A 57,671-nucleotide genomic window follows, 5' to 3' on the forward strand; every position below is an offset into this window, starting at 1 on the left:
CCGACCGCGAGGCCGACGGCAGGTGGGCCGCCGGTTTCACCCCGGCCACCGGCAACGGGTTCGTGGAGGGCAGTGCCGCCCAGTACACCTGGATGGTCCCGCACGACCAGGCCGGACTCCACACCGCGATGGGCGGCGCCGCCCGGGCCCGCGCCCGCCTCGACGCCTTCTTCCACGACGCCGACGGTGACTGGGCCCTCACCGGCAGCGGCGGCGAGAAGGCGGAGCTGGACAACGAACCGTCGATCAACGTCCCCTACCTGTACGCCTACGCGGGCGCACCCCACCGCACGCAGGAGACCGTCCGCGCCGCGATGCGGCAGCTCTGGTCGACCGCGCCGGGCGGCATCCCCGGCAACGACGATCTCGGCGCCATGTCGTCCTGGTACGTGTTCGCCGCGCTCGGCATGTACCCGCAGGTTCCCTCCCGCGCCGAACTGGTCCTGGCCTCACCCCTGTTCCCCCGGATCGAGATCGACCGCCCGGACGGCGACGGCATCACCGTCCGCGCCGAAGGAGCCGCCGCGCACCGGCCGTACGTCCGCTCCCTGAAGGTCGACGGCCGCGGCAGCGAGCGTCCCTGGCTCCCCGCCTCCTTCGTCCGCGACGGCGGCACCCTGGACTACGTCCTGTCGGACAGCCCCGACCCGGCCTGGGGCGCCGCTCCCGAGGACGCCCCGCCCTCCTTCCGCCAGAGCGCGCGGGTCATGCCGACGGTGCGGTGAACAGGGCCGCCAGCCAGTCGAGTTGGCGGCGGGTGTGGACCGCGTCGCCGCCCTCGTGGCCGTTGAACGGGTAGGCGTGGATCTCGGTGCGGGGAGCGGCGCCGGACAGTTCCCCGTACCGGTTGAAGGCCGCGTAGGCGCCGCTCGGCGGGCAGACCGTGTCGCGCAGGCCGACGCCGAAGTGGGCCGGGGCGTGGGCGCGGCGGGCGAACGAGACGCCCTCGACGTAGGAGAGCGTGCGGTAGGCGGCCGTCTCCGCGCCCCGGTGCACCGAGAGATACGCGGCGATCTCGCCGTACGGGCTCGCGTCGGTGAGGTCGAGGGCGCGCCGGACACCGCACAGCAGGGGTGCGGTGATCAGCGCCGCCGCCAGGTCCGGGACCAGGCCCGCGACCGCCAGCGCCAGGCCGCCGCCCTGGCTGTTGCCGGCGGCGACCGTGCGGGCGGGGTCGGCGCCGGGCAGGGCGCGGGCCGCCGCCACGGCGCGCACCGCGTCGGTGATCAGACGCCGGTAGTGGTAGTCGTGCGGGTCGAGCAGCCCGCGCACCATGGCGCCGGGGCCGCCGGGCACCCCGGCGTGCGGGTCCGGGGTCGCGCCGCCGCTGCCGTACTGGTCGCCCTGACCGCGGTTGTCCATCAGCAGATGCGCGAATCCGGCGTTCACCCAGGTCAGGCGCTCGTGGGGGAGGCCACGGCCGCGTCCGTAGCCCGCGTACTCCACGACGACGGGCAGCGGGTCGCGCACGTCGGCCGGGCGGTTGTACCAGGCGCGGACCGGCTCGCCCGCGAAGCCGCGGAATGTGACGTCCCAACTCCGAGTCAGACGCAGTCCGTTGGCCGTCGGGGCGACCGAGAGAAGAGGGTCGGGGCCGTCGGCCTCCTTGAGAGTGGCGTGCCAGAAGGCGTCGAAGTCGGCGGGCTCCTCGGGCAGCGGGCGGTGGTGCACCAGCTCCGTCAGCGGCAGGTCGAACGCGGGCACGGGGCACCTCGCAGGAGTCGGAGTGCGGAGGGAAACTTGCGGAGTTCGCTGTGCCGGACGTACCGGTTCTACCCCGGCAGGCCGTCGCTTCAACTCCGCTCGCCCGCATCAAAAGGCCGCTGCGGCACCCATTGACAGCGCTTTCCGACGCCTTTAAGTTGCCGCGAAGTTACCGGTAAGAGCTCGAAAGTTTCGGTTCCACGCGTTCGACGAGATCCGCGCCTCCGCCCCGAGAGGACCGAGCATGAGCACCCCCACGAAGTCGGCCTCTCCGCCGGGCGTCCAGGACCCGCCCCGCTCCGCCCCGGCCAAGTCACGTTCCCCGCGCAGGGGTTGGCGGCGCGCGCTGCGCCGTGACTGGCAGCTCTACTCGCTCGCCGTGCTGCCGCTGCTGTTCTTCCTGGTGTTCCGCTATCTGCCGATGATCGGCAACGTCATCGCGTTCCGCCGGTTCGAGCCCGGCGGGTCGGTCTTCGGCGAGCAGTGGGTGGGCCTGCGCTACGTCGAGATGTTCCTCGGCGACCCCACGTTCTGGCAGGTGTTCCGGAACACGCTGTGGCTCGGCGGCCTCACCCTCGTCCTGTGCTTCCCCGTCCCGATCGTGCTGGCGCTGCTGCTCAACGAGGTGCGCAGAAGCGCCCTGAAGCGGTTCGTGCAGTCGGTGTCCTACCTCCCGCACTTCCTGTCGATCGTGATCGTCGCGGGCATCACGATGCAGATGCTCGCCACGGACGGCCCCGTCAACCACCTGCTGGACCGGCTCGGCCACGACCCCGTCCGGTTCATCCAGGAACCCGGGTGGTTCCGCGCGATCTACGTCGGCTCGGAGATCTGGCAGACCGCCGGCTGGGGCACGATCCTCTACCTCGCCGCCCTCACCACCATCGACGAGGACCTCTACGAGGCCGCCCGGATCGACGGCGCGGGCCGCTTGCGGCAGACCTGGCACGTCACTCTGCCCGGCATCCGGCCCACCATGATCACCCTGCTGATCCTCAACGTCGGCACGTTCATGGCCGTAGGCTTCGAGAAGGTCCTGCTGCTGTACAACCCGCTGACCTACCCGACCTCCGACGTGATCTCGACGTACGTGTACCGGACCGGCGTCGAGTCCAACAGCTTCAGCTACGCCGCCGCCATCGGCCTGTTCGAGGCGGTCATCGGGCTGGTGCTGATCACGTCCGCCAACCAGCTCTCGCGCCGCACGGCCGGGACGAGCCTGTGGTGAGGCCGAGCCGCTCGTACCGTGTCTTCCAGGGCGTCAACGGCCTGGTCCTCACCCTCGTCGTGGTCGTCACCCTGTACCCGTTCCTCAACATCGTCGCCCGCTCCTTCAGTGGCGAGCGGCAGATCCGCGCCGGTGAAGTCACCCTGTGGCCCGAGGGGTTCAACCTCACCACCTACGACATCGTGTTCCACGACGCGATGTTCTGGCGCAACTACGGCAACACCGTCCTCTACACGGTCGTGTCGACGGCCGTCGCCATGGTCCTGACGACCTGCTACGCCTACGTCCTGTCGAAGAAGGACCTCAAGGGGCGCGGCGCGCTCGTCGGGGTCGCCGTGTTCACCATGTTCTTCACCGGCGGACTCATCCCGAACTACGTGCTGATCACCCAGCTCGGGCTGAAGAACAGCGTGTGGGCCATCGCCCTGCCCAACGCCATCAGCGTCTTCAACCTGCTCGTGATGAAGGCCTTCTTCGAGTCCCTGCCCGGCGAGTTGGAGGAGGCCGCCCAGATCGACGGCCTGAGCACCTACGGCATCCTGCTGCGGATCGTCCTGCCGCTGTCCAAGGCGGTCGTCGCGACGATGGTGCTCTTCTACTCGGTGGCCTTCTGGAACTCCTGGTTCAGCGCGTTCCTCTACATGGACAGTTCGGACCTGATGCCGGTCACCGTCTACCTCCGGAACATGATCCAGGGCGCCACCGGGGGCTCCACCGCGGGCGCCGCGACCGACCAGCTCAGCCAGGTCGGCGCCAACATCCAGGCCGTCACGATCGTCCTCACCGCGCTGCCCGTCCTCTGCGTGTACCCGTTCGTCCAGCGCTACTTCGTCTCCGGCGTGATGCTCGGCGCGGTCAAGGGTTGAGCCGTCCCGTCGATCCGACTGTGGAACAAGGGAGTTCCCATGCAGAACACCGGCCGGCTCTCCCGGCGCCAGCTCCTCGGCGCCGCGGGCTTCATCGGTCTTGCCGGCCTCACCGGCTGCGGCAGCGGCGGCGACGGCGGGGACGGCAAGGACCTGTCGAAGAAGCAGAACGGCGCCATGAAGGAGTACCGGGCGGGACAGCGGTTCAAGGCGACGAAGGCGCTGTCCTTCTCCCTGTTGCACAACAACAACCCCGTCTACCCGTACCGCGGCGACTGGCTGTTCTGGAAGGAGGTCACCCGCCGCACCGGCGTCACCCTCAAGGCGGTCGACGTCCCGCTCGCCGACTACGAGAAGAAGCGCAGCGTCCTGATCGGCGCGGGCGACGCACCCTTCCTGATCCCGAAGACGTACCACCCCTCCGAGGTGGCCTTCGTGTCCTCCGGCGCGGTCCTCCCGGTCAGCGACTACGTCCACCTGATGCCCAACTACCGGGACAAGGCGAAGAAGTGGAAGCTCGGACCCGAACTCGACTCCATCCGCCAGTCCGACGGCAAGTACTACCTGCTGCCCGGCCTGCACGAGAAGGCCAAGGCCGGCTACTCGCTCTCCTACCGCACCGACGTCCTCGACCGCCTCGGCCTGACCCTGCCCACCACCTGGGACGAGGTGCACACCGTCCTCGAAGCCCTCAAGGCCGAGTCCCCGGACACCTACCCCTGGACCGACCGCTGGAGCACCAACACCCCCTTCCCCTGCGGGGCGTTGTTCAACTACCTCGGCGGTTCCTACGGCGTGAAGGCCGGCTGGAGCTACGACAACATCAGCTATGACACCGACGCGGGCGCGTTCGTCTTCACCGCCGGCCAGGACGCCTACCGCGCCATGGTCGAGTTCCTGCGGGGGCTCGTCGCCGAGAAGCTCCTCGACCCGGAGAGCTTCACCCAGACCGACGACCAGGCCGTGCAGAAACTCCTCTCCGGGACGTCGCATGTCATCAGCGCCAACCCGCAGGAGCTGGTGCAGAACTACCGCTACAACCTGGAGAAGCAGGTCGAGGGCGCACGCATCGAGATGACCCCGGTGCCGCTCGGCCCGGCCGGACCCGTGGTGCTCGGCGGGGCCCGGCTGGAGAACGGCGTCATGATCTCCACCAAGGCCCTCAAGAGCGACACCTTCGTCGCGATGATGCAGTTCGTGGACTGGCTCTGGTACTCCGACGAGGGCCAGAAGCTCTGCAAGTGGGGCGTCCAGGGCACCACGTACACCGAATCCGGCGCCACCTACACGCTGGAGCCCGGCATCTCCCTCATGGGCTCCGACCCGGACGCCCCCAAGGACCTCCAGAAGGACTACGGCTTCTTCAACGGCGTCTTCACCTACGGCGGCAGCTGGGCGCTGGTCTCCTCCAGCTTCGGCCCGGACGAGAAGGCGTTCCAGGGCGCGATGGCCCAGCGCGAGCAACTGCCCATCGACCCCGCCCATCCGCTGCGGTCCGCCGAGCAGGAGCAGGCCACCCTCTGGGACACCCCGCTCAAGGACCACACCATCCAGAACACCCTGAAGTTCGTCCTCGGCAAGCGTCCGATGTCCGAATGGGACGCCTTCCTCGCCGAGTCGAAGGCCAAGAACATGGACCGGCTCGTCGACCTGCACAACACGGCGCACGACCGCTTCCGGAAGGAGAACGGGTGATCCGCGTCCCCGACGAGCCGATCGGCCGGATGTCCGAGGCCTGGCGCCACTGCGTCGGCACTGGCCGCCTCGAACTCGCCCTGCGCCGCGACTACCAGGACTCGCTGCGGCTCCTCCAGGACGAGATCGGCTTCCGCCACATCCGAGGCCACGGCCTCCTCAGCGACGGCATGGCCGTCCACCGGCCCTACGAACACGACGGCGCCCGGCGGGTCCACCACTCCTTCACCTACGTCGACCAGGTCGTCGACGCCTACCTCGACCTCGGCATCCGCCCCTTCCTCGAACTCGGCTTCATGCCGTCGGAGTTGGCGTCCGGCAGCCAGACGGTCTTCTGGTGGCACGGCAACGTCACCCCGCCCCGCTCGTACCGGGAGTGGGCCGACCTGGTCCGCGCCACCGTCACCCACCTCGTCGACCGCTACGGCCTCGACGAGGTCCGCACCTGGCCCATCGAGGTGTGGAACGAGCCCAACCTGCCCGACTTCTGGGAGCACGCCGACGAAACGGCCTACCACCGGCTCTACGAGGTCACGGCCCGCACCGTGAAGGAGGTGGACGCCTCCCTCCAGGTCGGCGGGCCCGCGATCTCACCCGGCGCCGACGACTGGCTCGACCGCTTCGCCGAGTTCACCGAACGCCACGACGTACCCGTCGACTTCGTGTCCCAGCACGCCTACACCTCGGGACCCGCCCAGCACGTGCCCTTCGGCGTCCACCAGACCCTGGAACCGGCTCAGCGCCTCCTCGACCAGTTCGCCGGTCCCCGCGACCGCCTCAAAGGCACCAGGCTCGCGGAACTCCCCGTCCACATCACCGAGTTCAACTCCTCCTACCGCCCCGACAACCCGATCCACGACACCGCCTTCCACGCCGCGTACCTGGCACCCGTCCTGGCGCACGGCGGTGACCACGCCGACTCCTTCTCCTACTGGACGTTCAGCGACATGTTCGAGGAGGCCGGCCCGCCGACCGCGCTCTTCCACGGCGGCTTCGGCCTCCTCACCCACCGCCAGGTGCGCAAACCGACCTACCACCTCTACGCGTTCATGGCCCGCACCGGGAGCGAGCTCCTCGCCCGGGGCGCCGACCACCTCGTCACCCGCCACCCCGACGGCCGCGTCACCGTCCTCGCCTGGGCGCCCGTCGACGCGAGCGGCGGGACACCCGGACCCGCCGGGCACCGGCTGCGCCTCGCCGTCCCCCTGCGCGGCGCCGAGGCCTTCGCCCGCCGCTCCACCGTCGACGAGGAGTACGGCAACGCCCGCACCGCCTGGCTGCGGATGGGCAGCCCCCGCTCACCCGACCGGCGCCGGCTCGACATACTGCGTGAGGCGGCCGAACCGTCGCGCCACCACCAGCGGCTCCCCGTCACCGACGGCCGTGTCGCACTGGACCTCACCCTCACCCGGCACGAGGTGACGCTCGTCGAGATCGGCCCGGTCCACGAGGAGGCCCCGAGCTGGACGGACGAACGACGCCTGCTCGGCAGGGACCCGGGGCGGACGGACCGGAACGCCGACCCCGCCCCGGACCCGGCCGAGGGAAACCCCTGATGAGCGCCCCGGCCCACCCCGCGTCCGCCACCGCCACGTCCACCACCCCCTTCGGCGCGGGCCCCCTCTCCCGGGCCGCCGCCCTCGTCCACACCCTCCTCACCGTCGAGGCCCTGCTCCTGCTCGCCGCCTCGCCCGGTCTCGCCGCCCTGTTCCTCGTGGGCCCCGACCCGTCCCACCTCCCCCTGGCGGCCCTGTGCCTGCTCCCGCTGGGTCCCGCCCTGTCGGCCGCCGTGTACGCCCTGCACCACCGCGACCGCGACCTGACCGACCTGCACCCGGCGCGCGCGTACCGGCGCGGCTGGCGGCTCAACGCCGGTCCCGCGCTGCGGATCTGGGCGCCCCTGCTGGCCTGGCTGACGGTCATCGCCTTCACGCTCACACACTTCGCCGCGACCGGACTGCCGGCCTGGTGGGCGCTGCTGCTCGCGGGCGTCGGCGCGGGCTCCCTCCTGTGGGGCGCGCACGCCCTCGTGCTGGTCTCGCTCTTCACGTTCCGGACCCGGGACACGGCCCGCCTCGCCGTCCACTTCCTGTTCCGGCACGGCCGCGCCACCCTCGCCGTCGCCTCCCTGCTGATCCTGACCGCCGCGCTGACCGCCCTGCTGACCGAGGCCCTGCCCGCCCTGCTGGCCGCCCCGCTGCTGCTGTCCCTGCTGCACGGCGACCGCACGGTGATCGCCGAGACCGAGAGGGACTTCACCGCATGACACCCGTCCCCCCGAACCACCCCGGCACCCCCACCGAGCCGGGCACCCCCATTACGCCGGGCACCCCCATTACGCCTGGCGCCTCCACCGGGCCTGGCGCCTCCACCGGGCCCGGTATCTCCGCCACGCCTGGCGTCTCCGCCGAGCCTGGCGCCTGCCCCGAGTCCGGCACCTCTGCCACGCCTGGCGTCTCCGCCGAGCCCGGTGTCTCCGCCGCGTCCGGCACCCCGTCCCCGTCCCCGTCCCCGCTCCCCGAGACCACCCGCATCCCCTACGGCGGCGACTACAACCCCGAGCAGTGGCCGGAGCCGGTCCGGGACGAGGATCACCGTCTCTTCACCCAGGCGTCCATCGACACCCTCACCGTCGGTGTCTTCTCCTGGTCGCTCACCCAACCCGCCGAGGACACCTACGACTTCACCGTCCTCGACGGCATCCTGGACCGCGCCGAGGCCGAGGGCCGCCGGGTCTGCCTCGCCACCGGCACCGCCGCCCTCCCGCCCTGGCTCGCCAAGAAGCACCCGGAGGTCAACCGCACCGACTTCGAGGGCCGACGCCACCGCTACGGCCAGCGCCACAACTTCTGCCCCAGCTCACCGGCGTACCGCCGCCTCTCGACCGCGCTCGCCGGACGCCTCGCCGAACGGTACGCGGACCACCCGGCGCTGCTCGCCTGGCACGTCAACAACGAGTACGGCGGCGTCTGTTACTGCGACCTGTGCGCCGACGCCTTCCGGGCCCGGCTGCGCCACGCGTACGGCACGCTCGACGCCCTCAACGACGCCTGGTGGACCACCTTCTGGTCGCACCGTTTCACCGACTGGGCCGAGATCGAACCGCCCAGCGCGCTCACCGAGCACTGGCGCGGACCCGACCACACCGCCTTCCAGGGCATCACCCTCGACTACGCCCGCTTCACCACCGACGCCCTGCTCGGCTGCTTCGTCGCCGAGAAGGAGGCGATCCGACGCCATGACGCCGCCACGCCCGTCACCACCAACCTCATGGGCACCTACCGCCCCCTCGACTACCACCGCTGGGCACCCCACCTCGACTTCGTCTCCTGGGACAGCTACCCGCCCCTCGACGCCCCGCCGACCCGGCCCGCCCTCGCCCACGACCTGATGCGCGGCCTGAAGGACGGCGCCCCCTTCTGGCTGATGGAACAGACCCCGTCGACGACGGCGTGCCGGGACGTCAACCCGCTCCGCAGGCCGGGCGAGCTGCGCTTGGCGACCTTCCAGGCGATCGCGCACGGTGCCGACGCCGCCCTCTACTTCCAGATGCGCGCCTCACGCGGCGCCTGCGAGAAGTACCACGGCGCGGTCATCGGCCACGCGGGCCGCGACGACACCCGCGTATTCCGCGAAGTCGCCGCTCTGGGTTCCGAGTTGAAGACTCTCGGCGACGCCACCCTGGGCGCCCGTACCCCGGCCCGTACCGCCCTCCTCTTCGACTGGGACAGCTGGTGGGCCCTGGAGATGTCCGACGGGCCGTCCCGGCTGGTCAAGTACCAGGACATCGTGCACGCCTACTACCGGGCCGCCCGGCAGGCCGGTGCCGACGTCGACGTCGTCCCGGTCACCGCCGACCTCACCCCCTACGACGTGGTCCTCGCGCCCGCCCTGTTCATGGTCAAGGGCGACCTGCCCGCACGCCTGGAGGCCGTGGCCGCGCGCGGCGGCACCGTCCTCACCACGTTCCTCTCGGGCCGCGTCGACGCGCACGACCTCGCCTTCCTCACCGACGTCCCCGGCCCGCTCGCCCCGCTCATGGGCGTCCGTGTCGACGAATGGGACGCCCGGCCGCCGGAGTTCACCCAGACCGTCCCCGAACTCGGCACACACGCCCGCCTCGTCTTCGAGATCGTCCAGCCGCGCGGCGCCGAACCGGTCGCCACCTACGGCGAGGACTTCTACGCGGGCACCCCGGCCGTCACCCGCAACCGGTACGGCGACGGCGGCGGCGAGGGCTGGTACGTCGCGACAGCCCTCGACCAGCCCGGAACGGACGACGTCGTCCGCCGCGTCCTGGCCCGGCACGGCCTCACCGGCCCCTACGCCGGCCATCCGACCGTGGAGACCGCGACCCGGGTCGCCCCCGACGGCACCCGCCTCCTCTTCCTCCTCAACCACGCCACCGAAGCGGTGCGGTTGACGGCCCACGCCACCGCGACCGATCTGCTCACGGGCAGGCAGAGCAAGGCCGGGGATCCCCTCGCCCTCGGCCCGCTCGGCGTCGCCGTCCTGCGGCTCCAGCGGCTTCAGTAGACGATCCGCCCCCGGGCGTCGGGCACCCCCGACTTACGGAGGAAGTAGCTGTTGATCTGGTCGCGCCACTCGCGGGCGCAGCGGACCTGCTCCTCGAACAGCTCCGCCACCCGCGCGTGGCGCCCCGGCTCCACCGACCCGGCGAGCGAGGCCCACACCCGGCGGGCCTCCTCGACCTCCTCCACGCCCTCGAAGTGCGTGTCGTAGATGTGCTGGATCACCGTCCGGCCGCTGCCGAGCACATGCCCGTACGGCACATGGTGGAAGAAGAGCAGCAGCTCGTCGGGGCAGGTGCCGGGCGATTCGTACGCCTCGGCCCACCGATCGGCGTACTGGCCGGCGAACCCGGTGCCGGTCGCCGCGGAGCGGTCCACGCCGACGCCGTCCCGGTCGGCGAAGTGGTAGGTGCCCCACGGGCTGTACTCGTACCCGTCGACGCCCGGCCCGTAGTGGTGCCCCGGCTGCACCATGAAGCCCACCCCGAGCGGCGCCGTGTACTTCTCGTACGTCCGCCACGAGCCATCGAGGACGGCCCGCACCCCGGCCGCCACCTCCGGCTCGGCTCCGAAGGTCAGCCGGATCCAGTCGTCGAGGATCACGGAGACGTCCGCGTCGGGCCGCCAGGCCAGCCGTCCGAAGGTGTACAGGTTCGCCTGCGCCAGCGGATGCCCGGTCCAGTACGGGTCGTCCCCGGTGTTCGCGACGGCCACCAGCCCCCCACTGGCCAACTCGCCCACGGAGCCGCGGTCCTCGGGGCGGAACCGCAGCACCTCGCTCCACATCGGCCCCAGCCAGCAGACGTGCCGCTGCTGCCCGGTGTACTCCTGGGTGGCCTGGAGCTCGACGGCGAGCCGGGTCCCGGGCATCGCGCCGATCAGCGGCGACACCGGCTCGCGCACCTGGAAGTCCATCGGGCCGTGCTTGACCTGGAGGACCGCGTTCGGTGCGAACTCCCCGTCCAGCGGCACGAAATGGTCGTAGGCGGCCCGTGCCCGGTCGGTGCCGCGGTCCCGCCAGTCCTGGTGGTGGTTGTAGACGAAGGCCCGCCAGTGCACGGTCCCGCCGTACGGGCGCAGCGCCTCGGCCAGCAGGTTCGCCCCGTCGGTATGGCTGCGGCCGTACGCGAACGGCCCCGGCTGTCCCTCCGAGTCGGCCTTCACCACGAACCCGCCGAAGTCCGGGATCTCCCGGTACACCCGAGCGACCGCCTCCGCCCACCACGTCCGCACCCCCGGGTCGAGCGGATCGGCGGTCGCCAGGCCCCCGAGGACGACCGGCGCGGCGAAGCTGACCGACAGATGCGTCCGGATGCCGTACGCCCGGAACTCCCGTGCCAGTGCGGCCACTTCGCCGATCCGGTCGGTCAGCAGCCGGGCCTCCGCCGCGTGCACGTTGACATTGTTGACGGCCACGGCGTTGATACCGCAGGACGCGAGGAGCCGCGCGTACGCCGACACCCTCGGCAGCAGGTCCGCGCGGGCCCGGCCGTCCCGCCAGAACAACGAGCCGCCCGCGTACCCGCGCTCCACCTGGCCCATCACCGGGTGCACGGCCACGTTGTCCCAGTGGTCCAGCATGCGCAGCGGCACGGCCGGCCGGTGCGTCCGCCGGGCCCGGGTCCCGGTGAACGCCTCCTCGCCGAGCCGCACCACGTGGAAGAACCCGTACAGCAGCCCGGCCGCGCCGGACGCGGTGACCGACGTACGGCCGCCCTGGCGCTCGAAGGTGAACGCCTCCGACGCGTCGGAGCCGGTCAGTTCGAGGACCAGGGCGTACGGGCCGGGGGACGCCTCGCGGTCGACGCGTCCCCCGAACCGCTCGCAGGCGTCGGCGGTGTCCCGGTGCAGGGTGTCGACCAGCGGACCCGAGCCGCGGATCAGTGTCCGCCGGGCACCGATCGCCCGGAACGCGCCGGGCGGCAGCCAGGCTCCGTCGACTCCCTGCACAAGAACCCCCGACACGCCTGCTCAGGCCAGCAGTTCGACCTCCGACACGGTCGCCTGGCCGTCGAGCACCAGACGGTACTTCCCGTACGTACCCGCTGACTTCACGGTGAACGCCCGGGTCTGCCGGTCCCAGGTGAAGGACTGCCCCGACCGTTCGTCGAGCGTCGTCCAGGTCGTGCCGTCCGAGGAGCCCTCAAGGACCCAGCCCGTCGGGGCCTTGGTCCGGTCGGCGGGCGAGGTCAGCGTGTACTGCACCGCCTTCGCCTCCCCGGTCACGGGCAGCTCCACGCTCGTCACGGCCGCTTCGGTCCCCGACGTGTTGTCGAACAGCGCGCCCTCACCCTTGAGCACGTCCGCGCGGGGCGTCGGCACCTCGTCGTCCTGGGTGATCGACGGGGGCGCGGCCTGCTTGCCGGTGCCCCACGACGACGGACGGGACCCCATGTCGAACTCCAGCACCGCGCCCTTGGCGAGCACCGAGTGCGGCAGCGAAGTCGACGTCCAGGTACGCCCGTTGACCTTCAGGCCCTGTACGTACACGTTCTTCGCGCTGTTCCTCGGCGCCTTCACCACCAGGTCCCGGCCGTTGTCCAGATGCACGGTCGCCTTGGTGAACAGGGGCGATCCGACGGCGTACTCGCCGCTGCCCATCACCAGCGGATAGAAGCCGAGCGCCGAGAACAGGTACCAGGCCGACTGCTCGCCGTTGTCCTCGTCGCCGTGGTAGCCCTGCCCGATCTCGCTGCCCACGTACAGCCGGGACAGCGCCTCGCGGACGGCGCGCTGGGTCTTCCACGGCTGGCCGGCCGCGTCGTACATGTAGGTGACGTGGTGGGCGACCTGGTTGGAGTGGCCGTACATGCCCATCCGGACGTCCCGCGCCTCCGTCATCTCGTGGATGACACCGCCGTAGGAGCCGACGAGGTCGGGGGAGGCGGTCTCCGGGGTGGCGAAGTACGTGTCCAGCTTCTCGGCCAGGCCCGAGCGCCCGCCGTACAGGTTGGCGAGGCCGCGGCTGTCCTGCGGGGCGGTGAAGGCGTACCCCCAGCCGTTGGTCTCGGTGTAGTCGTAGCCCCACACCCGCGGGTCGAAGTCGGAGGACTTGACCCGCCAGTCGCCCGTAAGGTCCCGGCCCTGGAAGAAGCCCGCCTCGGAGTCGAAGAGGTTCACGTAGTCCTGGGCCCGGTTGAGGAAGTACTCCGCCTCCTCCTGGTACCGCTTGTCGCCGGTCTCCTTGTACAGCGCCTGGCCCATCCGGGCGATGCCGTAGTCGTTGAGATAGCCCTCCAGCGCCCACGACAGGCCCTCATGGGTCTCGGTGCTGGTGTAGCCGAGGAACGGAGAGGTCGCCATGCCCTTGCGGCCCACACCCGAACTCGGCGGCACCACGGTGGCGTTCTTCACCGCCGCGTCGTACGCCGCCTTCGCGTCGAAGTCGACGCCCTTGACGTACGCGTCGGCGAAGGCGACGTCCGAGGAGGTGCCCGTCATCAGGTCCGCGTAGCCGGGGGAGGACCAACGCGAGGTCCAGCCGCCGTCCTTGTACTGCTGCACGAACCCGTCGACCAGATCGCCCGCCTGACCCGGCGTCAGCAGCGAGTACGCCGGCCAGGTCGTCCGGTAGGTGTCCCAGAAGCCGTTGTTGACGTACACCTCGCCGTCGACGATCTTCGCCCCGGTGTGCGTCGGGGTGTCCGGGCCCTGCATGGGGGAGAAGGGCGAGGCGTACTGGTTCTTCGAACCGACCTTCTCGAAGCCGGAGTTGGGGTACAGGTACAGCCGGTACAGGCTGGAGTAGAGCGTGGTGAGCTGGTCCGGGGTCGCGCCCTCCACCTCGACCTTGCCGAGCAGCCGGTCCCACTGGTGCCGCGCCCGCGCCTTGACGGCCTCGAAGGAGGTGCCCTCCGGGATCTCCTGGCGGAGGTTGTCCTTGGCCTGGTCGACGCTGATCAGGGAGGTCGCCAGACGCAGGGTGACGGTCGGCGCGTCGAAGCGCAGATAGCCCTTCACCCCGCTCGACGAGCCCTCCTTCACGGCCTGGTCGAACACGCCGTACACGAACAGCCGGGTCGCGCCCGTCGACAGCCCGGACTTCACGTCCGAGTAGCCGGTGACGGTCCCCGCGTCCTTGTCGAGGGTGAGCCCCGCCTGGTCGGTGACGTTGTCGAAGAGGACGCTCGCGTCGGAGCCCGGGTAGCTGAAGCGGAGCGCGGCGGCGTGGTCGGTCGGTGTCATCTCCGCCCGGACGCCGTTCTCGAACGTCACCCCGTAGTAGTACGGGCGGGCGGTCTCGTTCTCGTGCCGGAACGCCAACTCGCGTGCCTCACGGCCGAGTTCCGGGACGCCCGAGGCCGCCGACGGCATCACCTGGAAGGTCTGCCGGTCGCCCATCCACGGGCTCGGCTCATGGCTCGCGCTGAACGCCTGGATCGTCGGCAGGTTGTCGTCGTTGTTGCCCCGCGCGTAGTCGTACAGCCAGCTCAGGGAGCCCGCGTTGGTCACCGGGGTCCAGAAGTTGAAGCCGTGCGGCACGGCCGTCGCCGGGAAGTTGTTGCCGCGGGAGAACCCGCCGCTGGAGTTGGTGCCGCGGGTCGTCACCGCGTAGTCCGACAGATGGGCCTTCGCCTTCTGCCGCGGCGCGGCCTTCAGCGACAGGTCGTCCAGCCAGCCGCGGAACTTCGCGGGGCCCGCCGGGGAGTCGTAGGCCACCAGGACGCGGTCGACGGTCCGGCCCGCCGCCACCGACCCGATCCGGGAGACCACGTTGTTCCACTGGTTGACGTACAGCACCTTGGAGGCACCCTGCGCCTGCGGGGACAGCCCGAAACCGTGCTGGTCGGTCGCGCCCAGCCCGCTCAGATACGTGCCGTCCGTGAACGCCAGGTCCACGGCCACGTTCGTCGCCGCGTAGTCCCGGTCGCCGTCCGCCATCGCCGGGAAGATCCGGTACGAGAGCTCGGTGTCCCGCCCGACGGCCACGTTCACGTCGTAGACCTTGTTGTACGAGTACGCCCGGCCCTCGGCCGTGTGCCGTCCCGCGTACCGCAGCGCCCGCAGCCCCGTGAACCCGGCACGCGCCTTCGCCGTCGGCGAGCCGCTCGGGCCCCGGTCGACCAGCGAGAGCATGTCCTGCGGGACGGGCCCGTCGCCGCCGCCCGTGGAGAACTGGACGTCGGCGAGCTGGAGTATCCCGGAGGCGCCGTTGTTCGCCGTGACGTCCAGCCGGAAGTGCTGGTACTCCGCGGGCTCGGCGAGGTCGTACGACTTCGTCTTGAAGCGTTCGTCGAACACTTCGCCGGAGCGGGTGTCGAGGGTCTTCCACTCCTTGCCGTCGGCGGAGCCCTGAAGAGTCCAGTCCTTCGGGTCGCGCTCGGCGAAGTCATTGGCCGAGGTGAGGGCGTACGTGGCCACCTTGACCGGTTTGTCCAGGTCGAACTCGGCCCAGCCGGTCGGCGCGAAGGCCAGCCACTTGGTGCCCGCCTCCCCGTCGACCAGGTTCTCCTTCACCTCGCCGCCACCGGTGTTCTCGGCGCTCGCGCGGACGTCGGTGACATGGTCGGTGACGTTGCCGGGGATGCCGGTGCTGTAGCCGCCGTCGACGCCCGAGGAGCGCTCGGGGGTGTTGAGCCAGTCCGGTGCCCTCTCGCCGGACTCGAAGGAGGAGGTGAACTCCCGGTCGGCCGCGCGGGCCTGCGGCGCCACGGCCACCGCCGCGCCCTGGGAGCCTGCCGTGAGTGCGAAAGCGGTCATGAGAACGACCGCCGGACCCTGTCTGTACCGAGCTCTGTGCCGCATGCGTCAGTGCCCTCCCTGCCATCGCGGACAACGTTGTCAGTTCGATGCGCAAGGATCAGTAGTGGCCCAAGTGGCGGGCGATGTCAAGGGCGTTGGGTGGGGCATTCGGGCGCAATGCCGCGGATATTTCCGGCGGTCGGCCCACAGCCCGCACATATTTCCGCGAGGTCTCAACTCGGAAAAGACCGATGACCAACCTTGCATTCGATCTTGCTCCGCTGGCGGGAAGTGGACTATACCTGTCGGCGATTCAAGGTTCTTCACGCACGACCCTGCTTGACCTGACCGCGGTGCCGGCGAGGATCCGGTTCACCGCCTGAGTCCTGGAGAAGGCGAGGACTTGAGCATGGGATCCACTTCCGCCGAGAACGACAGCACCACAGGTGACAACGGTTCCACCGGCGTCGGCCGACGCGATCTGATCAAGAGGTCGGCCGCGCTCGGACTGGTCGCCGTCCCCTCGATGGGCATTCTCTCCGCCTGCGCCAGCGGCGGGGACGACGAATCGAGCGACGACAGCACCAAGGGCGCCACGTCGAAGGACAACCCCTTCGGCGCGGCGAAGGACAGCAAGCTCGACGTCGTGATCTTCAAGGGCGGCTACGGCGACGACTACGCCAAGGCGTGGGAGGCCGACTTCCAGAAGAAGCTCGGCATCAGCTCGACCCACACCGGCACCCAGGAGATCACCGGCAAGCTCCAGCCACGCTTCAACGCGGGCAACCCGCCGGACATCGTCGACGACTCCGGCGCCCAGCAGATCAAGGTCGACGTCCTGTACAAGAACGGGCAGCTCCTCGACCTCGCCGAGGTCCTGGACGCCCCGGCGATCGACGACCCGAGCAAGAAGGTCCGGGACCTGATCATCCCGGGCACCCTGGACGCCGGTCTCCAGGAGGGCAAGATCGTCGCCCTCAACTACATCTACACCGTCTGGGGCCTGTGGTACTCCGGCAAGCTCTTCAAGGAGAAGGGCTGGGAGGAGCCCAAGACCTGGGACGACTTCCTCGCCATATGCCAGGACGCCAAGAAGCAGGGCATCGGCGGCCTCGCCCACCAGGGCAAGTACCCGTACTACATCAACGTCGCCATCATGGACATGATCGCCAAGACCGGCGGCCTGGACGCCATGAAGGCGATCGACAACCTCGACCCCAAGGCGTTCGTCGGCTCCGACGCGGCCAAGGCGGGCGTCGAGGCGATCTACGAGGTGGTGGAGAAGGGCCTGTTGATGCCCGGCACCAACGGTCTGACCCACACCGAGTCCCAGACCCGCTGGAACCAGTACAAGGCCGCGTTCATCACCTCCGGCTCCTGGCTGGAGAACGAGCAGCTCAAGCAGACGCCGGACGACTTCGACATGAAGTTCCTGCCGATGCCGGTGCTGGCCGGCAGCAAGCTGCCCTTCGAGGCGATCCGGGCCGGCTCGGGCGAGCCCTTCATCATCCCGGCGAAGGCCAAGAACCTGGCCGGTGCCAAGGAGTTCATGCGCCGCATGCTCTCCAAGGAGTGGTCGACGATGTTCGCCAAGGAGGCCAACTCCCTCACCATCCTCAAGGACGGCGTGGACCCGAGCGTCCAGCTGCGCCCGGGCACCCAGTCCACGGTCGAGGCGTCCAAGGCGGCCGGTGACAACACCTTCCGCTTCCTGTACACCGAGTGGTACAGCGAGATGGGCGCGGCGATCGAGGCCGCCTCCAACGAGCTGATGGCCAAGCGCATCCAGCCGGCCGAGTGGCTGAAGCGGGCCCAGGCGGCCGTCGACAAGCAGGCCAAGGACCCGGCCTCGAAGAAGAACCACCGGGACTGAGCCTTCGGGACCCCACCGCGGGAGTGAGAGCAACGCCGTATCCCGGGCCGGGACATCCCGGCCCGGGGGAGGACACCAGGGGCAGGAAACGCCAATGCGCAAAGGGCAGTACAGGTTCGTCGCGGGATTTCTGTTCGTTCCCGTGGCGCTCTATCTGATCTTCGTGATCTGGCCGTATCTCCAGACGTTCGGCTATTCGCTGACCGACTGGAAGGGTCAGTCGCAGAACTTCAAGTTCGTCGGCCTGGACAACTACGAGGCGTTGTTCAAGGACGACGTCTTCATGCAGGCCATCTGGCACAACATCCTGTTCCTGATCTTCATCCCGGTGATCACGATCCTGCTCGCGCTGTTCTTCGCGTTCATGCTGAACGCGGGCGGTCGCAGCAAGGCCGGCGGGGTGTCGGGAGTCGCCGGATCGAAGTTCTACAAAATCGTCTACTTCTTTCCGCAGGTCCTCTCCCTCGCGATCGTCGCGGTGCTGTTCAACGCCGTGTACCGCAGCGACAGCGGCGGGCTGCTGAACGGCTTCCTGATCAAACTCGGGCTGGTCGACGCGAACAGCCCGATGGAATGGCTGAACGAACCCGACCTGGTGCTGTGGATGCTGCTCGTCGCCGTGGTCTGGCACGGCGTCGGCTTCTACCTGGTGCTGTTCTCGGCCGCCATGCAGTCCATTCCCCGGGACATCTACGAGGCCGCGCTCATCGACGGCGCCGGCCGCAACCAGTCCTTCTTCCGCATCACGCTCCCGCTGCTGTGGGACTCCGTGCAGACCGCCTGGGTGTATCTCGGCATCGTCGCGATGGACATGTTCGTCCTGGTCTCCTCGATGACCCAGAACATGGGCGCCTACGGCGGCGGCCCCGACCACCACAGCGACGTGATGTCGACGGTGATGATGCGCAACTTCCAGTACTTCGGCAAGAGCGGATACGCCTGCGCGATGGGCGTCGTCATGCTGCTGCTCACCCTGGTCCTGTCCGTGGTCATGCTGCGTGCCACCCGCCGCGACCGCGTCGAGTTCTGAGCGGAAGAGATACGACGATGAGCGCACCCATCAAGGAGACCGCTAAGGTCCCCGCCCCGCGGGCCGCGGACAGGAGCCCGGCCCGCCCGGGCGGCGACCGCAAAGAGGGCGTCGTCCTGAACGTCTTCTCGCACGGCTTCCTCGCGCTGTGGGCCCTGCTGATCGTGCTGCCGCTGCTGTGGCTGGTGCTCAGCGCCTTCAAGACCGACGCGCAGATCGGCGGCTCGGCCTTCGGCTGGCCGCAGAACTGGGACCTGGACGTCTTCGCGCGGGCCTGGGACAAGGGCATCGGCGACTACTTCCTGAACACCGTGATCGTGCTGGTGTTCTCGGTGCCGCTGACGATGCTGCTCGGTTCGATGGCCGCCTACGTGCTCGCCCGCTACCGGTTCTGGGGCAATCGGTTCCTTTACTACTTCTTCGTCGCGGGCGCGATGTTCCCGGTGTTCCTGGCCCTGGTCCCGCTGTTCTTCATGGTCAAACGGCTGGACATGCTGAACACCTACCAGGGGCTGATCCTGGTCTACGTCGCCTACTCGATGCCGTTCACGGTCTTCTTCATGCACGCGTTCTTCCGGACGCTGCCCACGGCCGTCTTCGAGGCCGCGGTCCTCGACGGCGCCTCGCACACCCGCACGTTCTTCCAGGTCATGCTGCCGATGGCCAAGCCCGGACTGGTCAGCGTCGGCATCTTCAACACCCTCGGTCAGTGGAACCAGTTCATCCTGCCCACGGTGCTGATGCAGCCGCAGAGCGGCGACGATCCGGAGCGCTACGTCCTGACCCAGGGGCTCATCCAGCTCCAGCAGCAGATGGGGTACGCCTCCGACCTTCCGGTGCTGTTCGCCGGCGTGACGATCGCCATGATCCCCATGCTGGTCGTGTACCTGTCCTTCCAGCGCCAGGTCCAGGCGGGACTGACGTCGGCGACCCTGAAGTAGCGCTCAGCGAGCGCCCGAGCGCACACCGTCCCCGCCGCTGGTGACGGTGTGCGTTGGCGTGTGCAACGCCCCGGATACTGTTCAACCTCTTGACGGGAGGCGACCCGAACGGCTCAGCTTAGAGTTCACTAGTTGGACATGGACGGGGCCTCATCGATGCGGCCTCGCGCGCAGGAGGTCGTCGTGGAGACTCCGGGGTCGCAGTCGTCGCTGCACCGAGCCAACCTGGAACGCGTCGTGCGGGCCGTCCGGCTGGCCGGGTCGTTGACGCAGGCCGAGATCGCCAGGACCACGGGTCTGTCCGCCGCCACCGTCTCCAACATCGTGCGCGAGCTCAAGGACGGCGGAACCGTCGAGGTCACGCCCACATCGGCGGGCGGCCGGCGGGCCCGCAGCGTCTCCCTGAGCGGGGACGCCGGCATTGTCATAGGCGTCGACTTCGGGCACACGCACCTCCGGGTCGCCATCGGCAACCTCGCCCACCAGGTGCTCGCCGAGGAGTCCGAGCCGCTGGACGTGGACGCCTCCTCCAGCCAGGGCTTCGACCGGGCCGAAGAGCTGGTCAATCGCCTGATCGCAGCAACGGGCGTCGACCGGACGAAGATCGCCGGAGTGGGCCTCGGCGTACCCGGCCCGATCGACCTGGAGTCCGGCTCCCTGGGGTCCTCCGCGATCCTGCCGGGCTGGATCGGCACCAAGCCCGCCGAGGAGCTGGGAGGCCGTCTGGGCGTCCCCGTGCACGTCGACAACGACGCCAACCTCGGGGCCCTCGGGGAGATGGTCTGGGGCAGCGGCAGAGGCGTGAAGGACCTGGCGTACATCAAGGTCGCGAGCGGTGTGGGCGCCGGTCTGGTGATCAGCGGCAAGATCTACCGGGGCCCGGGTGGCACTGCGGGAGAAATCGGGCATATTACTCTTGATGAATCCGGACCGGTCTGCCGCTGTGGAAACCGCGGCTGCCTGGAGACGTTCGCGGCCGCGCGCTATGTGCTGCCGCTCCTCCAGTCCAGCCACGGCACCGACCTGACGATGGAAGGCGTCGTGCGGCTGGCCAGGGACGGAGACCCTGGCTGCCGTCGCGTGATCGCCGACGTCGGCCGACACATCGGCAGTGGAGTCGCCAATCTCTGCAATCTCCTGAACCCGAGCAGGGTGGTCCTCGGCGGTGATCTCGCCGAGGCCGGTGAGCTGGTGCTCGGGCCCATCAGGGAGTCCGTCGGCCGTTATGCGATCCCCAGCGCGGCGCGTCAACTCACCGTTCTTCCCGGGGCACTTGGGGGCCGTGCGGAGGTGCTCGGAGCACTCGCTCTCGCGCTCAGCGAGATGGGTGATTCGACCCTTTTGGACGGCACGCTGCACTCTGCGGCCCCTGCCTTCACTTAGAGAACGAAACCCGCCGTTGCCAACCCGTTAAGTATTTACTTCTTGACGTCGCACGTACGGCCGAGTTGACTTCCAGCCACCTCGGCCGCAACGACGCGGCCTCGTCAGGGAGGTTTCTGAAGTGAACACGCTCATGCGTCGTGCGGCGGTACCCGTTCTCGTGTCGGCTCTCGCCCTCACGGCCGCGGCTTGTGGCAAGGCCGGCGACGACGACTCGGACAGCGGCAGCAGCTCCGACAACAAGTCGATCGGCCTGCTTCTTCCCGACAGCGTCACCGCTCGTTACGAGCAGTTCGACAAGCCGTTCTTCGAGGCGAAGGTCAAGGAGCTGTGCGACGACTGCACGGTCTCCTACAACAACGCCGGCGCGGACGCGGCCAAGCAGGCCCAGCAGGTCTCCACCATGGTCACCAAGGGCGTCAAGGTCATCGTGATCTCCGCCCAGGACTCCGCCGCGATCAAGTCCTCGATCCAGGCCGCGGTCGACAAGGGCGTCAAGGTCATCGCGTACGACCGTCTGGCCCAGGGCCCGGTCTCCGCGTACGTCTCCTTCGACAACGTCAAGGTCGGCGAGCTCCAGGGCGAGGCCCTGCTCACCGCTCTCGGCGACAAGGCGACCACCAAGTCCAAGGTCGTCATGATCAACGGTGACGACGCCGACCCGAACGCCGCCCAGTTCAAGGAAGGCGCCCACAAGGCGCTGGACGGCAAGGTCGACATCGCCTACGAGCAGTCGGGTCTGTGGAAGGACTCCACCGCCGCGGAGAAGATGTCCGCCGCGATCACCCAGCTCGGCAAGAAGAACATCGCGGGCGTCTACTCCGCCAACGACGGCATGGCCGGTGGTATCGCCACCACCCTCAAGGGCGCCGGCATCTCCGGTATCCCCCTGACGGGCCAGGACGCCGAGCTCGCCGGTATCCAGCGCATCGTCGCCGGCACGCAGTCCAGCACGGTCTACAAGGCCTTCAAGCCCGAGGCCGACGCCGCCGCCCAGCTCGCGGTCAACCTGCTCGAGGGCAAGGACATCAAGTCCCTCGCCACCCAGACGCTGACCAGCGGTTCCGGTGACAAGGTGCCCTCGCAGCTGCTGACCCCGGTCTCCGTGACCGTGGACAACATCAAGGACACGGTGATCAAGGACAAGCTCTACACCGTGGAGCAGATCTGCACCGCCGAGTACGCCGCCGCGTGCAAGAAGGCCGGTCTGCAGTAACCACCGCCCCGAGGGCGTGCCACTTGATCCGGCACGCCCTCCCGGCAGGTCACAAGCCCCTCCGGCGCCCGCCCCGCCTTCATACCCCGCTGCGGGACGGGCGCCGGACGGAAGCATGGCGAACGCGCCCGTTGCCAGGAGGCACGGGCCGCGCGCAAGTTCATCAGTAAGTCGGTGCCCCCTTCGGCACCCCCCTCCGCGCCTACCCCAAGCGCGGCATCCCCGCCGGTCAGGCGGCGAAGGAGATGGTTCACGTGTCCGCTACGCCCGTGCTGGCGTTGCGCGGAGTCTCCAAGCGATTCGGTGCAGTGCAGGCACTCACCGATGTCGAACTGGAGGTCCACGCCGGAGAAGTGGTCGCCCTGGTCGGCGACAACGGCGCAGGAAAGTCCACGCTGGTCAAGACGATCGCCGGTGTCCACCCCATCGATGAGGGCGTCATCGAGTGGGAAGGCAACGCGGTCAGCATCAACAAGCCGCACGACGCCCAGGGACTCGGCGTCGCGACCGTCTACCAGGACCTCGCGCTCTGCGACAACCTCGACGTGGTCGGCAACCTCTACCTCGGACGCGAGATCCTGCGTCGAGGCGTCATCGACGAGGTGACGATGGAGAAGAACGCGCGTGACCTGCTGAGCACGCTCTCCATCCGCATCCCGAGCGTCCGCATCCCGATCGCGAGCCTCTCCGGTGGCCAGCGCCAGGTCGTCGCCATCGCGCGCGCCCTCATCGGTGACCCCAAGGTCGTCATCCTCGACGAGCCCACCGCCGCCCTCGGTGTCGAGCAGACCGCGCAGGTCCTCGACCTCGTCGAGCGGCTGCGCGAGCGCAACCTCGGCGTCATCCTCATCAGCCACAACATGGCCGACGTGAAGGCGGTCGCCGACACCGTGGCCGTGCTGCGCCTGGGTAAGAACAACGGTTCCTTCTCCGTGAAGGACACCACCCACGAAGAGATCATCGCCGCCATCACGGGCGCCACGGACAACGCCGTGACCCGTCGTGCGGGGCGTCGCAGCACGGAGGCGGCAAAGTGAGCGACACGTCCAAGGTTTCCAAGGCGGAGGCAGAGGCGGACGCGCAGACCACGGTCGCGCCCGCCGACGACCCCACCGCCGCGCCGGTCACCGTCGTCGACCCCCGCCTCCTCGTCCGCGAAGAGGGCTTCAAGGGCTACTGGACCGAGTTCACCCGCAAGGTGAAGGGCGGCGAGCTGGGTTCGCTGCCGGTCGTCGTCGGTCTGATCGTCATCTGGACGATCTTCCAGCTCAAGAACGACCTCTTCCTCAGCGCCGAGAACCTCTCCTCGATCAGCTACTTCATGTCGGCCACCGGCATGCTCGCCATCGGCCTGGTGTTCGTCCTGCTGCTCGGCGAGATCGACCTGTCGGTCGGCTCGGTCAGCGGCCTGGCGTCCACGCTGTTCGCCGTGTTCGCGATCAACCACGGCGTGAACCCCTGGCTGGCACTGATCCTCACGATCATCACGGGTATCGGTATCGGCGCCCTGCACGGCTGGTTCTTCGCCAAGATCGGTGTCCCGGCCTTCGTGGTCACCCTGGCCGGCTTCCTCGGCTGGAACGGTCTGATGCTGTGGCTGCTGGGCTCCAGCGGCACGATCAACATCCCGTCGGACTCCGGCCCGGTGCACATCCTCGGCCAGAGCTCCTACTTCATGGACCAGGCCATCATCGGCGCCTACCTGCTGGCGGGCCTCGGCGTGGTGCTGTCCGCCATCGGCAACTTCGGTGAGCAGCGTCGCCGCAAGGCCGCCGGCGTGCCGTTCCGGCCCACCAGCGAGATCCTGCTGCGCGTCGGTCTCCTGGCCGTCGCGTCCTTCGTGGCCGCGGCCGTGCTGAACAACTCCGACGGTGTCTCCAACGCGCTCGTGATCTTCCTCGCGGCGCTGGTGATCACGGACTTCATCCTGCGCCGTACGACGTTCGGCCGTCAGGTCTTCGCGGTCGGCGGTGGCGTCGAGGCGGCCCGCCGTGCCGGTATCAACGTGCCGATGGTCCGGATCACGGTGTTCTCCATCGCCGGCGGGTTCGCGGCGATCGGCGGTATGTTCTTCGCCGGTCAGACGTCCTCCGCGACGCTGAACGCCGGTGGCGGCAACACCCTGATGCTGGCCATCGCGGCGGCGGTCATCGGTGGCACGTCGCTGTTCGGCGGCCGTGGTTCGGTGTGGTCGGCCCTGCTGGGCATGCTGGTCATCCAGTCGATCACCACCGGCCTGAACCTGCTGAACATGAACACCTCGATCCAGTACATGATCACCGGTGGTGTTCTGCTCGGCGCGGTCGTCATCGACTCGGTCTCCCGCCGCAGCCAGAAGGCGTCCGGACGCGGTTAGCACCCTCGCCGTCCCGACGGAGCCCGGCACCCGCCAAGGTGCCGGGCTCCCGCATGTCGTAGGAACAGGTGATCTTGGGTACAGCCGATCGCGTGACGTATCACCCACCGCCCGGGTCTCGTCCGCAAAGGCGGAACATTAGACTCGACAAGCCCGGCAACAGCTCGAACAGCTCTACTGCAAGGAGGCACGGGTGCCGCTGCTGACCCGCATCAGGGGACCGCGCGATCTGGACCGGCTCAGCCTGGAGGAGCTGGACCAGCTGGCAGAGGAGATCCGGACCTTCCTCGTCGACGCCGTGTCCAAGACCGGCGGCCACCTCGGCCCCAACCTCGGCGTGGTCGAGCTCACCATCGCCCTGCACCGCGTCTTCGACTCTCCCAGGGACAAGGTGCTGTGGGACACCGGACACCAGTCCTACGTCCACAAGCTGCTCACCGGCCGCCAGGACTTCAGCCGGCTGAAGATGAAGGGCGGCCTGTCCGGCTACCCCTCGCAGGCCGAGTCCGAGCACGACGTGATCGAGAACAGCCACGCCTCGACGGTCCTCGGCTGGGCCGACGGCCTCGCCAAGGCCAACGAGATCCGCAGGCGTGACGACCACGTCGTGGCCGTGATCGGCGACGGCGCCCTCACCGGCGGCATGGCCTGGGAGGCGCTGAACAACATCGCCGACGCCAAGGACCGCCCGCTCGTCATCGTCGTCAACGACAACGAGCGCTCCTACGCGCCCACCATCGGCGGCCTCGCCAACCACCTGGCCACCCTGCGCACCACGGACGGCTACGAGCGGTTCCTCGCCAAGGGCAAGGACCTCCTGGAGCGCACCCCGGTCGTCGGCAAGCCCCTCTACGAGACCCTCCACGGGGCCAAGAAGGGCCTCAAGGACTTCATCGCCCCCCAGGGCATGTTCGAGGACCTCGGACTCAAGTACGTCGGCCCCATCGACGGCCACGACATCGAGGCCATGGAGTCCGCGCTGGCCCGCGCCAAGCGCTTCGGCGGCCCGGTGATCGTCCACGTCCTCACCGAGAAGGGCCGTGGCTACCAGCCCGCCCTCCAGGACGAGGCCGACCGCTTCCACGGCATCGGCCCCATCCACCCCGACACCGGCCTGCCGGTCAAGGCCTCCGGCGCCGACTGGACCTCCGTCTTCGGCGACGAGATGGTCGCGCTCGGCAAGGAGCGCGAGGACATCGTCGCGATCACCGCCGCGATGCTCCAGCCGGTCGGCCTGAAGAAGTTCGCGGACGCCTTCCCCGACCGGATCTACGACGTCGGCATCGCCGAGCAGCACGGCGCCGTCTCCGCGGCCGGCCTCGCCGCGGGCGGGGTGCACCCCGTCTTCGCGGTGTACGCCACGTTCCTCAACCGCGCCTTCGACCAGGTCCTCATGGACGTCGCCCTGCACAAGTGCGGGGTCACCTTCGTCCTGGACCGCGCCGGCGTCACCGGCACCGACGGCGCCTCCCACAACGGCATGTGGGACATGTCGATCCTCCAGGTCGTCCCGGGTCTGCGCCTCGCCGCCCCGCGCGACGCCGACCAGGTCCGCGCCCAGCTGCGCGAGGCCGTGGCCGTCGAGGACGCGCCGACCGTCGTCCGCTTCTCCAAGGGCGCCGTCGGGCCCGCCGTGGCCGCCGTGGGCCGCGTCGGCGGCATGGACGTGCTGCGCGAGCCCGGCACGGACACCCCGGACGTGCTCCTCGTCTCCGTGGGCGCCCTCGCCCCGATGTGCCTGGAGATCGCCAAGCTCCTCGACAGCCAGGGCATCACCACCACCGTCGTCGACCCGCGCTGGGTCAAACCCGTCGACGAGGCCATGGCCCCGCTGGCGGAGCGACACCGCGTCGTCGTCACCGTCGAGGACAACAGCCGCGTCGGCGGCGTCGGCTCCTCGATCGCGCAGGCCCTGCGCGACGCCGGGGTGGACGTACCGCTGCGCGACTTCGGCATCCCGCCGCGCTTCCTGGACCACGCCTCGCGCGCCGAGGTGATGGCGGAGATCGGGCTCACCGCGCCCGACATCGCACGCCAGGTCACCGGTCTGGTCTCCAAGCTGGACGGGAAGTTCGACCGGGCTCCGGCCGAAGCGGAACCCGCGCGCGACTGACACGCCGCAAGGGGCCGTCCGCACCACTCGTCACAGTGGTGCGGGCGGCCCATTTGCGTTAATCCGCCCGCGTCGGGGCATACGACCTACGCCCCCTCTCGATCATGTCGAGGACGACACAGCGTGGGAGGTACGCCCGTGAGCAGCACACTCTTCAGGACGAAGAGAGTCGAGCAGTCCATCCGAGACACCGAGGAACCAGAACACGCGCTGAAGAAATCCCTCTCCGCGCTGGATCTGACCGTCTTCGGCGTCGGCGTGATCATCGGCACCGGCATCTTCGTCCTCACCGGAACCGTCGCCAAGAACAACGCCGGCCCCGCCGTGGCGCTGGCCTTCGTCGTGGCCGGCGTCGTCTGCGCGCTCGCCGCGCTCTGCTATGCCGAGTTCGCCTCCACCGTCCCGGTGGCCGGCTCGGCCTACACCTTCTCCTACGCCTCGCTCGGGGAACTGCCCGCCTGGATCATCGGCTGGGACCTCGTCCTGGAGTTCGCGCTCGGCACGGCGGTGGTCGCCGTCGGCTGGTCCGGCTACATCGCCTCCCTCCTGGACAACGCGGGCTGGCATCTGCCCGCGGCGCTCAGCGGCCGGGACGGTGCCGACGGGTTCGGCTTCGACATCCTCGCCGCCGCCCTCGTCCTGGTCCTGACCGGCATCCTCGTCCTCGGCACCAAGCTCTCCGCGCGCGTGACGTCGATCGTCGTCGCCATCAAGGTCACGGTCGTACTCGTCGTGATCATCGCGGGCGCCTTCTTCGTCAAGGGCGACAACTACGACCCGTTCATCCCCAAGTCGCAGCCGGTCGAGGCGGGCGGTGACCTCCAGGCACCGCTCATCCAGCTGATGTTCGGCTGGGCACCCGCCAACTTCGGCGTGATGGGCATCTTCACGGCCGCGTCGGTCGTCTTCTTCGCCTTCATCGGCTTCGACGTCGTCGCCACCGCCGCCGAGGAGACCAAGAACCCGCAACGGGACATGCCGAGAGGCATCCTGGGCTCCCTGCTCATCTGCACGACCCTCTACGTCGCGGTGTCGATCGTCGTGACCGGTATGCAGCACTACAGCGAGCTGTCCGTCACCGCGCCGCTCGCCGACGCCTTCAAGGCCATCGGACATCCCTGGTACGCGGGCTTCATCAGCTTCGGCGCCGCCGTCGGCCTGACGACGGTCTGCATGATCCTGCTCCTCGGCCAGACCCGTGTCTTCTTCGCGATGAGCCGCGACGGACTGCTGCCGCAGTTCTTCTCGCACGTCCACCCGCGGTTCCGGACCCCGCACCGCCCGACCATCCTGCTCGGCGTGATCATCGCGATCGTCGCGGGCTTCACCCCGCTCAGCGAACTGGCCGAACTGGTCAACATCGGCACCCTGTTCGCGTTCGTGGTCGTCGCGATCGGCGTCGTCATCCTGCGCCGCACCCGCCCCGACCTGCCCCGCTCCTTCCGCACCCCCTGGGTCCCGGTCCTGCCGGTCCTCTCCGTCCTCGCCTCGCTGTGGCTGATGCTCAACCTGCCCGCCGAGACCTGGCTCCGCTTCGCGCTCTGGATGGTCCTCGGCTTCGTCGTCTACTTCCTCTACGGCCGCACGCACAGCCGGCTGGCCCGCGAGGAGCAGACCTCGGCCCCCTCGGGCGACAGCGCCTGACCCACCCCGCCCCACGGCCCCGTGCACCGCGCCCCGGCGCCCCGCACGGGGCCGTTTCTCTGCCCAACCCGCCTGCCCCTGACCGGATTTGATGGTTACGGCAGCGAAGCCGACGCGTAAGGTACCTTTACCGCCCTTGTGTCTGACCGGAAACGGCCACGATGATGGGAAGAGCGGTGACCACGAGCCACCTCTCGACTGCTCAGTGCGATTCCACCCGGTGAGAAACCCGCCCGACGCGCGATTCCACGAACCCGCGAAGGAGACCGCAATGACGAACGGTGGAGAGGCCTCCGGCGCCGTACTGGACGGGCCGCAGGCGGCGATCCCGCTGCTGGCCACGGAGATCCCCGACCGGGACGGTGTGCCGCTCGACGACCTGGCCGGGCTCGACCCGCGCACCCTCGGCCGGCTGCTGCCCTCCGGCAGGCAGTCGGACTCCGGCTTCAACTCCAGCATCTGACCGCCCCGGACGCCAAGGGCCGATGACCGCGAGGCCAAGAGCATTCCGCCAGTTCGTCCTCAAGATGCACAGCAGATGCGACCTGGCGTGCGACCACTGCTACGTCTACCGCCACGCCGACCAGAGCTGGCGACGCAGACCGCAGGTCATCCCGGACGAGATAGTGACGGCGACGGCGTCCCGCATCGCCGAACACGCCAGGGCCCACCCCGAACTAACGCGCGTGCACGTCATCCTGCACGGTGGCGAACCCCTGCTCGCCGGCCCCGACCGGCTGGCCCGCACCGCGAAGGAACTGCGCGCCGCCCTCGACGGCGTGTGCGCGCTGGACCTGCGGATGCAGACCAACGGCCTGCGCCTGGACGAGCCGACGTGCCGGATGCTGGTCCACGAGGGGATCAGCACCGGTATCTCCCTCGACGGCGACCGCAGCGCCAACGACCGCCACCGCAAACGCGCCAACGGCACGGGCTCCTACGACGCCGTCGCCGAGGCCGTACGGCTCATCGGCTCGCCCGCCCACCGCGCCGCCTTCGCCGGACTGCTCTGCACCGTCGACGCCGACAACGACCCGGTCGCCGTCTACGAGGCCCTCGCCGCACTCGACCCGCCCCGCGTCGACTTCCTTCTCCCGCACGCCACGTGGGACCACCCGCCCCCGCGGGACCCCGCCCGACCGGCCGCCCACGCCCGCTGGCTGATCACCGTGTACGAGCGCTGGACCGCCGACGGCAGGCCCTTCCGGGTCCGGCTCTTCGACTCGATCGAGGCCGGACGCGACGGCCAGGAGTCCTTCACCGAGGCGCTCGGGCTCGGCAGCCCCGACCTGGTCGTCGTGGAGACCGACGGCGAGATCGAGCAGGCCGACTGGCTCAAGACCACCGGGCCCGAGGCGCCCGCCACCGGGTTCCACGTCCTGCGGCACTCCTTCGACGAGGCTGCAGCCCACCCCGGGTTCCTCGCCCAGAGCGGGGGAGTGGAGTCGCTCAGCCCGACGTGCCGGGGCTGCTCCGTCGTCCGGATCTGCGGCGGCGGCCTGTACGGGCACCGCCACCGGGCCGCCAACGGCTTCGGCAACCCCTCCGTCTACTGCGAGGACCTCTTCGCCCTCATCGGCCACGTCCTGAACGCCCCCCGCCCGCACCCCCGCCCCGCGCCCCGCCCGCACACGCTGACCGAGCACGGCTTCGACTCCCTCGCCGCGGGCGACGGGGACGGCGAGGCCCTGCGCGCCCTCACCGGCGCCGAGGCCAGCGTCCGCCGGATGCTCCTCGGCGCCGTCTGCGCCCGCCACCCCGGCCCCGAGGTGCGCGCCCTGACCCGGCTGGACCGGCAGTGGCCCCGGGAGGCCGCCCGGACCGTGCGCCACCCCTACCTCGGCACCTGGGCGGTGCGCGCCGTCGAGGGGCGGATCCCGGCACCGGCCGTCCGGCAGCGGCTCGGCGAGATCGCGCTGACCGTCGCGCTGCGGGCCGGCACCGACCTGAGCGTCGCCCTGGCCGAGGGCGCCGAGCGGGCCCACCTGCCGGGCCTCGGACTGCTGACCCTGCCCGCCGCCGACGGCCCGGTCACCCTGCACGCGCGCGGGGGCGGCCTCCTGGTTGCCGCCGGGCCGGACCATGCGCCCCGGCCCGTCGCCGGCGCGGCCGGCTCCGGCTTCGGCTGGCAGCCCGTACGACGCCTGGCCACCGGGGAGTTCACCGTCCTGGTCGAGGACACCGACCCCTGTCGCGACGGCTACCCGGCCCCGCCCGCACCCGCCCTGGACGAGGCCGAACACGCCGACTGGCTGCGGCTGTTCACCGAGGCCGCCGTGCATCTGCGGGCCCGCCACGCCGGACGCGGCCCGGGAGTACGCGCCTTGTTCACAGCGTGCACCCCGCTGCGGGGTGAGGCGGTGCGGGAGCCGCGAGGACAGGGGTCACCGGGCCTGGTGGCCGCCGACCCCTACGCCTTCGGCGCCCTCGGTCTGGTGCTGCCCGACACCGGTGAGGCGCTGGCGCGGCTCGTCGTGGAGGGCGTCCAGCAGATGAAGTTCAACGCCCTGTCGGATCTGTTCGACCTCGCGGGCAGCGAGGAGGCCAGGGAAGGACTGCGGTCCGCGTACCTGGACCGCGTCCCCGCCGGGGCGATCCGGCAGGGCGGCCTCACCCCGCACGGACGCCGGATGGCCGACCGGCTGCGCGGCTGACGCCGGATGACGACTGCGGCCCGCCTCACCGCCCAACTCCGAGCGCTCGGCGTCGGACGAGGCATGACGCTGCTGCTCCACGCCTCGCTGCGGTCCGTCGGACCGGTCCGGGGCGGAGGCACGGAGGTGCTGCGCGCGCTCCGGGACGCGATCGGCCCCGAGGGGACACTGGTGGTGCCCACGTTCACCGAGGGAAATTCGCTGACATCACGGACGTATCTCCGCATGACACGAGACCTGACACGACATCAACTTCTGTCCTACCGTGAACACATGGAAGCCTTCAGCGCGGCTTCCACGCCCTCGCAGGGCATGGGACGGCTGGCCGAGGAGGTGCGGGTCACCCCGGGAGCCATGCGCAGCACTCACCCGCAGGCGTCCTTCGCCGCGGTCGGACCCGACGCCGCCCGGATCACAGGCGGCCACGCCCTGGACTGCCTCCTCGGCGAACGCTCACCCCTCGCCCGTCTGTACGAACGGCGGGCCCACGTCCTGCTGCTCGGCGTCGGGTACGAGACCTGCTCCGCCTTCCACCTCGCCGAGTACCGCCAGCCCCGGCCGCCGCTGCAACGCTACGACTGCCGGATGCTGACCGAGTGCGGCCCGCGCTGGGCCGGCTACATCGACGTCGCCCTCGACGACAGCGACTTCGGCACACTCGGCCACGACCTGGAGATCTCCGCCCCCGCCACGAACGCCCCCCTCACCCGCGCCCGCGTCGGCTCCGCCGACAGCAGACTGTTCCCCGTGCGCTGGGCGGTGGACGAGGCAGCCGACTGGATCGCCACCAGCCGCACCCGGCCCGGGAACCTGCCCGCGGAGGCCGACCGTGCATGAGTACGAGCCCCGCGCCAGCGTCCAGGAGCCCTACGGGTTCCTGAGCTACGGCCGCAACCCCGAGTCGCCGGAGAGCTCCGAACCGCCGGACGAACTCCTGGTCCGCTTCCACGGCAGACTGTCCCGCCACCTCAGGGAACTCACCGACCTGCGAGCCGGGATCGACGCCGTCTACCTCGACCAGCGCATCCCTGTCGGCACCGAGTGGAAGAACGAGCTCAAGGACCGGCTGGCCCGCTGTCAGGTCCTCCTGCCGGTCCTGTCGAAACGGCTGTTCACCAGCAAGTGGTGCGCGCTCGAATGGGAGTGCTTCGAGCGCAGACAGCAACTCCAGCGCGACCGGGGCACGTTCATCCGCAACGCGGTCGTACCGATCCGCTGGGCCCCTTTGCGCCCGCAGGACATTCCCTCGCCCTATCGTGATGTGCAGTACAGCCACCAGGACTTCCACAAGGACTACCTGCGGGACGGACTGCTCGGCCTGTACCGCCTCGGACGCCATACGACCGCCAACGGGATCGCTTACCAACTGGCCCAGGAGATCGCCGACGTGGCGGTCAGCTCCCGGCTCGAACCCTGCGACCCCGGTCTCTTCGACGACCTCTTCGACTCCATGAACGGCTCGGCGGGGGAGGAACCGTGATGTACGAGAACCGCTCCGCGGGGCGCGTCCGCGACAAGGCGCCCTACTTCTTCCTGAGTTACGCCCCCGCGCCCGATCCCGGCGACGCCGCGGACGGCGCCCGCCCCGCGGCCGACAAGAACGTCAAGGAGTTCCACACCGATCTGACCCGGGCCGTCGCGGGCCTCAGCGGCTCCCTCACCCCTTCCGCCCTCGGCTACCTCGACGCAGCCGACCGCGGCGGACCGGCCATGGCCCGCGCCCTGCAGAGCAGCCACTGCTTCGTCCCGCTCATCACCCGCCGCTACTTCACCGACGTCTACTGCGGCCGGCAGTGGACCGCCTTCGTCAACCGCGCGCGCCGCGGCACCCTCGTCCCGGCCCTGTGGACACCCGTTCCCACCACCGCGCGCCCCCTCCCCGTCGATCTGGACCTGCCCGTGCCCGGCCGGCCCGTTACCCCGATGCCCGTCCACGACAAGGCCCTGGACCGCTACGCCAAGGGCGGCCTGTACGGGCTGCGGCAGTACCCCGAACACCCCGAGTACTACGACCAGTGCGTGCGCCGGCTCGCCCAGTGCATCGTCCAGGCCGCCCGCCGCGCCCCCCGACCCGTCCCGGACGACGCCGAGTTCGCGGATCTCGACGTGCCCGACGCGTTCGCCACCTCCTCCTGGCATCCGCTGGGCATCGCCGTGCTTGCCCCGGACGTCGACCATCTGCCTCCCGACCGCGGCGACACCAAATACGGCAACGAGCCCCGCGACTGGCAGCCCTTCAGCGACGGACTGAGCAGCCCGCTCGCCCAGCGCACCGCCGAACTCGCCCGCAACCTCGGCTTCGCCCCCGAGATCCGCACCTACGACGAGGCCGAGGCCGTCTTCCTCGGACAGCGCGAAGCCACCAGCCCTTGGGTCCTGATCATCGACCCGTGGATCCTGCACGACCGCACGGTCGCCGACCGGCTGCGCGCCTTCGACGCCCGGGACCTGCCCTGGGTCACCGTGCTCACCCCGATGGCCGACGACCCGCAGACCCGCCAGTCCCGCGACCGGCTCGACGCGCTGCTGAGGAGCACACTGCCCCGCAGGCTCAGCACGGGCCGGGCCATCCAGCGCGGAGCGGTGGCCGGCATCGACAACTCCGAGGCGTTCAACTCGCGTTTCCTGGAGCTCGCCGACGGTGCGGCCCAGCAGTATCTCAACCGGGTTCCGCTACCATCCTCGACCACCAGCCCCTCGGCCTCGACCGATTCCCAGGGCGACCAGGAGGCCCAACCGTGACCGGCGCGAACACCCGCCCCGAGGGCGGCAAGATCGTCACGTTCTACAGCTACAAGGGCGGCAGCGGCCGCACCATGGCGCTGGCCAACACCGCCTGGATCATGGCCTCACAGGGCAAACGGGTCCTCGTGGTCGACTGGGACCTGGAAGCGCCGGGCCTGGACCGCTTCCTCCATCCCTTCCTGGAGCCGAACGCGCTGCGCGACCGCCCCGGCGTGCTGGAACTCATCAACGACTACGTCCTGAAGGTCGACCACCTCCACGAGACGAAGATCAAGGCCGACTGGATCGCCGAGCAGGCCGACATCGGCAGAGCCGTCAGCCCGCTGCCGTGGAGCTTTTCCGGCGAGGGCCGCCTGGACTACATCTCGGCGGGCCGCCAGGACCGCAACTACTCCTCGATCTTCTCCCAGTTCAACTGGAACCGCTTCTACGACAAGCAGTACGGCGGCCAGTTCCTCGACGCCCTGTGCGCCCAGTTCCGGCGCGGCTACGACTACGTCCTCGTCGACAGCAGGACCGGCCTCAGCGACATCTCCGACATCTGCACGCTGCACTTCCCCGACGTGCTGGTGAACTGCTTCACCCACAACGACCAGAGCATCGAGGGCGCCGCCGCCGTGGCCCGCCGCGTACGCGACACCAGCGGCCGGCGGCACATCCGCATCCTGCCCGTGCCCATGCGTGTCGTGGACTCCGAGGCGGACCGGCTGGAGGCCGCCCGCGCCAAGGTCCGGCTCACCTTCGACCAGATCCTGGCCGGCACCCCTAGCGTCGACCCCCGCCGCTACTGGGGCAACGTTGAGCTGCCCTTCAAGTCCCCTTACGCCTATGAGGAGATGCTCGCCACCTTCCGCGACGAACCGGAGACCCCGGCCTCCCTTCTCGCCGCCTGCGAGCGCCTCACGTCCGTCATCACCGACGGCGAGGTCACCTCCCTCGTCCCGATGAGCGACGACGAACGCCAGAACTATCTGAAGACCGTCGTGCGCCGCAGGCCGCCGGACCCCACGCACGTCTTCCTCAGCTACGTCCACGAGGACCGGATGTGGGCCGAGTGGATCGGACGGGTCCTCGGCGAGGCCGGCTTCACCGTCGGTGACGCCCGCTCCGAGGACGGCTCCGCGGCCGGCGTCCCGCTGCGCGACGACACCGACAGCAAGGTCCGCGGGGCCTCCCGCACGGTCGCCGTGCTCTCCGCCGACTACCAGAAGTCCGCCCAGGCCAGGGCCGTCTGGGAGGCCGTGGCCGCCGCCGACCCGATGGGCCAGCGCCGCACCCTGGTACCGGTCAGGGTCAGCGACGCCCGGCTCGCGCACCCCTTCTCGGACCGGATGCCCATCCATCTCAGCAACATGAACGAGACCCAGGCGAGGAACGCCCTGCTGCGGGCCCTGGACGCCCAGCCGGTGCAGGCCGAGCACCCCGCCGACGCGGGCGCCGGCGGGCCCCGCTTCCCCGGCGCGGAACCGCCCGTGTGGTCCGCCCCCGGTCGCAACGCCTCCTTCACCGGACGCTCCGAACTCCTGGAGGACCTCAGGCTGCGGCTCGCCGACACCGGAACCGCCACCCTGCTGCACGGCATGGGCGGCGTCGGCAAGACCCAGCTCGCCACCGAGTACGCCTACCGCTACCGCGGCAACTACGACGTCGTGTGGTGGATCGAGGCGGAGTTCGGCGACCTCGCGCTGCGCCAGTACTCCGAACTCGCCCCCCACCTCGGCGTCGACGAACGCGACAGCATCAGCGCCACCGCCGACGGCGTCCGCGACGCGCTGCGCCGCGGCGACCGCTACGACCGGTGGCTGCTCGTCTTCGACAATGCGACCACCCCCGAGTCCATCGAACGGCTCCTGGTCAACAGCCCCACCGGGCACGTCCTGATCACCACCCGCAACGAGGGCTGGGCGCAGGTCGGCGAGCGTGTCGAGGTCGACGTGTTCTCCCGCACCGAGAGCGTCGAGCATCTGCTGCGCCGGGTCTCCGCGATCAGCACCGAGGACGCCGGACTGGTCGCCGACGCCCTCGGCGACCTGCCGCTCGCCGTCGACCACGCCGCCGCATGGCTCAACGAGACGGGCCAGGACGCCGCCGAGTACCTGGAACTGCTGGAACTCCAACTGGCCACCCTGGAGGCCGCCGCCGACGCCCCGGCCTATCCCCTCCAGGTCGGCGCCACCTGGAACATCTCCATCTCCCAGCTCAACTCCCCCGTCGCCAGGCGGCTGCTGGAGCTGTGCGCGCACTTCGGCGCCGACCCCATCTCCTTCGACCTCATCCACGGCAAGGAGATGGGCGAGGTCCTGCGCGAGGTGCAGCCGGGCAGCGGCGCCACGGCCCTGGTGTCCCGGGCCATCCAGCAACTGCACCGCTACTCCCTGGCCAAGGTCGACCGCAAGAGCAAGAGCCTCCAGGTGCACCGGCTGGTGCAGGCCGCGGTGCGCTCCTCGATGTCCGCCGATCAGCGTGAGGAGGCCGTGCGCTCCGTGCGCAACGTGCTCTCCGGCGCCCGCCCCTCCGAGGGCGACGTGGAACGCCCCGCCAACTGGGAGCGCTACAACACCATCTGGCCGCACCTGAAGACGCCGTGGACGCGGTACTCGCTGGACGACCGCATCCGCAAGCTGATGACCGAGTGGCTGCGCTACCTGCGCGCCCGGGGTGAGTACGCGGAGGCCATGTCGCTCGCCGAGGAGCTGCTGGACATCTGGCAGAAGGAGGCCGGCGCCAACGACCGCTGGACCCTGCATCTGCGGTTCGAGATGGCCAACGTGCTGCGCTTCCAGGGCTGGTACACCAAGGCCCTGGAGATCGACGAGGACGTGTACGGCCGCCAGCGTGGGGCGCTCGGCGACGACGACGACCACACCCTGATGACGGCGGGCGGTCTCACCGCCGACCTGCGGGCCGTGGGCCAGGTCGGCAAGGCGCTGGAGATCGACCGCGAGACCTACGAGCGGTCCGTCGACCTCCTCGGCGACGACCATCCCAGGACCCTGTTCGCGGCCAACAACCTGGCTGTCTCCATGCGCATGGCAGGCGATTGCTACGAGGCGCAGAACGTCGACAAGGGCAACTGCGAGCTGCGCACCGAGACCCTGGGCGCCAAGCACCCCTACACCCTGTTCTCGCAGATCAACCTCGGTCGCGACCAGCGCTCCTGCGGTGAGTACGAGGCTTCTGCGGAGACCCTGCGGGGCGTGTACGGGACGGCCGTGGAACTGGGCCCCGAGTCACCGCCCGCGCTGGAGGCCGCCAAGGCGCTCGCGATCACCCTGCGACGCCTCGACAAGCTCGACGAGGCCATGGACATCAGTCAGCAGGTGCTCGACATCTGCCGCCGGCGTCTCGGCGAGGCCTCACCCGAGACGCTGGTCGTGCGGCTCGGCCACGCCGGGCACCTGTCGGCGGCTGAGCGTCACGAGGAGGCGTGCCGGGAGACCGCCGAGCTCCTCGACCGCTTCCGTGCCGCGCTCGGCGAGAGCCACCCCAACACCCTCGCGTGCGCGGTGAACCACGGCATCAACCTGCTCTCGACCGGCAGGCTCGCCGAGGCCCGCGAGGTGTGCGAGCAGGCCCGGGTGGCGCTGCGGACCACGCTCGGCCCCGAGCACCCGTTCAGCATGAACTGCCAGATGAACCTGGCGAACACCGAGGCGGCCCTTGGCGACGTGGTGAAGGCGGAGAACAACTACCGTCAGGCGTACCGGGAGTTGTGCGACCGGCTCGGCAGCGACCATCCCACCGCGCTCACCTGCCGGGGCAATCTCTCCGTCCTCCTCACGGAGGTCGGACGCACAGTGGAGGCCGAGCAACTGGCCCGGGAGTCCCTCGACGTCCTCGGCGCCAAGCTGGGGAAGAAGCACTCGAAGGTGACACGGCTGCGGTCCGGTCAGCGCGTGGGTCTGGAACTCGACCCGCACCCCATCTGAGAGGTGTGCGGGTCGTGCCGTCGGGTCAGGCGGGCCGGGTCGCGGCGGTGTCGTGCGCCTGGTCCCGGAGCCAGGCGAGCACCTGCGGCAGCACCGGGACCGCCGCGAAGTGCGCGGCCGAGGGCTGGAGCACGACGGTGGCGTGCTTGATCCTGCGGGAGAGCCAGTTGAAGTGCTCCACGGGGGAGAACTCGTCCTTCTCGCCGTGCCACAGCAGGGTGGGAACGGTGATCTCCTGGGGGTCGAAACCCCATTCACTGCTCAAAGCGACCGCGTCGTCGATCCAGCCGTCCGCCGTGCCGTCTTTCGTGTTCTCGATCGCACCCTCGAAGTTCCTGTGCAGCATGCGCCGGATTCCGGCATCCGCCATGACAGGGCGGTCGAACTCCGACATCTCGCTGTCGAGGTCGGCCAGCAAGGACATGGGGTCGGCCCGCATCGCGTCCGCGTTCCGTACGAGGGTGCTCTGCAACTCCTCGGGGTGGTCACGGGCATTGCTGTACTCGCGGATGTTGGACGGCGTCATGCCCTCGAACCAGTCCAGGCCCTCGGCGTCCCACGGCGCCAGGCTCACCAGCACACCGGCGCTCCGCACCATCCCCGGGAGCCGGGCGGCGCAGGCGAGCGCGTGCGGACCGCCCCCCGACCTGCCGACGACGGAGAACTCGTCCAGGTCGAGGGCCTTCGCGATGGCCTCGACGTCCTCGACGGCGTCGACGACCCGGCGCCCGCGGCGGCGTGTGGAGCCGCCGTAGCCGGGGCGGTCGTAGGCGATCAGATGGATGCCGAGGCGGTAGAGCACGCCGGAGAGGGGGCGTGGCCCCTCACGGCTGCCAGGAGTTCCGTGCAGCAGAAAAACAGGGTGTCCTTGAGGATCACCCCAGCTGTCGAAAACGAGCTCGCGCCCGTCTCTCCTGTGAGCGGCACGCGCCACTCCTGCCTCCCGTCCACCGGCTGTCAAGGGTGCCGGAATCTTCTCAGAGCGACGGGCACCATTCAGCTAGCTTCTCGCGTCGGCGCTATTCCGTCACTGGAAAGTGACCAGAATGTCGAAATCATGACCGAACGCGGCCAGCTTATGCCTATTTCGGTGATTCGGCCGAGGTCAGAAGCCCTCTATTACAGGACAAGCGGGGTATTGACCTCCGATTTCTAACCACGCACCGTCCTGGGCCCCGCCACCTCCGCCCCCAATTCACCCACCCGGCGCCGGAGTTCCCGGTCCGCCGTCACCACCAGGGTCCTGCGGCCCTCCGCAGCGGCCACCAGTTCCACCATCCGGTCGTCCCCGCTGCCCGGGGCCGACTCCACCCGGACGCCGGGGACGGAGTCCACTCCGCGGGCCGCGCCCTCCACCACGAGGACGATCTCGACGGGGCCGTCCTGCCCCGGCACCCCGTCCGCCGCGAGCCGGTCGCGCAGTCGTTCGGCGGCTCCGCGGCGGTCCCGCCACCAGCCGTCGGGGACGGACCCGACGACGTTGGCGGCGTCGACGATCACCAGCAGCGGGGCCTCGGCGCCCATCCGGTCAGGCCTCGGGATTCTCGGGGAAGCTCGCGAAGTACGCCGCGGCCATGTCCTCGTCCGCGTGCCCCAGCTCGGCGGCCCGCTCCAGCCGGGCGGCGCTCGCGGCGGCCACGTCCAGCCGTACGCCGTTGTCCTCGCCGGCCTGGACGATCAGCCGGGCGTCCTTCGCGGCGGTGCCGACCGCGAAGGACGCGGGCGACAGCCTGCCCTCCCGGATCAGCCCCGCCTTGGCGCGCAGGTACCCCATGTCGAGCGGGCCGCCGGCGATCAGCTCGAAGAACCTGTCCGGGTCCACCCCCAGCGCCCCCGACAGGGCGAGGACCTCGCCGGTCGCCGCGGTCGCGGCCAGCACCCAGCTGTTGGCGACCAGCTTCAGCCGGGTCGCGCTGCCCGCCTCGCCCGTCCACACGGTGCGGGCGCCGACCGCGTCGAACACCGGGGCCACGGTGAGCCGGTGCGCCTCCGGGCCGCCCGCCAGCACCGTGAGCTGGCCGGCCTCGGCGGGCTGCCGGGTGCCGAGGACGGGGGCGTCGAAGAAGACCAGGCCGTGCTCGGCGGCGAACCCGGCGAGTTCCCCGAGCCCGTCGAGCCCCGCGGTCGTCGACTGGACCCACACCGTCCCCGCCCGCAGTGCGGGCAGCGCCTCCCGCATGACCTGATGGGTGGCGGGACCGTCGTACAGCATGGTCAGGACGACGTCCGCGCCCTCGACCGCCGCGGCCGGGGTGTCGGTGACGGTGATGCCGTCGGCGGCCAGCGGCTCCGCCTTGTCGCGGGTACGGTTCCACGCCCGGACGGTGTGCCCCTCGCGGGCGATGCTGCGGGCCATGGCGGCACCCATGATGCCGGTGCCCAGGACGCTGACGGTCAGCTTGTCGGTCATGCCCCCCAACCTAGCCCCACCAGCCGCTGCCCGGCCGTCCGCACATACAGTGAACCGGTGAACGGCGACTGGCTTCTCCGCGGCCGTGACGGCCGCCTCAGCGTCTATCTCGCGTCCGACGAGGCGGCTCTGTGCCGTGCCGAACTCGCGCCCGGCGGACCCTGGGAGGCGACCGCACGCACGGTCGGCGGCGACCAGCGGCTCCGTGACGGACTGTCCGTCGGTCAGGGCTCCGACTCCTACGCCCATCTGGTCGCCTGGCGCCCCACCAGGCCGGGCGAGGCCGGACTCGTCCACTCCACCCACTTCCGGCCGCGGCTCGCCGCCCTCGACTGGACCCCCATCGGGCACCCCTCCCGGAGCGGCGACCGCACCGGCACCCCCGCCGTGACCGTCGACGCCGAGGGCCGTGCCCATGTGTTCGTGCGCAACGCGGAGGGCGGGCTGAGCATGCTCGGCCAGAAGGAGAAGGGCGGCTGGGGCCCCTGGCGGGACCTCAAGGGCCAGGACGTACGGGAGGACCTGGCGGCGGTGACGGGGGAGTCCGGCCGGGTCGAGGTGTACGCGGCGGTCCCCGGCGGTGTCGCCCACTGGCGCCAGGACGGCCCGGGGACGGTTCCCGTGCTGGAGGAGGAGATCGAGGCCCCGGTCCGCGCGGGCACGCTGTACGCGCTGGCGACCTCCGCCGAGCACACCACCCTCTACTACACCGACGACACCGGTGACCTCTGGACCTGGCGTCCCGGCAGTCGCCCCACCCGTCTGCTGGCCTCGGCCGGCCCCGGCCCGGTCACCGCCGTGCGTTGCGAACTCGACGGCCACGACTGCACGTTGCTCGCCCAGCGCTCGTCCAGCGGCCGGGTCGCGTTCGCCGCGTATCCCACCGAACAGGAGCCCGCCGGCGCGTGGTGGGCCGAGTCCGGACCCCAACTCCCGTCGGACGCACGGGTGTCGCTGACGACGGACGCCGACGGGCGGGTCGCGGCGGCAACGTTGTCCCCGTCGACGGGGGCGCTGCTCGTCACCCGGCGCAAGGAGGAGCCGGGACTGGCCCTGGAGAAGTGGGAACAGGTCTGACGGCCGCCCCCCTGTCCGACCGGGTCAGGAACTGCCGCCCGTCGCGGGGGACTTCTTCGCCGACTCAGGGATCGTCGCGTCGGTGCGGATCGCCTTCCACAGGGCAGAGGCCTGCGGCTCGGCGGCCACCACGCGGTTCGGGTCGACCTTGTCGTACGCCACCGGGAGCATGATCGTCTCCATGGTGGACGGGTCGATGCCGTTGAGGCTGCGGCCGAAGTCCGCGAGCTTGGTGAGCGAGGCGAGGTCGGAGTCGGTGGTGAGGGCCTCGGTGAGCTCGTCGGCGATCTTGTACGCCTTGACCGGGCTGCCCAGCAGGTCCTGCTTCTTGATCTCGGTGAGCAGGGCGAGCATGAACTGCTGCTGGAGGCCGATGCGTCCGAGGTCGCTGCCGTCGCCTATGCCGTGCCGGGTGCGGACGAACTGGAGGGACTGGGTGCCGTCCAGCTTGTGGGTGCCCGCGGTCAGGTCGAGGCCGCTGGAGGAGTCGTGGATGTCCTCGTCGACGGTGACGGTCACGCCTCCTATCGCGTCCACCAGGCCCTTGAAGCCGGCGAAGTCGATCTCGACGTAGTGGTCCATCCGGACCCCGGAGATCTTCTCCACCGTCTTCACCACACAGGCCGAACCGACCTGGGAGTAGATCGAGTTGAACATCACGCGCTGGGCCGAGGAGACCTTGGTGCCGTCCGCCTTGGTGCAGGAGGGGCGGGTCACCAGGGTGTCGCGGGGGATGCTGACCGCGACGGCCTCCTTGCGGCCCTCGGGTATGTGCACCACCAGCGCGGTGTCGGAGCGGGCGCCGGAGACGTTCGCGGAGTCCAGCTTGCCGTTGGCGCCGGCCCGCGAGTCGGAGCCCAGGATCAGGATGTTCTGGCCGGAGGTGGGCAGCTTCTCCGGGCGGTCCGTGCCGAGCGCCTTGTCGATGTCGACGCCGTCGATGTTGCCGTCGATGTCCTGGTACATCCAGTAGGCCGTGCCGCCCGCGGCGAGGACCAGGACGGCCAGGGTCAGCAGGATCCAGCGGCCCACCCGACGCCTACCGGTCCGCTTCGGCCCGCCGCGGCGCCGGGAGGGCGCGTCGGAATCACTGCGCTGGGGCGTCGAGACATGGCTCATCCTGCTCTGAATCCTCATGGGTCGTGTCCCTCGCGGGACGGTGCTGCGGGGTGAGGACTCGGGTGGGGGGAGGCCGGTCCCGGAAGTGGCGGAAGTCACTGAAATCGCACGTCTGAGGCACGATCGTACGATCATGCCCATCCCGTGAGGTATTTGTAAACACCGGCCAAAGAAATAGTATGCGCGCCATGACTTGGCTGATTACAGGTGGTGCCGGCTTCATCGGCGCCCACGTCGTTCGCGCGATGCTCGCCGCGGGCGAGCGCGTCGCGGTGTTCGACGACCTCTCGACGGGCGACCCCGCCCGCGTCCCCGACGGTGTGACCTTCGTCAAGGGTTCGGTGCTCGACGGCGCCCTCCTGCGCGAGACCCTGTCCGGGCTCGGGATCGACGGGGTGGTCCACCTCGCGGCCAAGAAGCAGGTGGGGGAGTCCGTCGAACGGCCCCTGTTCTACTACCGGGAGAACGTCGAGGGTCTGCGGACCCTCCTGGAGGCGGCGGCCGACACCGGTGTGCGGCGCTTCCTGTTCTCCTCCTCCGCCGCCGTGTACGGCACACCGGACGTCGACCTGGTGACGGAGGACACCCCCTGCGCCCCGGTCAACCCCTACGGCGAGACCAAGCTGGCCGGAGAGTGGCTGGTCCGTGCCACGGGCCGGGCCCACGGGATGACGACCGCCTGTCTGCGCTACTTCAACGTCGCCGGCGCGGCCGACGAACTCCTCGCGGACACCGGTGTGTTCAACCTCGTCCCGATGGTCTTCGAGAAGCTGACCGAGGGTGGCGCGCCTGTCGTCTTCGGCGACGACTACGACACCCCTGACGGCAGCTGCGAGCGGGACTTCATCCACGTCGAGGACATCGCCTCCGCCCACCTGGCCGCCGCGCGCGTGCTCGGTGAGCGGGAGCCCGGCAGCGACCTGACGGTCAACATCGGGCGGGGCGAGGGCGTTTCCGTGCGCGAGATGATCACGCTGATCGGCGAGGTCACCGGGTACGGCTCCGCCGCCGCGCCGGTGTCCGCGCCCCGCCGTGCCGGGGACCCGGCGCGGGTCGTCGCCTCCGCCGACCGCATCCGCGCCGAACTGGGCTGGACCGCCCGGCACGACACCCGCGCGATGGTCGCCTCGGCCTGGTCGGGCTGGTGCCACCGCCTGCCGGACGCCCGCCGCTGACGTAGGCGGCGGAACCCGTGGGACCCGCGTAAGGTCACGGTGCGCCGGGACTTCGGCCGGGACCCTGGCGGGGCCTCGGCCGGCACCTCGGCTTGGACTTCGGCCGGGATCCCGGCGGGGACCTCGGCCGGGAGACCAGCCGTGATCTCTGCGGGGCCCAGTCGGAACCCGGCCCGGGACACCTGTCGAGACCTCAGCGAGGGCCCCGGGCGGGTTCCAAGCCGGGTCACCAGCCGGGACCTCGGTCGGGCCCTTGCCGGGACCGAAGCTGGGGCCCCAGTGGGATCTCGGCCAGGACCCAGCCGGGACCGGGCCGGGATCGAGTCGGGACCTCAGCCCGGGCCCCAGGAGGGTTCCAAGCCGGGTCACCGGCCGGGAGCCCAGTTGGGCCCTTGCCGGGACCGAAGCTCGGACCCCGGCGGGATCTCAGCCAAGACTCAGCCGGGACCTCACCCAGGGCCCCGGGCGGGACCTCAGCCAGGCCCCGGGCGGGAACCCCGGGCGGGTTCCAAGCCGGGACACCGGCCGGGAGCCCAACCAGGACATCCCGACCGGGACCTCAGGTGGACCTTTGCCAGGGGCCGAGGCTGGAACCCCGGCCGGGACCTTGCCGGGACTGAAACCGGGACCCCGGCGGGGATCTCGGCCAGGACCCAGCCAGGGCCCCAACGGGCACCTCGGCCAGGGCCCCACCGGGGGACCTCGAGCGGGCCACGAGCCGGGACACCAGCCAGGGCCCCGGGTGGGTTCCCAGCCGGGAGCCCCACCGGGACCCCAGCCCAACCCCCGCCAGGGCTGAAACTGGAACCCCAGCCGGGAGCCCAGCCGGGACCTTGCCAGGACCGAAACCGGGACCCCGGCGGGGACCTCGGGCAGGACCCCACCGGGACCCCAACGGGCACCTCGGCAAGGGCCCCACCGGGGGGCCTCGGGCGGGCCACGAGCCGGGACACCGGCCGGAAGCCCCACCGGGACCCCAGCTGGGACCCCAGGCTGGTTCCAAGCCGGCGCCCCGGCCGGGTTCCCAGCTGGGAGCCCCACCGGGACCCCGGCCCAACCCCCGCCAGGACCGAAGCGGAACTCCCACCGGGGATCCGCAACCCCCGGCAGGGCCCCACGGCCCCGCCAACACCGCACGGCCCAGAAAGAGCTCGGGACGGGATCACCCCCTGTCCCCGCCAGAAGAATCGTTAATTCAGAACCGGCCCGGCGCGACCACCGCCCGGGGCCGCCGCAGGACGGGAGGACGGTATGCGGGCCACCGCTGTGCCGCAGGACGCCACCGGCGCGCCGTCGGCCGAGGGCACCCTCGCGGGCCGCACCGTGCGGTCCGGGCCCTGGCTGCTCGCCGGGCACGACGGTCGGCTCATCGCCTGGGCGCATGTCGACGGCGCCGTGCTCCGCTGGACCGAGGCCCGGCCCGGCGGCCCCGGCTGGCTGGGCCCGGACGTCCTGCCGGCCAAGGGCGTGAGCGAGCTCACCGTCGCCCAGGGCCGCAACCGCTACGCCCACCTGGTGGGCCGCCGGGTGCGCGGTTCCGGGGACGCGCACCCCGCCGTCGACCTGGTCTACGCGATCCAGTACCAGGCGGGCCGCCCGCTGAGCGAGTGGCGGCCGGTCGGCAACCCGCACGCCAAGCGGGAACGCTCCGCGCAGATGGGCGGGCCGACGGCCGCCGTCGACGCGTCGGGAGCACTGCACGTCCTCGTGCCCACCGCCGAGGGCCATGTGGCCCTGCGCCGCGAGGACGCGGGCGGACGCTGGGAGCCCTGGCTGGACCTCAAGGTCGCGGCGGCCCTGGACACCCCGGCCGCCGTCGCCACCTCCACCGGGCAGGTGCATGTGCTCGCCCCCACCGGCACCGGCGCCCTGACCTGGTGCCAGCCGAAACCGGGCGCCGTCCCCGAACGCGGCCCCGACCTCGCGGTGGTCCCGCTGCCCGGCTCCGCGACCGGCGTGGAGACCTCGACCGGCCGGGCCACCTTCTACGTGACCGACGCGGTCGGCGGCGGTGTCGTCGCCGTACGCCCCGACGCCTGGCCCGTCCCGCTCGGCGGGAGCCCCGGCGACGGACGGCATGCCGCGCTCGTCGCCGTCCTCGACGGCTACCCCTGCATCGTGCTGGCCCACCGGGACACCGAGGGCCGGGTCGTGCTCGGCGTGTGCGGCGTCGAGGACGAGCACAACGGCGTGTGGTGGACCGACACCGGCACCGTCTGCCAGGGCGACCCGGTGCTCGCCCTCGACGGCGCCGGACGCGTCGTCCTCATGGTGCTGACCGAGGACGGCGGGCTCGCGCTGGCCCGTCAGGAGGACGGCCCCGGGCTGACCCTGAGCGACTGGAGACCGCTGTGACCGGCCACCGGAACAAGGACAGTCACAGTCACCGGAACAGGGACAGTCACCGGGACAAGGACAGGCAGCGGAACCAGGGCAGGCAGCGGGACCTGGATGGTCACCGAGACGACAAGGACGTGAGGGCATGACGCGCAGGTCCGACCGCGCCGGGCGTGCGGACGGCGCCGGAACACCCGACGGCCGCGCCCATGTGGTCGCCGTGGTCGTACCGGAGCCCCGGGACGCCGTGGCCGTCGTCGAACGGGAGGCGCCGGGCGCGGAGATCGCCGTGATCTGTCTGCGGCCGGGCGCCAAGGACGGCCGGGCGCTGCTCGACCGCGCCCTCGCCGAGGCGGGGGCACGCGGCTGCCGGACGCTCGGCGGCCCCCGGGTGCTGGACGCCGCCGATCCCCTCCCCGCGCTGCGCGAGGAACTGCGCGCGATCGACCCGGACCGGCTGCACACCCTCGATCCCGACCCCGTCCACTCCGGCCTCGACGAGGCGAGCGGCGTGCCGTCGTACGACGTGCCCGAGGCGCACGCGGAGGCCGCCGCGCTGGCGCTCGCCGCGGGCCGCGACCACCAGGCCGCGACGGGGCGCCCCCTGTACGTCGACTGCCTGCGCGCCGACGGCACCCCGCGCTACCCGGCGCCGGTGAACTGGCTGTCGGCGGGCTTCGACGGCCGGCTCACCGCGTTCCGGCCGACGGCCGCGGGCGTGGTCCGCTGGTACGAGGAGGTGCCGGGCGGGCGCCTGCGCGGCCCCGAGCCGCTGGAGGGCCATGGTCTGCTGCCCGGCCTCCAGGTGCTGCGCGACCCGCGCGGGCTGCCGCATCTGATCGGCCTGCGCCGGACCGCGCGCGGGGACGGCGGTGTGGACGTCGAGGTCGTGCACGCGGCCCAGTACCGCACCGGCAGACCGCTCAGCCCCTGGCTGGCGCTCGGCGGGCCGAACGCCGGGGCCTGGCGCAAGGGGCGCGAAGTCGGGTTCCCCACGGCCGCGTTCGACGCCGCCGGTGATCTTCACGTGTTCGTGCGCAACTTCGGACACAGCGTCAGTTACCGCCGCCGGTCCGCCGCCGAGGGCACCTGGACGCCCTGGCAGCACCTGAGCGGGCTGCGGGTCGCCGACGACCTCGTCGCCGTGACGGCCCAGCAGGGCGGGGTCGAGCTGTTCGCCCGGGCCCGGGACACCGCCGGGGTGCTCCGCTGGCACCTGGGCCCGGACGGGGCGTGGACCGAGGACCGCACCGTCCCGTTCGCCGCGCTGCCGGGCACGCTGACGCCGGCCGCCGAACCGGGCGCGGTGCTCTTCCGCGACGCCCGCACCGGCCGGGCGGGCCACTGGCGGCCGGGCACCCCCGGCCCCTACCCGCTCGACGCCCCGGAGGCGGGCTCGGGACCGTTCGCCGTGGCCAGAGGGGTCGAACTCGCGGGCTGGGGCTACTCCGTGCTGGTCGGCCGGGAACCGGACGGCGCGTGCTCGCTGGGCGCGCACCCCGCCGGGCGCCCCGACACGGGTGTGTGGTGGCAGGACGTCGGCGCACCCTCGTACGACGTTCCCGCGGTCGCCGTCAGCCGGGCCGGGCGGCTCGCCGTCGCGCGTCGGCTGCCGGGCGGGCGGCTGGCCGTGTCCCGTCGGGACGAGAGCCGCGAGGGGCTCGTGATGGGCGGCTGGCGGATCGCCGGCGACTGAGCGGATGGCTTGATTCCGGCTGTTCGCCGCCGGTCCCTCGCGTTTTCTCTGTGTTTTCCCTGCGCTTCCCCTGTGTGTTTCCTCACGCGAAGATCGCAAATGGTTGTACGGGGCCTTCTGTGATCCACGTCCCGGCCGATGCCAGGTCAATGCGCGTCGACAGGCACGTGAAGGATTGTTAAAGTTTGGATCGCTCATGTGATTGGCCTGTGAAAATACAGGGCAAAATTGTCCTGTTTGAGGGGTGACCGGGGGATATGGCCAGGCTGTCGTTGCGGGCTGTCCAAAAACTGACCTGCAAGAAGCGGGACGCCTGGTGGACGGTCTTCCTCGTCGACCCCGTCGCGACCCGGCTGCTGCTCGTCGTGGCCCGTTTCCGTTTCATCACCCCGAACCGGGTCACCTGGGCCGCGCTCTTCATCGGCCTGGCCGCCGGCGGGTTCTTCCTCAGGGGCGACCGGCAGTCCCTCGTCATCGGGGCGCTGCTCTACCACCTGAGCTTCATCCTCGACTGCATCGACGGCAAGCTGGCCCGGCTCAAGGGCAACGGCACGGTCTTCGGCGGCTGGCTCGACTACGTCTTCGACCGCATCCGGGTGCTGTTCTGCGCGCTCGCCCTGATGGGCGGCCAGTTCCTGCCGCACGACGACGAGCGCTATCTCGTCGCGGCGCTGGTGGTCGTCTTCCTCGACATGCTGCGCTACGTCGACGCCCTCCAGATCTACAAGATGCGCATGTCGATGCGGACCAAGATCGAGAAGGTCACGCGGAGCCGTGCCGAGGAGAAACGTTCCTTCGAGGCGGTGTCGGAGGCGGTGCCTGAACCCCTGCCGACCCAGGCGGTCCACGGGAACCAGGACGCCGCCGCGGGCCCGCAGATCGTCTTCATGGAGGATCTGCTCCGCGACAACCCCCACGCCTCCGCCGAAGCCCTGCGCGCCGAGGCCGCCACCGACGTGGTCGACCTGCACGAGCAGTTCCGCGGCCAGTTCCCCTGGTACACCCGCATCCGCCGGGCCATGCTGCGCACCCGGATCCGTCCGCACCTGTTCAGCGGCATCGAGTTCCAGATGTTCGTGTTCATCGTCGGCCCGCTGATCGGCCAGATCCTGTGGACCACCGCGGCCTCCGCCGCCCTCCTGGTCCTGTTCGAACTCGTCATCATGTACAAGTTCTGGCTCTCCACCCGTGACTTCACCCGGGTCATGGAGGAGCTGAAGCCCGCCGACGGCACGGCCGGCACCATCGCCCCGAACCTGCATCGGGGCCGCCACCGCCGCGCCGAGGCCGACGCCCTGCTCGCCGACGAGCGCTACCGCGCGCCGGCGCCGGACGAGGACCCCTTCTTCCAGCCGTACCCGCAGCCCAACGCCGTCGGCCGCATGGACGCGCTCCCGCACATCCCCGCGCCGCACGGCGACACCATGCCGCTCACCCAGATCAGCCAGTTCCACCAGACACCGCCCGGCACGGCCCGCCGGGCGACCGCGGGCCGGGAGGACCACCGATGAGAGCCGGCGCCGTGCCCCCGCACCAGTCGCCCGACGGCGAGAACCTGCGGGTCACCGTCGTCATCCCCGCCCACAACGCGGCCACCACGATCGGCAAGGCCCTCCAGTCGGCCCTCAACCAGACCTACGAACCGGTCGAGGTCATCGTCGTCGACGACGCCTCCACCGACGGCACCATCGAGGTCGTCGCCAACTTCGCGGGCAGCGACCCCCGTGTCCGGGTCCTGCGCCGCAAGGAGAACAGCGGCGGCGTCGGCGCCCCGCGCAACTGGGGCATCGCCCAGGCCGAGGGCCGCTGGGTCACCTTCCTCGACGCCGACGACGAACTGCCGCCCCGCGCCTGCGAGCGCCTGGTCGCGAGCGCCCTGGAGACCGGCAGCGACATCACCGCGGGCAGGGCCGTCCGCGTCAACCGGGCCACCGGGGACTCCGAGCCCTGGGCGCCCGAGGTGTACGCGATGGGCCGCACCGTGCAGGGCCTGGAGGAGTTCCCGCTCCTGCTCTCCGACCCGATCGCCGCCGCCAAGCTCTACAGCGTCGAGTTCCTGCGCACCTTCGGCGTCTGGTTCCCCGAGGGCGTGTTCTACGAGGACACCTACTTCTCCACCGTCGCCGGCACCCTCGCCCGCGGCATCACCGTCATCACCGAGCCCGTCTACCGCTGGATGTGGGAGCCCGACGGCGCCTCCATCACCGGCCGCACCGGCGAGCTGCGCAGCATCACCGACCGCATCGCCGTGCACCGGGCCACCGACCGCTTCCTCCTGGAGCGCGGCCTGTGGCAGCTCAAGGTCCGCAAGGACGCCAAGTTCCTCGCCCACGACCTGCGGCTGTACATGCGGGCCCTCGCCGAGGGCGACGCCGAGTTCCAGCAGCTCTTCGCGGACGTCGTCAGCTCCTACCTCTTCTCGCTCGGCGACGAGGCCTTCGAGCTGTGCGGCCCGGTCGACCGGGTGCGCGCCTACTTCCTGATGTACGAGGAGATCGAGGCCGCCCTCACCACCCTCGACTACACCCAGCGCAAGAGCGTCTTCTCCTCCCACCTGGTCGAGGAGGACGGCAAGGTCTACTGGTCCGCCGACCATCTGCACCTGCCCGACGCCCGCCGCATGCTCGACGTCACCGAACTGGGCCTGGCCGCCGCCCCCGTCACCCAGCTCCCGCTCTTCGCCCAGCTCAACAGCTGGCGGGTCGAGCGGGGCCGGCTCGCCTACACCGGCGAACTCGTCAACCGCTTCGGCCGGATCGCCGCGGGCGACCCCGTCTCCCTGTCGCTGGCGGTCCGCAACCGGCACATCAAGAAGGACGTGGCGGTGCCGGTCGGCGAGGTCACGGTCGACGAACGGTTCGTGTCCTTCGAGGGCACGGCCGACCTCGCCGCGCTCCTCGGCGACGACCTCGCCGACAGCACCGTGTGGAACGTCTCGGTCGTCGTGGAGTGGAAGCGCAGCCGCTCCCGCTCCGCGCTCAACGTCCGCGACATCACCGTCGACGGCCTCTCCTTCGACCGGGACGGCGAGGAGTACGAGGGCTACCGCACCGTCAGCGGCAACCTCGCCTTCCGCTCCGCCGCCGCGGGCCGGCGCACCTTCGAGACCGAGCAGAACGACCCGAACGCCCCCTGGATGTGGTGGCGCGACCGGATCCATCCGCCGGTACGGCAGCTCACCGGGCCCTTCGACCTCGCCGTCGTGGTGCCCTGCTACAACGTGGCGAAGTACATCGACGACTGCCTCGGCTCGCTGGCCGCCCAGCGCGGCTTCGACCGGATCCAGGTGATCCTGGTCAACGACGGCGCCACCGACGAGACGCCCCGCATGCTGGAGCGCTTCGCCCACCACTACGCCAACGTCACCGTCGTCCACCAGGTCAACGGGGGCCTCGGCAACGCCCGCAACACCGGCCTCGACCGGGTCGTCGCGCCGTACGTCACCTTCCTCGACTCCGACGACATCCTCGGCGAGGACGCGCTCGCGGCCATGCTCGAAGCGGCCCTCCGCGACGACTGCGAGGTCGTCATGGGCGACCTGGTCAACTTCCCCGACCGGCCCTACGGTCCGTGGAAGGACTACTTCGGCAAGGGCGACCGGCTGATCACGGACTTCGCCGAGATCCCCGACATGATCTTCAGCGGCTCGGCCTGCAACAAGCTCTTCGGCACCGACCTGCTGCGCCGCCTCGGCCTGCGCTTCGGCGAGGGTGTGCACTTCGAGGACGCCTGGCTCACGCTGCCCGCGATGCTGCGGGCGGGCGCGATCGGCCTGGTCGACCGGCCCGTCTACTGGTACCGGGGCCGCCCCGACGGCTCGTCCATCATGGACTCGCTGTGGAGCAAGCCCGCCAACTACCGCGACCATCTGCGGCTCAACCACTTCCTGCTGGACTACAGCGCCGAGGAACGCCCCGAGATCCGGCGGATGTTCCACCGCTACGCCACCCGCACCTACAAGGGCTTCCTGTGCAACGCCCGTAACGTGATGGGCCGTTCACAGCTGGCCGAGATGTTCCCGGACCTGCACCGGCACTACGCGCAGATCCCCGACGACGTCATCACCGAGTTCGTCACCAGCCCCGCCCAGCAGCTCGACCACTATGCGGCCAGGACCGGCAACTTCGAGCTGTTCGCCGACCCCGAGCCCGCGCTCGCCGCCGCCCCGCCGGTCGTGGAGATCGACGACGAGGGCTTCTACCGCACCTTCCCCGGTGGTGGCCGGCACAGTGCCGCGGCCCGGGTGAAGGATCCCAACGTGGTCGTGGAGAGCGTCCGCACCCGCGGTGACGTCCTGGTCCTGGAGGGCTGCATGGCCTTCCCCGGACTGGACCTCGGCGGCCCGATGGGCAACCGCCTGGAACTCGTCTACCAGGTCCGCGAGACCAAGGTCACCGTCCCGCTGACCCAGGTCTACCGCCGTGACCTCTACAACGCCCGCAACAGCCGTGACCTGTACGCCGGCTGGTACGCCGAGATCCCCGCGGCCGACCTCGCGCGCAGCGGCTTCGGGGTGGGCGACTTCCGGCTGCGCGTGCACCGCCCGGACGGCACCCGGCACCGCAACGTGGTGATGCGGGCCCGCCTCGCCCTGCACCGTCTCAAGGGCCCCGGCAAGGTGGGCCGTTACCCCTACATGCTGACCATCGGAGCCCAGGACGCCCTGCATCTGCGGCTCGTCGGCTCCGGCCCGGTCGCCCGGCTGCGCAACGCCCTGTGGCGGGCCGGCCGTGAGCTGCGCATCCTGCGGACCCGCAACCCCGGCTGGCGCATGCGCCTCGCCTACTGGCTGACGTACCCCTTCCTCGCGCGGAAGGAGATCTGGCTGATCGGCGAGCGCTCCGACACCGCCCAGGACAACTCGTACCATTTCTTCAAGTGGGTCCGGGAGAACCGCAAGCGCCGCAAGGCCTACTACGTCATCGACGCGGCCTCCGCCGACCACGCCAAGGTCGCCCCGTACGGCAACGTCCTGAAGCTGGGCTCCTTCAAGCACCGCGTGTACCTGCTCCACGCGACGAAGCTCATCGGCTCCTACGACTCCGAGTCCTATCTCGTCCCCGAGGGCTACAAGAAGGCGCTGTTCCTGCACCGGTTCGGTGAACTGGTCAAGTACCAGCGGGTGTTCCTCCAGCACGGCGTCACCTACAACGACGTCACCTCCGGCGCCGACCAGCGCATCGCCAGCTACGACCTGCTGGTCACCGCGGGCCGCCAGGAACGCGACTTCATGGGTCTGGAGGCGGGCTACGGCGACCGTGCCCAGCCCGTCGGCTTCCCCCGCTTCGACGCGCTGCGGCGCGAACAGCGGGACAAGCCGCGCATCCTGCTGATGCCGACCTGGCGGCAGTGGATCGTCACCGCCTCCTACAAGAAGTCGGCCGGGCCGGCCAAGACCAGCTTCACCCAGTCCGAGTACTACCGCTTCTACCGGACGCTGCTCTCCGACCCGCGGCTGGGCCAGGTGCTCGACCACTTCGGCGTCGACCTGGAGTTCTTCCCGCACTACGAGATCCGCCCCTATCTGCACACCTTCCAGTTCTCCTCGCCGTCCATCCAGGTCGCCGATCCGCAGAGCCGCAATGTGCAGCAGGCCATGAAGGAATGCTCGTTGATGGTCACCGACTACTCGTCGGTCTTCTTCGACGTCGCCTACATGGGCATCCCGCTGGTCTATGTCCCCTTCGACGAGGAGGACTTCTACGGGCGGCACTACAAGCGCGGCTACTTCAACCTCTCCGACGACGGCTTCGGCCCGGTCTGCCGGACCGTGGACGGCGCCGTGGACGAGATCATCGCCGCGATCCGCCGCGGCTTCACCGTGGAACCCGAACACCGGGCCCGCGTCGAGGAGTTCTTCGTGCACCGGGGCGGCGGCAACTGCGAGCGCGTCTACGACGCGATCGACGCCCTCGGCGACGCCTCGGCCGCCGAACTCGCCCCGCCCGGACCGGTGGGCGCGCTGACCCCGGTGGCCGAACGCCCCAGCCGATGGGTCGGCGCGGCCTGACCCGGCCGCCGAGGCCGACCGACGAGACGTGAAGAGGGCCCCCGCCGTGAGGCGGGGGCCCTCTTCACTCACGCGTCACGAGTCACGCGTCACGCCGGGACGGACGCGAGCCCCTGCGCCAGGAACGTCTTGCCGTTCACGCGCTCGGAGACACCCTCGCGGTCCAGGTACGGGGTGATCCCGCCCAGGTGGAAGGGCCAGCCGGCGCCCGTGATCAGGCACAGGTCGATGTCCTGGGCCTCGGCGACGACACCCTCGTCGAGCATCAGGCCGATCTCCTGGGCCACCGCGTCCAGCACCCGGTCGCGGACCTGCTCCTCGGACAGGACGACGTCGCCCTGCTTCAGGAGCGCGGCGACCTCGGGGTCCAGCTCCGGCTTGAAGCCGTTCTCCGCGGAGTAGACGTAGAAGCCGCGCTTGCCCGCCTTGACGACGGCCGCCAGGTTGGGGGAGACGGTGAAGCGGTCCGGGAAGGCGCGGTGCAGGGTCTCGGAGACGTGCAGACCGATCGCCGGGCCGACCAGCTCCAGCAGGACCAGCGGCGACATCGGCAGACCCAGCGGCTCGACCGCCTTCTCCGCGACGGCGACCGGGGTGCCCTCGTCGATGACGTTCTGGATCTCGCCCATGAAGCGGGTCAGGATGCGGTTCACGACGAACGCCGGGGCGTCCTTCACGAGCACCGCGGTCTTCTTCAGCTTCTTGGCCACCGCGAAGGCGGTCGCCAGCGACGCGTCGTCGGTCTGCTCGCCGCGCACGATCTCCAGGAGCGGGAGGATCGCGACCGGGTTGAAGAAGTGGAAGCCCACGACCCGCTCGGGGTTCTTGAGCTTCGACGCCATCTCCGACACCGACAGCGAGGAGGTGTTGGTGGCGAGGATCGCGTGCGCCGGGGCGACCGCCTCGACCTCCGCGAACACCTGCTGCTTGACGCCGATCTCCTCGAAGACGGCCTCGATGATGAAGTCGGCGTCGGAGAAGCCCTCCGCCTTGTCCAGCACACCGGTGACCAGGGCCTTGAGGCGGTTCGCCTTGTCCTGGTTGATGCGGCCCTTGCCGAGCAGCTTCTCGATCTCGGCGTGGACGTAGCCCACACCCTTGTCGACGCGCTCCTGGTCGATGTCGGTCAGCACGACCGGCACCTCCAGGCGGCGCAGGAACAGCAGGGCGAGCTGCGAGGCCATCAGGCCCGCGCCGACCACGCCCACCTTGGTCACCGGACGCGCCAGCGACTTGTCCGGGGCGCCCGCCGGACGCTTGCCGCGCTTCTGGACGAGGTTGAACGCGTAGATGCCGGCGCGCAGTTCGCCGCCCATGATCAGGTCGGCGAGCGCCTGGTCCTCGGCGTCGAAGCCCTGCTGGAGGTCACCGTCCTTGGCGGCGGCGATGATGTCGAGGGCGCGGTAGGCGGCCGGGGCCGCGCCGTGCACCTTCGAGTCCGCGACGAGGCGGCCCTTGGCGACGGCCTGGTCCCAGCCCTCGCCGCGGTCGATCGCCGGGCGCTCGACCGTGACGTCGCCCTTGAGGACGGACGCCGTCCAGATCAGCGACTGCTCCAGGAAGTCCGCGCCCTCGAACAGCGCGTCGGCGATGCCGAGGTCGAAGACCTGCTGCCCCTTGAGCTGCTTGTTCTGGTTGAGGCTGTTCTCGATGATCACCGAGACGGCCTTGTCCGCGCCGATCAGGTTCGGCAGCAGCGCGCAGCCGCCCCAGCCGGGGACGAGACCGAGGAAGACCTCGGGCAGCGAGAACGCCGGGATCGCCTTGGAGACGGTCCGGTAGGAGCAGTGCAGACCGACCTCGACGCCACCGCCCATCGCGGCACCGTTGTAGTACGCGAAGGTCGGGACGGCGAGCGCGGACAGGCGCTTGAAGACCTCGTGGCCACCCTTGCCGATGGCGAGCGCGTGGTCGTGCTCCTTGAGGATCTCCACGCCCTTGAGGTCGGCGCCGACCGCGAAGATGAACGGCTTGCCGGTGATGCCGACGCCGACGATCTCGCCGGCCGCGGCCTCCTTCTCGACCTGGTCGACGGCGGTGTCCAGGTTCGCCAGCGACGCCGGGCCGAAGGTGGTCGGCTTGGTGTGGTCGAAGCCGTTGTCCAGCGTGATCAGCGCGAAGCGGCCGGCGCCGTACGGGAGGTCCAGGTGACGTACGTGCGCGCTCGTCACGACCTCGTCCGGGAACAGCTCCGAGGCCTGCTTGAGAAGCTCGGTGGTGGTGCTCACTTGTCCCCCTCGAAGTGCGGGTTCTCCCAGACGACCGTCGCGCCCATGCCGAAGCCGACGCACATGGTGGTCAGGCCGTAGCGGACGTTCGGCTGCTCCTCGAACTGGCGGGCCAGCTGCGTCATCAGACGCACACCCGAGGAGGCCAGCGGGTGGCCGAAGGCGATGGCGCCGCCGTACTGGTTGACGCGCGCGTCGTCGTCGGCGATGCCGTAGTGCTCCAGGAAGGCCAGCACCTGGACGGCGAAGGCCTCGTTGATCTCGAACAGGCCGATGTCGTCGATGCTCAGCCCGGCCTGGGCGAGGGCCTTCTCGGTGGCCGGGATCGGGCCGTAGCCCATGACCTCCGGCTCCACACCCGCGAAGGAGTAGGAGACCAGGCGCATCTTCACCGGCAGGTTGTTCTCGCGGGCGAAGTCCTCGGAGGCGATGAGCGAGGCGGTGGCACCGTCGTTGAGACCGGCGGCGTTGCCCGCGGTCACCCGGCCGTGGACGCGGAACGGCGTCTTCAGACCGGACAGGTTCTCGATCGTCGTGCCCGGGCGCATCGGCTCGTCGGCGGTGACCAGGCCCCAGCCCGTCTCACCGGCCTCCGCGTTCGTGCGGCGCACCGAGATCGGCACCAGGTCCTGCTGGATCTTGCCGTTGGCGTACGCCTTGGCGGCCTTCTCCTGCGAGCGCACGGCGTACTCGTCGGCGCGCTGCTTGGTGATCGTCGGGTAGCGGTCGTGCAGGTTCTCGGCGGTCATGCCCATGAACAGCGCCGACTCGTCGACCAGCTTCTCGGAGACGAACCGCGGGTTCGGGTCCACGCCCTCGCCCATGGGGTGACGGCCCATGTGCTCGACGCCGCCGGCGACGGCGATGTCGTACGCGCCGAAGGCCACCGAACCGGCGACCGAGGTCACCGCGGTCAGGGCGCCCGCGCACATGCGGTCGATGGAGTAGCCCGGGACGGACTGCGGCAGCCCGGCCAGGATGCCGGCGGTGCGGCCGATGGTCAGGCCCTGGTCGCCGATCTGCGTGGTCGCGGCGATGGCGACCTCGTCGATCTTCTTCGGGTCCAGACCGGGGTTGCGGCGCAGCAGCTCCCGGATCGCCTTCACGACGAGGTCGTCGGCGCGGGTCTCGTGGTAGATGCCCTTCGGGCCCGCCTTGCCGAACGGGGTGCGGACGCCGTCGACGAAGACGACGTCCCTGACGGTACGAGGCACGATGGCTCTCCTCCAGATGCGGGATGGCACTGCTGGCACGGCTGCACGGCACAAGCACTGAGCGCGCGCTCAGGCCCATGCTACTTGTGGGTAACGTAGCTGCACAGTCCTGATGCCGACAGCGGCGAACGTCACATCCCGACGGGCCCCTCGCGGGGGACCCGGTCCCGCTCCGCGGGCGGCGCCGTGGAGCCCCGCGGCGTCAGCACCGGGGTGGGCACCGGATGCGATCCCGGCCCCTGTCCGATGATCACCCCGAACAGCGTACGCGCCGCGTCCGCGCCGAATCCGTGCACGTCATGGCTCATCGCGGAGAGCGTGGGCCGGGTCAGCCGGCACAGCTGGGAGTCGTCCCAGGCCAGCAGCGAGACGTCCCCGGGCACGTCGAGTCCCATCTCGGCGGCCACCGACAGCCCCGCCACCGCCATGACGTCGTTGTCGTACACGATCGCGGTGGGCCGGTCCCGCGCGGCGGCCGTGAGCAGCGACCGGGTGGCCCGCGCCCCCGCCTCCCCGGAGTAGTCCGTGGTCACCTGCCACGCCCCGGCCAGCTCCAGCGTCCGCGCCGCCTCGTCGAAGGCCGCCGTCCGCATCACCGTGTGCCCGAGCGCGGCCGTGCCGCCGACCCGGGCGATCCGGCGGTGCCCCAGCGCGGCGAGATACCGCACCGCCTCCGTCACGGCCGTCGAGTCGTCCGTCCACACCGAGGTCAGGCTGCCGGTCAGCGAGGGATGCCCGACGGCGACGACCGGCAGCCCGAGCCGCTCGGCCACCGCCACCCGCGGGTCCTCGGGGCGGAAGTCCACCAGGATCG

37 protein-coding genes and 1 pseudogene (2 of these 38 cut by a window edge) are annotated in these 57,671 nt (G+C 70.6%); 28 read left to right on the top strand and 10 right to left on the bottom strand.

Annotation, left to right across the window (positions count from 1 at the left end):
- Positions 1-695 (top strand): annotated as a pseudogene (locus tag ACIPSE_RS20520) (GH92 family glycosyl hydrolase) (its annotated part extends 1,681 nt beyond the left edge of the window); the annotation flags it as partial.
- Positions 696-705: 10 nt separating this feature from the next.
- On the opposite strand, the gene ACIPSE_RS20525 reads toward ACIPSE_RS20520, so the two are convergent.
- Positions 706-1,704, bottom strand: a complete 999-nt coding sequence (locus ACIPSE_RS20525; protein ID WP_401664506.1) for an acetylxylan esterase — start codon at positions 1,702-1,704, stop codon at positions 706-708.
- Between the two features lie 244 nt (positions 1,705-1,948).
- Here ACIPSE_RS20525 and ACIPSE_RS20530 point away from each other — a divergent pair, with 244 nt between their 5' ends.
- The 6 genes from ACIPSE_RS20530 to ACIPSE_RS20555 are packed head-to-tail and all read left to right on the top strand — an operon-like array spanning position 1,949 to position 10,029.
- Positions 1,949-2,932 (top strand): ABC transporter permease, encoded by a 984-nt coding sequence (locus ACIPSE_RS20530; RefSeq protein ID WP_401664507.1) that lies wholly within the window; start codon positions 1,949-1,951, stop codon positions 2,930-2,932.
- Positions 2,926-3,798, top strand: a complete 873-nt coding sequence (locus ACIPSE_RS20535) for a carbohydrate ABC transporter permease (RefSeq protein ID WP_401664508.1) — start codon at positions 2,926-2,928, stop codon at positions 3,796-3,798. The genes ACIPSE_RS20530 and ACIPSE_RS20535 overlap by 7 nt, the downstream gene beginning before the upstream one ends.
- 39 nt (positions 3,799-3,837) lie before the next feature.
- Positions 3,838-5,493, top strand: a complete 1,656-nt coding sequence (locus tag ACIPSE_RS20540) for an extracellular solute-binding protein (RefSeq protein WP_401664509.1) — start codon at positions 3,838-3,840, stop codon at positions 5,491-5,493.
- Positions 5,490-7,049, top strand: coding sequence for a xylan 1,4-beta-xylosidase (locus ACIPSE_RS20545; RefSeq protein WP_401664510.1), 1,560 nt, complete (start codon positions 5,490-5,492; stop codon positions 7,047-7,049). Before ACIPSE_RS20540 ends, ACIPSE_RS20545 begins: the two co-directional genes overlap by 4 nt.
- Entirely contained in the window at positions 7,049-7,759 is a 711-nt protein-coding gene (locus ACIPSE_RS20550) for a hypothetical protein (RefSeq protein WP_401664511.1), read from the top strand. Before ACIPSE_RS20545 ends, ACIPSE_RS20550 begins: the two co-directional genes overlap by 1 nt.
- Positions 7,756-10,029, top strand: coding sequence for a beta-galactosidase (locus tag ACIPSE_RS20555; protein WP_401664512.1), 2,274 nt, complete (start codon positions 7,756-7,758; stop codon positions 10,027-10,029). Before ACIPSE_RS20550 ends, ACIPSE_RS20555 begins: the two co-directional genes overlap by 4 nt.
- On the opposite strand, the gene ACIPSE_RS20560 is transcribed toward ACIPSE_RS20555, so the two are convergent.
- Both ACIPSE_RS20560 and ACIPSE_RS20565 read right to left on the bottom strand, forming a co-directional pair.
- A complete protein-coding gene (locus tag ACIPSE_RS20560) occupies positions 10,023-11,975 on the bottom strand; it encodes an alpha-glucuronidase (RefSeq protein WP_401664513.1) in 1,953 nt (650 codons plus the stop codon). The genes ACIPSE_RS20555 and ACIPSE_RS20560 overlap by 7 nt on opposite strands.
- A gap of 21 nt (positions 11,976-11,996) precedes the next feature.
- A complete protein-coding gene (locus ACIPSE_RS20565) occupies positions 11,997-15,770 on the bottom strand; it encodes a GH92 family glycosyl hydrolase (RefSeq protein WP_401664514.1) in 3,774 nt (1,257 codons plus the stop codon).
- 346 nt (positions 15,771-16,116) lie between these two features.
- Between ACIPSE_RS20565 and ngcE the strand changes: the two genes are divergently transcribed.
- From ngcE to fxsT, 15 genes are all read left to right on the top strand, one after another.
- A complete protein-coding gene (gene ngcE, locus ACIPSE_RS20570; protein WP_401664515.1) occupies positions 16,117-17,580 on the top strand; it encodes an N-acetylglucosamine/diacetylchitobiose ABC transporter substrate-binding protein in 1,464 nt (487 codons plus the stop codon).
- Between the two features lie 94 nt (positions 17,581-17,674).
- Positions 17,675-18,610 carry a carbohydrate ABC transporter permease gene (locus ACIPSE_RS20575; RefSeq protein WP_401664516.1) on the top strand — a complete coding sequence of 312 codons (936 nt, stop codon included), beginning with the start codon at positions 17,675-17,677 and terminating at the stop codon, positions 18,608-18,610.
- 17 nt (positions 18,611-18,627) lie between these two features.
- Positions 18,628-19,551 (top strand): carbohydrate ABC transporter permease, encoded by a 924-nt coding sequence (locus ACIPSE_RS20580; RefSeq protein WP_401664517.1) that lies wholly within the window; start codon positions 18,628-18,630, stop codon positions 19,549-19,551.
- A 183-nt stretch (positions 19,552-19,734) separates the two neighbouring features.
- Complete coding sequence (locus ACIPSE_RS20585) at positions 19,735-20,934, top strand: ROK family transcriptional regulator (RefSeq protein WP_401664518.1); 1,200 nt, start codon at positions 19,735-19,737, stop codon at positions 20,932-20,934.
- A 133-nt stretch (positions 20,935-21,067) separates the two neighbouring features.
- Complete coding sequence (locus ACIPSE_RS20590; protein ID WP_401665023.1) at positions 21,068-22,150, top strand: sugar ABC transporter substrate-binding protein; 1,083 nt, start codon at positions 21,068-21,070, stop codon at positions 22,148-22,150.
- Positions 22,151-22,395: 245 nt separating this feature from the next.
- Positions 22,396-23,187: an ATP-binding cassette domain-containing protein gene (locus tag ACIPSE_RS20595; protein ID WP_401664519.1), complete on the top strand. Its 792-nt coding sequence runs from the start codon at positions 22,396-22,398 to the stop codon at positions 23,185-23,187.
- A complete protein-coding gene (locus ACIPSE_RS20600) occupies positions 23,184-24,506 on the top strand; it encodes a sugar ABC transporter permease (RefSeq protein WP_401664520.1) in 1,323 nt (440 codons plus the stop codon). Before ACIPSE_RS20595 ends, ACIPSE_RS20600 begins: the two co-directional genes overlap by 4 nt.
- 193 nt (positions 24,507-24,699) lie before the next feature.
- Positions 24,700-26,619, top strand: coding sequence for a 1-deoxy-D-xylulose-5-phosphate synthase (dxs, locus tag ACIPSE_RS20605; RefSeq protein WP_401664521.1), 1,920 nt, complete (start codon positions 24,700-24,702; stop codon positions 26,617-26,619).
- Positions 26,620-26,757: 138 nt separating this feature from the next.
- The gene (locus ACIPSE_RS20610; RefSeq protein WP_401664522.1) at positions 26,758-28,263 is read left to right on the top strand and encodes an amino acid permease; all 1,506 of its coding nucleotides are present in this window, start codon (positions 26,758-26,760) and stop codon (positions 28,261-28,263) included.
- A 271-nt stretch (positions 28,264-28,534) separates the two neighbouring features.
- Entirely contained in the window at positions 28,535-28,726 is a 192-nt protein-coding gene (locus ACIPSE_RS20615) for a hypothetical protein (RefSeq protein ID WP_401664523.1), read from the top strand.
- Between the two features lie 22 nt (positions 28,727-28,748).
- On the top strand, positions 28,749-30,917 hold the full coding sequence (locus ACIPSE_RS20620) for an FxsB family cyclophane-forming radical SAM/SPASM peptide maturase (protein ID WP_401664524.1): 2,169 nt from the start codon (positions 28,749-28,751) through the stop codon (positions 30,915-30,917).
- Positions 30,918-30,980: 63 nt separating this feature from the next.
- Entirely contained in the window at positions 30,981-31,754 is a 774-nt protein-coding gene (locus ACIPSE_RS20625) for an aminoglycoside N(3)-acetyltransferase (protein ID WP_401665024.1), read from the top strand.
- Positions 31,747-32,397 carry a TIR-like protein FxsC gene (locus tag ACIPSE_RS20630; RefSeq protein WP_401664525.1) on the top strand — a complete coding sequence of 217 codons (651 nt, stop codon included), beginning with the start codon at positions 31,747-31,749 and terminating at the stop codon, positions 32,395-32,397. Before ACIPSE_RS20625 ends, ACIPSE_RS20630 begins: the two co-directional genes overlap by 8 nt.
- The gene (gene fsxC / locus ACIPSE_RS20635; RefSeq protein WP_401664526.1) at positions 32,397-33,659 is read left to right on the top strand and encodes an FxsC protein; all 1,263 of its coding nucleotides are present in this window, start codon (positions 32,397-32,399) and stop codon (positions 33,657-33,659) included. Before ACIPSE_RS20630 ends, fsxC begins: the two co-directional genes overlap by 1 nt.
- A complete protein-coding gene (gene fxsT / locus ACIPSE_RS20640; RefSeq protein WP_401664527.1) occupies positions 33,656-37,591 on the top strand; it encodes an FxSxx-COOH system tetratricopeptide repeat protein in 3,936 nt (1,311 codons plus the stop codon). The genes fsxC and fxsT overlap by 4 nt, the downstream gene beginning before the upstream one ends.
- A 25-nt stretch (positions 37,592-37,616) precedes the next feature.
- Here fxsT and ACIPSE_RS20645 read toward each other — a convergent pair whose 3' ends face one another.
- The 3 genes from ACIPSE_RS20645 to ACIPSE_RS20655 form a co-directional block, all read right to left on the bottom strand.
- A complete protein-coding gene (locus ACIPSE_RS20645) occupies positions 37,617-38,525 on the bottom strand; it encodes an alpha/beta fold hydrolase (protein ID WP_401664528.1) in 909 nt (302 codons plus the stop codon).
- 218 nt (positions 38,526-38,743) lie between these two features.
- The gene (locus ACIPSE_RS20650) at positions 38,744-39,115 is read right to left on the bottom strand and encodes an NTP pyrophosphohydrolase (protein WP_401664529.1); all 372 of its coding nucleotides are present in this window, start codon (positions 39,113-39,115) and stop codon (positions 38,744-38,746) included.
- A 4-nt stretch (positions 39,116-39,119) separates the two neighbouring features.
- Entirely contained in the window at positions 39,120-40,001 is an 882-nt protein-coding gene (locus ACIPSE_RS20655) for an NAD(P)-dependent oxidoreductase (RefSeq protein ID WP_401664530.1), read from the bottom strand.
- Between the two features lie 57 nt (positions 40,002-40,058).
- Here ACIPSE_RS20655 and ACIPSE_RS20660 point away from each other — a divergent pair, with 57 nt between their 5' ends.
- Positions 40,059-41,078 carry a hypothetical protein gene (locus ACIPSE_RS20660; protein ID WP_401664531.1) on the top strand — a complete coding sequence of 340 codons (1,020 nt, stop codon included), beginning with the start codon at positions 40,059-40,061 and terminating at the stop codon, positions 41,076-41,078.
- Between the two features lie 24 nt (positions 41,079-41,102).
- Here the strand turns inward: ACIPSE_RS20660 and ACIPSE_RS20665 are convergent, their stop codons facing one another.
- Positions 41,103-42,197 (bottom strand): LCP family protein, encoded by a 1,095-nt coding sequence (locus tag ACIPSE_RS20665; protein ID WP_401665026.1) that lies wholly within the window; start codon positions 42,195-42,197, stop codon positions 41,103-41,105.
- Positions 42,198-42,385: 188 nt separating this feature from the next.
- Here ACIPSE_RS20665 and galE point away from each other — a divergent pair, with 188 nt between their 5' ends.
- The 5 genes from galE to ACIPSE_RS20690 all read left to right on the top strand — a co-directional run bounded on the left by galE (position 42,386) and on the right by ACIPSE_RS20690 (position 53,415).
- Positions 42,386-43,372 carry a UDP-glucose 4-epimerase GalE gene (gene galE, locus ACIPSE_RS20670; protein ID WP_401664532.1) on the top strand — a complete coding sequence of 329 codons (987 nt, stop codon included), beginning with the start codon at positions 42,386-42,388 and terminating at the stop codon, positions 43,370-43,372.
- 1,251 nt (positions 43,373-44,623) lie between these two features.
- On the top strand, positions 44,624-45,727 hold the full coding sequence (locus ACIPSE_RS20675; RefSeq protein ID WP_401664533.1) for a hypothetical protein: 1,104 nt from the start codon (positions 44,624-44,626) through the stop codon (positions 45,725-45,727).
- 127 nt (positions 45,728-45,854) lie between these two features.
- Positions 45,855-47,405 carry a hypothetical protein gene (locus tag ACIPSE_RS20680; protein ID WP_401664534.1) on the top strand — a complete coding sequence of 517 codons (1,551 nt, stop codon included), beginning with the start codon at positions 45,855-45,857 and terminating at the stop codon, positions 47,403-47,405.
- A 257-nt stretch (positions 47,406-47,662) separates the two neighbouring features.
- Positions 47,663-48,916: a CDP-alcohol phosphatidyltransferase family protein gene (locus ACIPSE_RS20685; RefSeq protein ID WP_401664535.1), complete on the top strand. Its 1,254-nt coding sequence runs from the start codon at positions 47,663-47,665 to the stop codon at positions 48,914-48,916.
- Positions 48,913-53,415 carry a glycosyltransferase gene (locus ACIPSE_RS20690; RefSeq protein ID WP_401664536.1) on the top strand — a complete coding sequence of 1,501 codons (4,503 nt, stop codon included), beginning with the start codon at positions 48,913-48,915 and terminating at the stop codon, positions 53,413-53,415. The genes ACIPSE_RS20685 and ACIPSE_RS20690 overlap by 4 nt, the downstream gene beginning before the upstream one ends.
- An 89-nt stretch (positions 53,416-53,504) precedes the next feature.
- On the opposite strand, the gene ACIPSE_RS20695 is transcribed toward ACIPSE_RS20690, so the two are convergent.
- The 3 genes from ACIPSE_RS20695 to ACIPSE_RS20705 form a co-directional block, all read right to left on the bottom strand.
- The gene (locus ACIPSE_RS20695; protein WP_401664537.1) at positions 53,505-55,643 is read right to left on the bottom strand and encodes a 3-hydroxyacyl-CoA dehydrogenase NAD-binding domain-containing protein; all 2,139 of its coding nucleotides are present in this window, start codon (positions 55,641-55,643) and stop codon (positions 53,505-53,507) included.
- Positions 55,640-56,857: a thiolase family protein gene (locus ACIPSE_RS20700; protein ID WP_401664538.1), complete on the bottom strand. Its 1,218-nt coding sequence runs from the start codon at positions 56,855-56,857 to the stop codon at positions 55,640-55,642. The genes ACIPSE_RS20695 and ACIPSE_RS20700 overlap by 4 nt, the downstream gene beginning before the upstream one ends.
- 131 nt (positions 56,858-56,988) lie before the next feature.
- Positions 56,989-57,671, bottom strand: the 3' portion of a protein-coding gene (locus tag ACIPSE_RS20705) for a LacI family DNA-binding transcriptional regulator (RefSeq protein WP_401664539.1). It continues 391 nt past the right edge of the window; the window shows 683 of its 1,074 coding nt (coding positions 392-1,074); its start codon lies beyond the right edge, outside the window; the stop codon is at positions 56,989-56,991.

Origin of the sequence: Streptomyces sp. NPDC090106 (genome assembly GCF_044747265.1) — a bacterium.
Lineage (GTDB): Bacteria > Actinomycetota > Actinomycetes > Streptomycetales > Streptomycetaceae > Streptomyces.

Excerpts from the sequence above, each read along its gene's own strand:
- ACIPSE_RS20675 (WP_401664533.1), top strand. The coding sequence starts at position 44,624 with ATGCGGGCCACCGCTGTGCCGCAGGACGCCACCGGCGCGCCGTCGGCC.
- ACIPSE_RS20665 (WP_401665026.1), bottom strand. The coding sequence starts at position 42,197 with ATGAGCCATGTCTCGACGCCCCAGCGCAGTGATTCCGACGCGCCCTCC.
- fsxC (WP_401664526.1), top strand. The coding sequence starts at position 32,397 with ATGTACGAGAACCGCTCCGCGGGGCGCGTCCGCGACAAGGCGCCCTAC.
- ACIPSE_RS20530 (WP_401664507.1), top strand. The coding sequence starts at position 1,949 with ATGAGCACCCCCACGAAGTCGGCCTCTCCGCCGGGCGTCCAGGACCCG.
- ACIPSE_RS20625 (WP_401665024.1), top strand. The coding sequence starts at position 30,981 with ATGACGCTGCTGCTCCACGCCTCGCTGCGGTCCGTCGGACCGGTCCGG.
- ACIPSE_RS20655 (WP_401664530.1), bottom strand. The coding sequence starts at position 40,001 with ATGACCGACAAGCTGACCGTCAGCGTCCTGGGCACCGGCATCATGGGT.
- ACIPSE_RS20615 (WP_401664523.1), top strand. The coding sequence starts at position 28,535 with ATGACGAACGGTGGAGAGGCCTCCGGCGCCGTACTGGACGGGCCGCAG.
- galE (WP_401664532.1), top strand. The coding sequence starts at position 42,386 with ATGACTTGGCTGATTACAGGTGGTGCCGGCTTCATCGGCGCCCACGTC.
- ACIPSE_RS20550 (WP_401664511.1), top strand. The coding sequence starts at position 7,049 with ATGAGCGCCCCGGCCCACCCCGCGTCCGCCACCGCCACGTCCACCACC.
- ngcE (WP_401664515.1), top strand. The coding sequence starts at position 16,117 with ATGGGATCCACTTCCGCCGAGAACGACAGCACCACAGGTGACAACGGT.
- ACIPSE_RS20555 (WP_401664512.1), top strand. The coding sequence starts at position 7,756 with ATGACACCCGTCCCCCCGAACCACCCCGGCACCCCCACCGAGCCGGGC.
- ACIPSE_RS20650 (WP_401664529.1), bottom strand. The coding sequence starts at position 39,115 with ATGGGCGCCGAGGCCCCGCTGCTGGTGATCGTCGACGCCGCCAACGTC.
- ACIPSE_RS20595 (WP_401664519.1), top strand. The coding sequence starts at position 22,396 with ATGGTTCACGTGTCCGCTACGCCCGTGCTGGCGTTGCGCGGAGTCTCC.
- ACIPSE_RS20620 (WP_401664524.1), top strand. The coding sequence starts at position 28,749 with ATGACCGCGAGGCCAAGAGCATTCCGCCAGTTCGTCCTCAAGATGCAC.
- ACIPSE_RS20565 (WP_401664514.1), bottom strand. The coding sequence starts at position 15,770 with ATGCGGCACAGAGCTCGGTACAGACAGGGTCCGGCGGTCGTTCTCATG.
- ACIPSE_RS20685 (WP_401664535.1), top strand. The coding sequence starts at position 47,663 with ATGGCCAGGCTGTCGTTGCGGGCTGTCCAAAAACTGACCTGCAAGAAG.
- ACIPSE_RS20590 (WP_401665023.1), top strand. The coding sequence starts at position 21,068 with ATGCGTCGTGCGGCGGTACCCGTTCTCGTGTCGGCTCTCGCCCTCACG.
- ACIPSE_RS20690 (WP_401664536.1), top strand. The coding sequence starts at position 48,913 with ATGAGAGCCGGCGCCGTGCCCCCGCACCAGTCGCCCGACGGCGAGAAC.
- ACIPSE_RS20580 (WP_401664517.1), top strand. The coding sequence starts at position 18,628 with ATGAGCGCACCCATCAAGGAGACCGCTAAGGTCCCCGCCCCGCGGGCC.
- ACIPSE_RS20575 (WP_401664516.1), top strand. The coding sequence starts at position 17,675 with ATGCGCAAAGGGCAGTACAGGTTCGTCGCGGGATTTCTGTTCGTTCCC.
- ACIPSE_RS20540 (WP_401664509.1), top strand. The coding sequence starts at position 3,838 with ATGCAGAACACCGGCCGGCTCTCCCGGCGCCAGCTCCTCGGCGCCGCG.
- ACIPSE_RS20680 (WP_401664534.1), top strand. The coding sequence starts at position 45,855 with ATGACGCGCAGGTCCGACCGCGCCGGGCGTGCGGACGGCGCCGGAACA.